Consider the following 56,673-nt stretch of genomic DNA (forward strand, 5'->3'; position numbering starts at 1 on the left):
CCAGCGACCGCAACCGAGTCGGTCGCCGCCCAGGCGGCGCGCACCCGGCTCGAGGAGCGCGTGGCGGGCATCGAGTCGATCCTGATCTCGGTCCCGATGCTGCTGCTCGAGATCGCCCTCATCCTCTCGCTGTTCGTCCCCTACGCGAGCCAGACGAAGACGGATGAGGACCCTGAGTCCTTCAACCTGTTCTTCTTCCTTGCGGGATTCGCCGATCGCGACGACGACGGCGACCCGGAGGCCGCCTCGATCCTGTTCGCGAGTGCGTTCCTGATACTCATTGTCGTGATCGTCGGCACGATCTGCACCGCGCCGACCCTCGCGGGCAAGCGGGTCTCGTCGCGAGCGGGAGCGACCGCGGTGACCTTCATCATCGTGCTCATCCTCGGCAACATCGGCGCCTGGATGGTCATGCTGATGGGGGTCTACGCCGACTCGCCCTGGACCATCGGTCCAGCTCTGCCACTGCTCAACCTCGGCACCCTGCTCGCGGCGATGATCGCCTTCATGCCCGGCTACCGTCGCATCTGGGAGCGATAGCAGTTCGAGGTCAGTGTGCGATGGGGAGCACTGCCCATCCGACGGTGGTCGCGCACTCTCGCCGCGTTGCCATACTGAGTCCGTGAGTGGAACCGACGTTGCGCCGACGGGCGTGCTACAGGACTATCAGTGGGCCGTGGACGCCGAGCTGCAGAACACCCCATTCACCGTCACCAGCCTCCCCGACGGGTTCCAGGTCGGATACGACCTGGCGGACGCCCGCTGGTGGAACGTCCTCCAGCTGAACGAGGTGTCCGACAGCATCACCTACACCGTGCGGGTCGATGAGCGACGGCGGCGGTTCAGCATCACCGACACGGTCAAGCGGATGAGCTGGTCGGCTGGGGTCTCCGGCTTCGAGCCGCGCCTCTCCTGGTCGTTCTCCTGGCAGTCCGGCCGTGTCCGGTACGGCAGGGTCATCATGCTCGGGACCTCTCCCGGCGGGTTCGAGATCGCGTTCAGCCCCGAGAACGAACGCGCGCGTATCAAGGAGATCGGCGAAGAACTCGGTCTGCGTCCTCGCATGAGCCCCCATGTCAGCATCGGGCTCTGGGCGGCGGCCGGTGGCGTCGCGATCGGCCTGATCGCGCCCGCCATCATCATGCTGAGTCTTTCCCTCACCGGGAACCGCTGATGCAGGAGCTTCGAATCGGGACGGTGGCGCACTGGTGATGGCGAGCAAGCGCGCGGCGGGCGACACACGGGGCTTCCTGCACAGCAGGGTGTTCCAGACGGCGGCGATCGTCCTGATGCTGTTGGCCGGTCCGGTGGCCGTGGTCGTCGGCTCCTTCATGATGGCTGCCGACAGCGACCTGTTGCAGAACGGGGAGCGGACGAGTGGGACGGTCACCGAGGTCGACGACGGCCGGAAGGCATCTCACCACCGGTTCAGGACCGACTATCTGGCACCCGACGGTTCGCCACAGCGAGTCTGGGCGGACTGGCCCCTCGACGGCAAACCCGCCGTCGGCGACGTCGTCACGGTGATCTATCGAGCGGACGACCCCGGCACGGCGGTGCTCGAGGGCTACGACGGTCCGGGGACCTCGGTCGTCGGTGTCGGTGTGGTGCTGACCGGCGCGAGTCTCCTGATCGGCACCGCGATGCTCGTCGGCGTCCTGCTCCGTGCGGGCCGGGGGCCCGAGCCCAAGGGCGCCTGACACGGGTGAAGGCGCTGTGCCCGGCAGTGCGAAGGAACACAATCGCCCGGAAACGCAACAGGCCCGGTCTCCCGGGCCTTGCTGTAGCAGGAGAGAGATTCGAACTCTCGACCTCACGATTATGAGTCGTGCGCTCTCACCAACTGAGCTACCCTGCCACGTCTCTCCGTATGCCGGCGAGAGCAGTGACGGAGAGAACGAGCCCCGAGCGGGACTTGAACCCGCGACCTCTTCCTTACCAAGGAAGTGCTCTACCACTGAGCTATCGGAGCGCGAACCAAACCGCTCACGCGGAAATGGCACCAGTAGAGACTAGCATCCCGCGAGGGGTGCTTCGTACACCGGATCGGGATCAGTTCGCGGCGAAGGTGTCCGCGGCGTGGACGACCTTCTGCAGGTACGACGCGGCCCCGTTGTACGAGCCGATCGCCGCGACCCAATCGGCTTCGATGCGGAGGTCCCGGCCGCCGTGACACAGGTAGTGCGCTGCGGCGAGCGCCGCGTCGTCGATCTGCTGTGGGTCCGCGACGCCGTCGCCGTTCCCGTCCGCTCCCCACCGCTGCCAGGTGGACGGGATGAACTGCATCGGGCCCACCGCGCGATCCCATCTGGCGTCGCCGTCGAAGGCGCCGCGGTCCGTGTCGGTGACGGCGTCGAACTCGGTGCCGGTGAGCGCCGGGCCGACGATGGGCGGAACGGCCCGACCGGCATCGTCGAGCGCACCGCCGAAGATCGTGCCGTGGCCGGACTCGACACTGCCGAGCGCGGCCAGCGTGTTCCAGGCGATCCCGCAGCCCGGCTGCGTCTCCGCGACGGCGAGCGCCGCACCGGCGTAGGCGACCATCGCCCGCTCGGGGATGCCGAGGCGGAGCGCCGTGGCCGCCGACCAAGCACGGTCCACCCGGTCGGTGACGGCCGCCGGAGCCGTTCCGGCCGAGCCCGCTGCCGGGATGCCGGGGCCCTCGACGGCCGCGTGGGGCGCGGTTCCGAGGATCGAGTCCCGCGCTTCAGCTCGATTGACGAGTTCCGGCCCCCAGACGACGGCGGCGATCACGACGGCGAGGCCGACGATCGCTCCCGCCCCGCCGGCGACGAGCCATCCCACGCGGACGCCCGATCGACGGTTCCGGCGTGCGGCTGCGGTCGGTCGCCGGGAGCCGCTGCGCGCACCGGCCGGTCGGGGGCGCGGCTTTTGGGTCGAGCGAGCTGCGCCGGCCGTGCGTCGTCCTGGCACGGCCGTCTTCCGTCGTGCGGGCCGGCGGGCACCACTCCCCTTCGCCGATGTTCCCACCGGTCCACCGTAGCCGGGCACTGGTGCCGGCGCGGTTCGCCCACGCGAGCCGGGTCAGCGGCACGCCGCAGGTTCAGTGCTCCCGGGCAGCCTTCGCAGCCTTCTTGGCCTGGCGCTTCGCCCGAAGGTCCTTCGCGACGGCGACGCCCTTCTTGGCAGCGGCGTTCGCCTTCGTGCTGGCCTGCTTCGCTCCCTCGAACTCCGACGCGAGGACGGCGAGCCCGCCGACGGCGATGAGAGCACCCGGTCCGGGGAGCGGGATCAGGGCCACGCCGAGCGCCACGGTGCCACCACCGACGACTCCGACACCCGCCCGGTACACCCGGTTCGCGGTCGGATTCCGACGGATGATGCCACGCGTCGTCCGGGCCGCTGATCCGGCGATGCCTCCCGCCTGCGCGGCGACGCGCTTCGCCGTGCTGCGGGCCGAGCCGTCCGATTCCGTCGTCATGTCCCCACTCTAAGCAGGGCGGGCGGGTCGATGGCCGGGAATCCGGTCCGAATCGACCGTCGCGCACCCGCCGTGGCGACACCGCGCCGGCCAGTCCACGAGCGGCGACAGGCTCCGCAAATGGCCTAGGGTAGCGACATGGACTCCGCCCTCCCGACCACGTCGGCGACCGCAGCTCAGCATGCCTCCCCCGCAGGAGGCTCCACCCCCGGTTCGGAGTGGTGGCGCTCCGCCGTCATCTACCAGATCTACCCGCGATCCTTCGCGGACGCGAACGGCGACGGCCTCGGCGACCTGCCCGGGATCACCTCCCGCCTCGGCGCGCTGCAGGAGCTCGGCGTCGACGCCATCTGGCTGTCCCCCTTCATGACGAGCCCGCAGAAGGACGCCGGCTACGACGTCGCCGACTACTGCGACGTCGACCCCATCTTCGGGACGCTCGCCGACTTCGACGCGATGACCGCCGCTGCGCACGCCGCCGGCATCCGCGTCATCGTCGACCTCGTCCCCAACCACTCCTCGAGCGCCCACCGCTGGTTCCAGGAGGCCCTCGCGGCCGGACCCGGCTCGGCGGAGCGCGCCCGGTACATGTTCCGCGACGGCAAGGGCGAGCACGGCGAGATCGCCCCCAACAACTGGGAGTCCGTCTTCGGCGGCCCGGCCTGGACGCGCGTCACCGAGGCCGACGGCACGCCTGGCCAGTGGTACCTCCACATCTTCGACTCCTCGCAGCCTGACTTCGACTGGACGAACCCGTGGGTCCGCGAGCAGTTCCGCGACATCCTCCGGTTCTGGCTCGACCGCGGCGTCGACGGGTTCCGCGTCGACGTGGCGCACGGCATGATCAAGGCCGACGGCCTGCCCGACTACACCCCGCCCGCTGAGGGCGGCAGCATGGGTGGCGCCTCGGCGGGCGTCGCACTCGAACCCGGCATCAGCACGGGGCCCGCCTCGTGGCCGGAGACCGCGCCGTACTGGGGCCAGGACGGCGTGCACGAGATCTACCGCGACTGGCACGAGCTCCTCGCGACGTACGACGGCGACCGTGTGCTCTGCGCCGAGGCCTGGGTCGACCCGCTCGACAAGATGGCCCTCTGGGTGCGCCCCGACGAGATGCAACAGGCGTTCAACTTCCCGTACCTCGAGACCCCGTGGAACGCCGCGGACCTCAAGGCGGTCATCGGTGAGTCGCTGCGGGCGTTCGCACAGGTCGGCGCTCCGAGCACGTGGGTGCTGTCCAACCACGACGTCGTCCGGCACGCGTCACGTCTCGCGCTCACGGAGGAGAACCCCCAGGGCTACGGCGTCGGTCCGAACACCCCCGGCCAGCCGGATCGGGCACTCGGGCTGCAGCGGGCCAGGGCGGCGACCGCCCTCATGCTGAGCCTGCCCGGCGGAGCGTACCTGTACCAGGGCGAAGAGCTCGGGCTCCCCGAGGTCATCGATCTGCCGGATGACGCCCGTCAGGACCCGACGTGGTTCCGCACGAACCACGAGCGGTACGGTCGCGACGGTTGCCGCGTGCCGATCCCATGGGAAGCCGGGCACCCCGCATACGGCTTCAACACCACCGGAGCGTCCTGGCTGCCGCAGCCCGACGACTGGAACGACTACTCGCGCGACGCACAGGCCGGCATCCCCGGTTCGACGCTGGAGCTGTACCGTACGCTGCTCCGCCTGCGCCGGGAGCACGCGCTGGGACTCGGCTCGATCGCCTGGATCGAAGGGGCACCCGACACCATCCTCGCGCTGACCAACGGCGCGGTGACGGTCGTCGCCAACACGGGCGCCGACGACATCGCCGTGCCCTCGTCGCTCGCGGACTCGGCCGTGCTCGTCGCGAGCGGACCCTTCGACGGTAGCACCATCCACGGCGACACCACGGTCTGGTTCACGACGCCGTCGACCCTGCCCGTCGCCTGAGTCACTCCGCGGGCCGGTGTGCCAGCGCGGTGCGCCGACGTGACCGCGGGCGTTTCGGCGCCGGCGCGGTGCACTGACGCGAGCGCGCCGGAAGCGGCCCCGCCGCGGGGCGTGCGCGTGAGCGCGCCCCTCCGGAGGGGCGCTCACGCCGTAGACCCGCGCTCGCGTCAGCGCACCGCGCTGGCCCAAGGGCAGGGCGGGCAGGTCAGTGGTGGAGGATCGCGACCGCGTGGGCGCCGAGCCGGAGTGATCCGTCCGTCGTGACGACCTCACCGAAGCTGTCGAGGAGTTCGCCGACCCGCAGTGCGAGCTCGACCGGCTCCGTCCCGAAGTTGACCGCCAGGGTCGCCGAGCCTCGACGCAGGACGAACGATCCGGTCGCCTCGTCGACGATCGCCGTCGTGTCGGCGAAGGCCGGATCGGTGAACGCCGGGACCGTCCGTCGCAGCTCGATCACCCGTCGGTACCAGGTCAGCAGCGTCGCGTGCCGTCCGCCGGATCGCTCCGACCAGTCGAGCACCGACCGACGGTAGGTCTCGGGATCCTGGGGATCCGGCACGTCGGCCTCGTTCCAACCCATCCGGGCGAATTCGGCGATCCGGCCCTTCGCGGTCGCCTCACCGAGCTCGGGTTCCGGGTGCGAGGTGAAGAACTGCCAGGGCGTCGAGGCAGCCCACTCCTCCCCCATGAACAGCATCGGGGTGAACGGTCCGAGCAGCGTGACGGCGGCGGCGATGGCGAGCTGGCCGTCGTCGAGGGTCGCGGCCAGCCGGTCGCCGGTCGCCCGGTTCCCGATCTGGTCGTGGTTCTGGTCGGAGACGACGAGCCGCCAGCTCGGCGTCCGTTCGAGGTCGATGCGGCGGCCGTGGTGGCGCTTGCGGAAGCTCGACCAGGTGCCGTTGTGGAAGAACCCCTCCTCCATGACCTTCCCGAGTGCACCGAGCGGCGCGAAGTCGGCGTAGTAGCCGGTCACCTCGCCGGTGAGCGCGACATGGAGCGCGTGGTGGAAGTCGTCGCTCCACTGAGCGTCGAGACCGTACCCGCCGGCGCCGCCGGGGCCCCGGGGCGTGATGAGCTTCGGGTCGTTCAGATCCGACTCGGCGATCAGCGTGAACGGCCGGTCGAGGTCGGCGCTGAGCGCATCCACCGCGGCGTCGAGTTCCTCGAGGAGATGGATGGCCCGGGTGTCGTGCAGGGCGTGCACGGCGTCGAGGCGCAGGCCGTCGACGCCGTACTCCTCGAACCACAGCAGCGCGCTGTCGATGATGTACCGACGCACCTCGTCCGAGTCCGGCCCGTCGAGGTTGAGGCCGTCGCCCCAGGTGTTCCCGGCGCCGTCCGCGAGGTAGGGGCCGAAGCGCGGCAGGACGTTCCCGGAGGGACCGAGGTGGTTGTACACGACGTCCTGGATGACGGCGAGCCCGCGCTCGTGACACGCGGCGACGAAGCGACGGTAGCCGTCCGGTCCGCCGTAGGCCTCGTGGACCGCCGACCAGAAGACGCCGTCGTAACCCCAGTTCCAGACCCCGTTGAACGCGTTGACCGGCAGGACCTCGACGGCGTCGACACCGAGCTCGACGAGGTCGTCGAGGCGTTCGATCGCCCCGTCGAAGGTGGCCGCCTCGGTGAAGGTGCCGATGTGGAGTTCGTAGAGCACGGCACCGATGAGGGAGCGACCCCGCCAGCCGGTCCCGTCGCACGGCACGGGGTCGGATGCGACGACGCGTGACGGGCCGTGGACGCCCTCAGGCTGCCGACGCGAGCGGGGGTCGGCGAACGGACCCTCGCCGTCGACGAGGTAGCGGTAGTCGCTGTCGACGACCGCCGCACGGGGCTCGGCACCGTCGAGCGCGATCCACCACCCCTCGGAGAGGTCGCGGGCCATCGGATGCTGCTCACCGTCCAGGACGAGGTCGACGCGCTGGGCCTCGGGTGCCCAGACGCGGAACCCGTCAGCCGGACTCGTGGTGCTGGTCGTCATCGTGCTCATTCCTCGCTCGCGGCCTCGGCCGCATCGTCGGGCCGCGTGAGGACGGCGACTGGATACTGCTCCAGCAGTGCTGCGAGACGGATTTCGCCGCCCTGCAACTCACGGCCGGTGAGGACGTCGACGAGCCGGCCTTCCGGCAGCGTGACCGTGGTCGACGTCCAGCCACCGTGCTCAGCGAGCCGGAGCGAGAGCCGGGTCGCCACCGTGGTCACGCCACCACGAGAGAACGCGACGACGTGGTCGGCGGCCGGTCCGTCCGCCCCGATGGGGGTGTACTCGGTGAACCGGGACGGGTGTTCCCGTCGCAGGCGCAGGAGCCGGCTGGTCACGAGGAGCTTCGCCGCTCCGTCCGCGTCGACCGGCGGCAACCAACCCTCGTCGAGACGGGCGAGCACCGCGCGACGCTCGGCGTAGTCGACCGGTCGACGGTTGTCGGGGTCCACGAGCGATCGGTCCCAGAGCTCGCTGCCCTGGTACACGTCCGGCACGCCCGGCATCGTCAGCTGGATCGCCTTGGCGACCAGACTGTTCGACCATCCGGCCGCCTCGACGTCCGCGACGGCGTCGAGCAGCGCGGCGTTCGCACGACGGCTGTCGTACAGTCCGTCGACCGCCGCATGCAGGGCGGCCTCGAACGTCTCGTCCGGTGCGGTCCAGGTGGTCGAGTCGCCGGCCTCACGGGCGGCCTTCTCGACGTAGGCGTGCAGTCGCTCGCGCTCGATCGGCCACGCACCGACGGCCGCCTGCCAGACCAACTGCTCGAGCTGCCGGTCAGGGAAGCCGTTCGAGGTGTGGAGGGCGACGGCGTGCTCCGCCCACCGGTCCGCGACCTCACTCAGCGCGTCGATGCGGGCACGGACGTCCTCGCTGCGCTTCGTGTCGTGCGTGCTGAGTGTCGTCATCGAGGACGGCCACTCCGCCTGCCGCCGCGCCTGTCGGTGGTGGAACTCGGCGACGCTGATGTCGGTCTCGGCGGGGTCTCCGCCGACCTCGGTCAGCGAGGTGAGCGCCGTGTAGCGGTAGAACGCGGTGTCCTCGACGCCCTTCGCCATCACCATGCCCGAGGTCTGCTGGAAGCGTGCGGCGAGCGGGTCGCTCGCGTTGCGCAGGCGCGGAGCCAGCGCGGCGAAGGCGTCGGCGAGCTCCGGGCGGCGGGTCTCCGCCTCGTCGAGGGCGGCGTCCAGGTACTCGTCGCCGAGCGGCAGGTAGGAACGGTAGACGGGGAACGCGGTCAGGATCTCGGCGAGCGCGTCGACGGCGTCCGGTACCTCGGGGACGAGCCTCGCGAGGCGTCGGACCTCGGAACCGAGGATTCCGTCGGCGATGCCCCGCTTGGTGGTGTGCACGAGGTCGTCCCAGGCGTCGCGCGTCAGCTCGACCCCCGCGAGCTGACCGAGCGTCGGCAGACCGGTCGGGTCGACGAGCACCCGGTCGATGTCGCCCAGGGCGTCGTAGCCGGTGGTGCCGAGCGTGGCCCACTCGGCCGGGAGGTCCTCTTCGCCCTCGAGGATCTTCTCCACCCAGACGGGTGCGCCGCCGATGCGCTCGGACAGTCGCTCGAGGTAGGCACCGGGGTCGAGGAGCCCGTCCGGGTGGTCCACGCGGATCCCGTCGGAGAGGCCGTCGTCGAACCAGCGGCCGATCTCGACGTGCGAGCCGTCGAAGACCGCCGGGTCCTCGACACGGATGGCGGCGAGCGTGTTGACGGCGAAGAACCGTCGGTAGTTCAGCTCGCTGTCCGCCCGACGCCAGTTCACCAGTTCGTAGTGCTGCCGGTCGTGCACCTCGCGCGGGCTCGCGTCGTCGTCGGCCGTCCCGGGGGCGATGGGCAGTCGGTGGTCGAAGTAGCGCAGTTCGCCGTCCTCGACACGGAGGTCGTCGAGCGCACTGCGGCCGTCCTCATCGTCGCCGAGGATCGGCACCCGGACGCGGCCGTCGCCGGCCTCCCAGTCGACGTCGAACGCGGCCGCGTGCTCTGCCTCGCGACCGTGCAGGAGCAGGTCCCACCACCAGGCGTTCTCCACCGGCGTCGCGACGCCCATGTGGTTGGGGACGGTGTCGATGAGGACGCCGAGGCCCGCCGCATGGGCCGCTTCGGCGAGCGCCGTGAGCCCGTCGGTACCCCCGCGTTCCGGGTCGACCTCGGTGTGGTCGACGACGTCGTAGCCGTGGGTGGATCCGGGTTCCGCTCGGAGGATCGGCGACAGGTAGACCCAGTCGGCGCCGAGGGCCTGGAGGTAGTCGACGAGCGCCGCGGCGTCCTGCAGCCGGAAGTCGGCGGTCAGCTGGAGGCGGTAGGTCGAGACGGGCACGGCGGAACGCTCTGGCCCGCCGCCGGACACGTCGGTCATGATGCGACCCCCGATCGCAGGAGGGTGAAGGAGGTCCCCTGCACGATCACCGTCGTCGACCCCTCGGCGAGCATCTGTTCCGGGTCACTCGACTCGACGAGCGTCCACGGCAGGCCGGGAGCCTTCGGCAGGTTGAACTCCACGCCGTTCTCGGCCGCGTTGAGCAGGAGAGCGAACGAGGCCGATCCGGCGTGACGGAACACGAAGGTGATCGAGCGGGCGTCGGGGTTGTCCCAGTCCTCGTCGGCGAAGGGCTCGTCGTCGGACCGGGTGATGAAGACCCGGTCGTCGGACTTGGAGCCCGGCCCCTGGCGGAACCAGTCGGGTCGCAGGGCCGGCTCGGCGAGGCGCAGGGCGATCAGGCGCTTCGTGAACCCCAGGAGGTCGTGGTCGGCGTGCTCCCAGTCGAACCACGACACCTCGTTGTCCTGGCAGTACGCGTTGTTGTTGCCGCCCTGGGTACGGGCGATCTCGTCGCCGCCGAGGATCATCGGGACACCGGCCGACAGCAGGACCGTCGCGAGGAAGTTGCGCCGCTGGCGGTCGCGGCGCGCGTTCACGGCGGGGTCGTCCGTCGGGCCCTCCGCGCCGTTGTTGCTGGAGCGGTTGTCGCTCTCGCCGTCGTTGTTGTCCTCGCCGTTCGCCGCGTTGTGCTTCCTCGAGTACGCCGTGAGGTCGGCCAGGGTGAAGCCGTCGTGCGCGGTGACGAAGTTGACGCTGGACAGCGGCGAGCGGCGGGACGCCTCGTAGACGTCCGGGCTGCCGAGGACGCGCTGCGACATGGTGCCGAGCACGCTGTCGGCGCCGTTCCAGAAGTCGCGGACGTCGTCGCGGAACTTCCCGTTCCACTCCGACCAGCTCGCGGGGAAGCCACCGACCTGGTAGCCGGCGGTGTCCCACGGCTCCGCGATCATCTTGATGGGTGCGAGCACCGGGTCCTGCTCGATGAGCGAGAGGAACGCGCTGTGGATCTCGGCGGAGCCGTCCTGGCGGGTGAGCGTCGTCGCGAGGTCGAAGCGGAAGCCGTCGACGTGCATCTCGGTCACCCAGTAGCGCAGGGAGTCCATGATGAGCCCGAGCGCCGCGGGGTGGCCGACGTTGACGCTGTTGCCGGTGCCCGTGGTGTCGAAGTAGTGCTCGCGGTCCTCGTCGACGAGGCGGTAGTAGGCCGCGTTGTCGATGCCCTTGAACGACAGGGTCGGGCCCATGTGGTTGCCCTCGGCCGTGTGGTTGTAGACGACGTCGAGGATGACCTCGAGGCCGGCCGCGTGCATCGCCTTGACCATGGCCTTGAACTCGTCGACCTGCCCGCCTGCGTCGCCGGCCGCCGCGTACTCGCCGTGCGGGGCGAAGAAGCCGATGGAGTTGTAGCCCCAGTAGTTGCGCAGGCCCTTCTCCTCGAGGTGGCTGTCCTGCACGAACTGGTGCACGGGGAGGAGTTCGACCGCCGTCACGCCGAGGTCGGTGAGATAGCGGATGGCCGCCGGGTGGGCGAGGCCGGCGTAGGTGCCGCGGATCTCCTCGGGCACCTCGGCGAGCTGCTTGGTGAAGCCCTTCACGTGGACCTCGTACACGATCGTCTCGGAGAGCGGGATGCGCGGAGCGACGTCCTGGCCGTCGGCGTCCCAGTCGAACGAGGACGGGTCGGTGACCACGCCGAGCGCGACATGGCCGGCGGAGTCGCTGTCGTCCATCGTCTCCGGTGCGTCGAGCCGGTGGCTGAACTGCGCCTGGCCGAGGTCGTAGCGCCCGGTGATCGCCGTCGCGTGCGGATCGAGGAGCACCTTGGCCGGGTTGTGACGGAGCCCGTTCGCCGGGTCCCATGGGCCGTCGACACGGATGCCGTACCGGGTCCCGGGGACGAGGCCATCGACCAGTCCGTGGAACACGTGGCCGGTTCGCTGTTCGAGGCGCGTCTGCTGCTCCTCCCCACCCTCGGGGAAGATGCACACGGTGACGGCGTCGGCGGTCTCCGAGTAGATGGCGACGTTCGCACCATCGCCCCGAAGGGTGACGCCGAGCGGATAGGGGGTCGAGAGCGTCATGGCGCCCTTTCACTCGAAGGGATCGATCGTTGTTGAGACGGTACACCGGCCGGGTGACTTCCCCGGATCCGGACGAAACGTGGTAGTGGGCCGATCAGAACGCGAAGATGCCGATGGCCACGCCGATCGCGAGGCCCGCGGCGGCCGTGGCGGCGGCGAGGAGCATGGCGATCCGCGGGTCGACGCCCTGGTCGACGACGAGTCCGAGTCTGGCCCGGACGCGGCGGACCCGCCGGACGCGCGACGCCGACCAGATCTCTCGCAGGCTCGACGCGACCTCGTGGGCGGCGGGTCGGTCCTCGGGCTTCCGGGCGGTCATCGACCGGAGCAGGGGGTGCCAGGCGGCGGGGAGTTCGGGCGGGATCACCGGGTCGCGGTGCAGACGCGCGACCGCGGCCTCCACGACCCCGCCGTCGAACTCCCGGCGGCCGGTGATCGCTTCCAGGAGCACGAGCCCGAGCGAGTAGATGTCCGTCTCGGTGCTGACCGTCTCGCCGAGCGCCTGCTCGGGCGACAGGTAGGACGCGGTACCCGAGATGGCCTCGGTGTTCGTCAGCCGGGACCCGCCGACGAAGTGGGCGATGCCGAAGTCGGAGAGCTTGACGAGGTTCGCGTGCCCGAAGGCGGCGATGTCACTGAAGAGCATGTTGTCGGGCTTGATGTCGCGGTGCACGATCGACCGGTTGTGGATGAAGGACAGCGCGTCGGCGACCTGCGCGCCGAGCGCGGCGACGTCACGAGGGAGCATCGGGCCGGCCTGCAGCTTGTCCGTGAGCGTGGCACCCGGGATGTACTCCATGACGAGGAACCGGTGCTCGACCCCGCGGTGGACGACGGAGCCGGAGTCGTAGAGCTCGACGAGGCCCGGGTGACGGAGTTCGCCGAGGAGGCGGATCTCCCGCTCCTGGCGCAGCCGGTCGTTCGCAGTCGCGGCCTCGTCGCGGAAGAGTTTGACGGCGACGGGACGGGAGAGCAGTTCGTCGCGTGCCCGGTAGACGTTGGCGGACCCGCCGGAGCCGAGCTGCTCACCGATGCTGTACCGCCCGTTCGACAGGCTGACACCGGTGACGACCGTTTCGGTGTGCTCGGTGAACATCACCGATGGATCGGTGATCGACCCGGCGTGTGCCGGGGGTCGGTGCAGGGAGTCGCTCACGGCCGCCCCCTTCACGGTGCAGTCGATGTTGGCCGCGCCACCGCGTTCTCGGCAGGCTGTTCCAGCGACCACGTTACAAGGCGTTCGTCGTTCAGCCGGATTCGTGTCGGAGTGTTGAGAACGGCTAGCGCACCTGGTAGGCGTCTGCAAGACCACGATGCTCCCTTGCGGGCCCCGAACCGCGACGAGGACCATGGAAGGGGCCGGGGAACCCGGGCCGAGTCGTCTGCTGCGAGGAGCACCCATGTCCACTGTCGCTGAAACCGTCGTCGCAACCCTCCAGGCCAGCGGTGTGCAACGCGTCTACGGCCTCCCGGGCGACTCCCTGAACGGCTTCACCGACGCCCTCCGCTCCTCGGGCGGCATCGACTGGGTGCACGTGCGCCACGAGGAGGCCGCCGCCTTCGCCGCAGCTGCGGAGGCGGAGCTGACCGGCGAGCTGGCGGTCGTCGCGGCGAGCTGCGGCCCCGGGAACCTCCACCTCATCAACGGCCTCTTCGACGCGAACCGCTCACGGGTGCCAGTGCTCGCGATCGCCGCGCACATCCCGAGCTCGGAGATCGGCAGCACCTACTTCCAGGAGACCCACCCCCAGGAACTGTTCCGCGAGTGCAGCGTCTACGTCGAGCTCGTGTCCGTCCCGGAGCAGCTGCCGCGGGTGCTCGAGATCGCGATGCGCACCGCCGTGGAGCGCCGCGGCGTGGCCGTCGTGGTCGTGCCGGGCGATGTCATGCTCCAACGGGCCGTGAGCGAGCACGTCTCCGCCATCCTTGCCACGCAGCCTCGGATCCTGCCGTCGGAGCACGAGCTCGACGAGGCCGCACGCCTCCTCAACGCCGGCAAGCGCGTCACGATCCTCGCCGGTGCGGGTGTCGCGGGGGCTCACGCTCAGCTCATCGACACGGCCGACGCCCTCGCCGCGCCGATCGTGCACGCCCTCCGCGGCAAGGAGCACGTCGAATACGACAACCCCTTCGACGTCGGCATGACCGGCCTCCTCGGATTCGCGAGCGGCTACCACGCGATGCTGTCGTGCGACGTCCTCCTCATGCTCGGCACCGACTTCCCCTACCCGCAGTTCTTCCCCGAGGACGCGACCGTCATCCAGGTCGACATCCGGGGTGAACAGATCGGCCGGCGGCACCCGGTGGACCTCCCACTCGTCGGCACTGTCCGCGACACCCTCGACGCGCTGCTGCCGAAGCTCGAGCGCAAGACCCATCGCAAGCACCTCGAGGAGTCGCTCAAGCACTACCGCAGTTCGCGGAAGGGGCTCGACGATCTGGCGACGGCCGACCACGACGGTCAGGCGATCCACCCGCAGTACCTCGCGAAGGTCGTCGACGAGCTGGCGACGGACGACGCCGTGTTCATCCCCGACGTCGGCTCCCCCGTCGTCTGGGCCTCGCGCTACCTCACCATGAACGGGCGGCGTCGACTCATCGGATCGTTCAGCCACGGCAGCATGGCGAACGCCGTTTCGCACGGGCTCGGGGCGCAAGCGTCCCACCCGGGTCGTCAGGTCGTCGCACTCGCGGGCGACGGTGGACTCACCATGCTGCTCGGCGAGCTCATCTCACTCACCCAGAACAAGCTGCCCGTGAAGATCATCGTGATCAACAACTCCTCGCTCAACTTCGTCGAGCTGGAGATGAAGGCGGCCGGGTTCGTCAACTACGGCACCGACCTCGAGAACCCCGACTTCGCCCGCGTGGCCGAGGGCATGGGTATCCACGGCGAACGCGTCGAGCGGGCGAGCGAGCTGGAGGGTGCCATCCGTCGGGCCTTCGACCACGACGGTCCGGCGCTCGTCGACGTCGTGACCGCCAGGCAGGAGCTGTCGATCCCGCCGACGATCACCGCCGAGCAGATGAAGGGGTTCACCCTGTACGCGCTCCGGACGGTCATGTCGGGCAGGGGCGACGAACTGCTCGACCTCGCGAACACGAACCTGCTGCGCCGCATCCTGCCCGGTCACTGAACGACAGCCGGATTCCCCCGCGGTATCCGGAGACCGCCGGGTAGACTCGTCTACCGTGTCCAGACTTCTCGTTACCGGCGGCGCCGGATTCATCGGCTCGAACTTCGTCCACTACGTCCTGAACAACACCGATCACTCGGTGACCGTCCTCGACAAGATGACCTATGCGGGCAACCGCGCCTCACTCGACGGCCTCCCGGCCGATCGTTTCGAGCTGGTCGTGGGCGACATCCAGGACGCGACGCTCGTCGACGAGCTCTACGCCCGTCACGACGCCGTCGTGCACTACGCGGCGGAGTCGCACAACGACAACTCCCTGCACGACCCGCGCCCGTTCCTCGACACGAACATCATCGGCACGTACACGCTGCTCGAGGCGGCTCGCAAGCACGGCACGCGGTTCCACCACATCTCGACCGACGAGGTCTACGGCGACCTCGAACTCGACGACCCGGAGCGCTTCACCGAGCAGACGCCGTACAACCCGTCGAGCCCGTACTCCTCGACGAAGGCCGGCAGCGACCTCCTCGTCCGCGCGTGGGTGCGTTCCTTCGGCGTCAAGGCGACCATCTCGAACTGCTCCAACAACTACGGTCCGTACCAGCACGTGGAGAAGTTCATCCCGCGCCAGATCACGAACGTGCTCGGCGGTGAGCGCCCGAAGCTGTACGGCACGGGCGAGAACGTCCGCGACTGGATCCACGCGAACGACCACTCGTCCGCCGTCCTCACGATCCTCGACAAGGGGGTCATCGGCGAGACGTACCTCATCGGTGCCGACGGTGAGAAGAACAACAAGGACGTCGTCGAGCTCATCCTCACCCAGCTCGGTCAGCCGGCGGACGCCTACGACCACGTGAACGACCGTCCCGGCCACGACCTCCGTTACGCGATCGACTCGTCGAAGCTGCGCACGGAGCTCGGCTGGACCCCGGCGTTCAGCGACTTCGAGGCCGGCCTCGCCGACACGATCGCCTGGTACCGCGACAACGAGTCGTGGTGGAAGCCGCAGAAGGCCACCACCGAGGCGAAGTACCAGGAGCAGGGTCAGTAGCCCTCCAGCATCTCAGTGAAGGCCCGTCCGGTGTCAGCCGGGCGGGCCTTTGTCGTTCCGTACCCGGTCCCTGCGCTTGAAGGCCCGGTCCCGGAGACCGGGCAGCGGTACCTGGGCCCCGACCCCGCTCCCTCAGCCCCAACACCGGTCCCTGAGCCTGTCGAAGGGCGACGTACCCCGCGGGCACTTCGACAAGCTCAGTTACCGGAGGAAGTCCCCGGGGCGAAACACGACTGCCCCGCCCGGAGTCGGGCGAGGCAGTCGAAGCGTCAGGTTCCGCGGCGTCAGTTGACGTTCGCGTAGAGCCATTCGAGCGGGTCGACCCAGGTGACGCCGTCGAGTCGGATCTCGAAGTGGAGGTGCGGGCCGGTGGACATACCGGTGCTACCGGTGAGTCCGAGGATCGTGCCGACCTTGATCGCCTGACCTTCGGTCACGCGGACCGAGCCGTGCTGCATGTGCGCGTAGACGCTCGAGACGAGGCGGCCGTTGATGGTGTGGTCGACGATGACGTTGACGCCGAGCGAGCCTTCACCGTCTTCGACATGGCGGACGACGCCGTCGGCGATGACCTGGATGGGCGCGCCGTTACCGGGGTTGAAGTCCTGTCCGTGGTGGTCGCTGGAGCACCCGGCGCAGTCGCGGGCACCGAAGCGGTCACCGATGGTGACGCCGACCGCGAACGGCCACTGGATCGTCCCGTTCGGGTTGTTCGTGAAGGTGTTCGCGGGGCGGATGCCCATCGCGGCGGCGGCTTCCTCGACGGTGCTCGTGGTGTAGTCGTCGCGGGTGAACGTCAGCTCGGCCGAACCCTCACTGTCGAGCGACTGCGACGCCTGGTTGCTCAGCCCGTTGCCGTCGCCGAGCTCTGCCTGCGAGGCCTCGGCCACCGAGGTCGCGACGTCTTCAGCGGTGAGCAGCGCGTTGGCGGGCACGGAGGTGGCCACGGCCATGAGGGCGACGAAGCCCATCGCGGCACCCGCGAAGATCTTGGTGGTGATGCGACGCTTGCGCGCGATGCTCGTCGGGCGGGGCGACGCCGGTGCGGCGGCCGGGCGGGACGATGCGCGGGGCTTCGAGGCCGGCTTCGGTGCAGCTGCGCGGCGCCCGCGGGGGGCGTCGACCGTGGACGCGTCGACAGTCACGGTGATGGACTCGGTGGCCGGAGTGGAGTCGGAAGCCACGGCCGGTTCGGTGATGAGCGGCTCAGCCTCGACCGGAGCGATGTCAGCGACATCGGTGGTGTGCACGGCGTCGATCGCCTCGGCGATCATCTGGTCGACCGGGTCGACGGCCGCGGCCGTCTCCTCCTGGTCGGCGCTGGCCTCGTGCGTCGGGTCCTGCAGCACGGACTCCTGGTGTTCCAGGGCGGCCGCCGCCTGACGCTCACGTTCGCGGAGTTCACGGCGGCTGAGCGGCGGCGTCTGCACGGGTGCAGCGTCGTTCTCGACAGACGTGTTCTGCGGGTCCTGAGGGTCGGGAAGCACAGGGGTGTCCTCAGGGCTGGCATGGCGTGACAAGGGGGCGGGGGCCTTTCAATGGGCTTGCAGGAAGGTCTCGACGTCCATCCGCGCGGGGGAACGCGAAGGTAACGAATGCATAAATGCTAGCAACGGGAGGCTGAAAAAGCCATGGCAGTGCTCGGTTTTACTCGGGAAAACCCTGGTCAGAGGCCATATGAGAGTTCTCTTATGAACGAGTCGCCACCGGAGCGTTACCGCGAGCGGCTCCAGCGCGCATGGAGTTTCACCCGGTCGGCGTCGCGAAGCCCTGCTCGACGAGGAGCCGTTCGAGGACCGCGAGCAGCGGCGCATCGGCGGCCATGATGAGCTGCGTGGTGGCCGGGGCACCGTCGAAGCCGGCGACCGTCGCGCCCGCCTCGGCAGCGATGAGTGCGCCCGCGACCTGGTCCCACGGCTTCAGGCCGCTCTCGTAGTAGGCGTCGAGGCGGCCGGACGCGACGCTGCAGAGGTCGAGTGCGGCGGAGCCGATCCGACGGACGTCGCGGAAGGTCCCGAGGAGGGCGCCGAGCACGGCCGCCTGCTCCATGCGCCGCGAGGCGGTGTAGGAGAAGCCGGTGCCGAGCAGCGCCACGTTCGGTGCCACGCCTCGGTTGACCTCGAGGGTGCGGCCGTTCAGTCGTGCGCCACCGCCGCGGGAGGCGGTGTAGTGCTCACCCAGGACCGGGTTCACCACGGCTCCGGCGAGGGCGGTCCAGGTGGCCGGGTCCGGTTCGCCCTCGACGACACCGATGCTGACGGCGTACGCAGGGATGTCGTAGAGGTAGTTGACGGTGCCGTCGATGGGGTCGACGACCCAGGTCAGGCCGGAGGTTCCCGTCGCTCCGCCCTCCGTGCCGGTCTCCTCGCCGAGGAATCCGTCGTCCGGTCGTGCTGCGAGGAGGCGGTCGCGGATGAACTGCTCGGACTCGCGGTCGGCTCGGGTCACGACGTCCTCGACCGACGACTTGCTCGCGGCGATCTCGACGCCCTCCCGGCGTCGGCGCAGGATCAGCTCGCCGGCCTCTGCGGCGATGTCGGTGGCGATCTGGAGGAGTTCTTCGTGTCCGGTCACCCCACCACCCTATGGCGGCACGACTTGAGTGCCCTTCGACAAGCTCAGGGACCGGAGCGTTTCCGGGCACGCCTCTCCCGGTCACTGAGCTTGTCGAAGTGCCCACGAAGGAGCCTTCGTCGGCGGGGTCAGAACGGCGCGGGATCGGGTTCGGTCCGGTGGTGTTTGCCGTCGGGTGTCGTCCACTCGAGGACTCCGCCGGGTCTGTGGTCGAGGTTCCACCCGGGCAGATGCTTCATTCGGTGATGATGTCGACACAGGCACGCGAGATTCCCGACATCCGTCGCGCCGCCGTCCTCCCACGCGACGGAGTGATCGAGGTCGCACGCTCTGGCTCGTCTGCCGCAGCCCGGTGCTCGACAGGTGCCGTCCCGCAACCGCACTGCCCGTTGCAGGTCGGCCGGAACCCGGTACTGATTCCGGCCGACGGAGAGGACCGCGCCGGTCTCGGGCTGGACGAGGATCCGGGTGAAGCTGGGGGCGTTCACCGCGATGCGCGCGGCGGTCTCCGGGTCGATGGGGCCGTACCCGTCGAGCGTTGCCGGCGCCTCGGAGACACCGGCCATGCTGAGCGCCGGGACGGTGATCTGCACGGTGGGGACGATGTGTTGCTGCACTTCGATCGGGTGTGGCAGGACCGGGCTCGACATGACATCGTCCGGCGTCACACCGGTGAGGGCGAGCGCTACGAGGGCGTCGGCCTGCAGCTGTGCGCAGGTGCGGGTGTCACCGGCATTGCGCGATTCGGCGGCGGCCGTCTCGATCCGTTCGACGATGCCCTGCGCGATCGGTGCCGTGGTGAACAGATGCACCCACGCCATCCCGTCCGCTGCGGGTTCGAACTCGACCCGGCGGTCGGCCTCGGAGCGGACCGCGCGGGCGGTGATGGACTCGGGATGCAGGCGCTCGCGGAGCACTCGGGCGCGGTTTTTGAGTCCTGCTGCGGTCATGCGCTCCGCTTCAGGCAGGACCTGGTCCAGAAACGCCGCCCGCCCAGCGGCCGGGACGTCGCAGAGCTGGTCGGTGATCACCTGCGCATGCCTCGCCGAGATGCGGCCTGCCTCGAGCGACGCCAGCACGGCCGGCGCTTCGTTGACGAGCCGTTCGGCGTCGTTGGTCGCACACTGGACCGTCCGCTCCGGGATCCGGGTCGCCATCGCGAGGGCCGCACACGTCGACCGACGAGACAGAGCCTTGCGTTCGGCCGGCGGGAAGACCGCAGGGACCGTGGCGTCGGCAAACGCGTCAGCATAGGCGGCGGAACGGGCCAGGAGGCGCGCCTTTCGTGCGTCCAAGACGGCCTGCTGACGGTGGAGGTCCGCCCACTCGTCCGAGAACTCCGCGAGACGCGCGGCGTATTCGTCGCTTGCGCGGATCGCGCTGAGCGTGGTCTCGGTCATGGGACGAGTCCACCATGGACCACTGACATTCCAGATACCGAGTCGGGTCGGATGTGGAAGGGTCCTCGTGTGCCCTTCGACAAGCTCAGGGACCGGGAGGAACAGCGCCGGACTCCCGAGGTTCCCCGTGTGCCCTTCGACAGGCTCAGGGACCGGAGGGAGGGTACCGGACTCGTGAGGGTCCTCGTGTGCCCTTCGACAGGCTCAGGGACCGGCGGGGGTTCCCCCGGCTCGCCAGCACCACGAAAAATCGCCCCATCCGGAGGATGAGGCGATTTGTCCGTGGCGAGTGAGGGATTCGAACCCCCGAAGGCTGAGCCGTCTGATTTACAGTCAGATCCCTTTGGCCGCTAGGGTAACTCGCCAAGCGCGCCCGACCGACTTTCGAACAGCCAACCGAAAGCGCTTGACCAATATAGCCGTCAGACCGCCGGACGCGAAATCAGCATCGGCATCCGTCACCGAGCCGCTCAGCCCTCGTCGGACGGCGCGGCTTCGGCGTACTCGTTCGCCGCGGCGGCGACCCGCCGAAGGTACTCGGGAGACGAGTTGTACGCCCGGATCCCACTCAGCCAGCCGTCCTCCGTCCGCATGTCGTAGTCGCTCGCCCGGCAGAGGTAGTTCGCGGCAGCCATCGCCGCGTCGTCGAGGTTCTGCGGGTCGAGCACGCCGTCACCACTCGCGTCGGTCCCCCAGTTCTCCCATGACTGCGGGATGAACTGGAACGGGCCGACGGCACGGTCGTGGACCGGGTCGCCGTCGATGACCCCCTGGTCGGTGTCGGTGATCTCCTCGGTCTCGCCACCCTTCAGCGGCACACCGAAGATCGGCGGTGTCACGACGCCGTCCTCGCCGAGCTTCGAGCCGTCGTGGCGACCGTGGTCGCTCTCGGCGAACCCGACAGCCGCGATCGTCGTCCAGCCGATGCCGCACTCCGGCGTCAGCTCGGCCTTGCGGATGGCCGCACCGGCATAGGACCGCAGGGCGCGCTCGGGGATGCCACTCGCCTCGGCAACGTCGGAGATCCACTGGGGATCGGCGAGGTCGACGTTCGCGACACCGCCGTCGGGGGCGTCGCTCTTCGGCGGGAGCTCGACGGGAACCGCATACGGGACGGGGGCCGGCTCGGGAGCACAACCGCTCAAGACGAGCACACCGATCACCAGGGTCGCTCCGGCGAGCGCCCCTCGTCGTCCGACGATGGTCCGCTGGTCCTGCTTCCCCGGGCTGCGCATCGCACCCACCCAACCACACCTGCCTGAGCGACACCGGCGCTACCATGGTCCACATGGCAGATTCATCGTTTGACGTCGTGAGCAAGGTCGACAAGATGGAGGCGGACAACGCCCTCAACCAGGCGCACAAGGAGGTCGAGCAGCGGTACGACTTTAAGAACGTCGGTGCCTCGATCGCCTGGAGCGGCGAGAAGATCCTCATGAAGGCCAACACCGAGGAGCGCGTGAAGGCGATCCTCGACGTCTTCGAGTCGAAGCTCATCAAGCGCGGCATCTCGCTCAAGAGCCTCGAGGTCGGCGACCCGTTCGCGAGCGGCAAGGAGTACCGGATCGAGGCGACCCTCAAGGAGGGCATCAGCCAGGAGATCGCGAAGAAGGCCAACAAGCTCATCCGCGACGAGGGCCCGAAGTCGGTCAAGTCGCAGATCCAGGGCGACGAGCTCCGTGTCTCGTCGAAGAGCCGTGACGATCTCCAGGCCACCATGGCGCTGCTGAAGGGCGCCGACCTCGACATCGACCTCCAGTTCGTCAACTACCGCTAGCGGGTCGGACGCGGTCGATCACCTCGATCGCGTCATGATCGATCCCCGCACCACTCTCTTCACCGGAGCACCCGATCCGGTGGGCTCCCGTTCGGCACGGTGCCGGACGAACCGCACCCGCGCGAGCGGGCTCGATGGTTGGAGTGCAGCAGTGGATCACCAGAGACCCGCGGACGGGTCGCATCTCGAACTCTTCCGGACCTCGCGCGCCGGCCAAGAGGTCGGTGTCCCGTGCTGGTGCGCGATCAGTGCGAACCACAGCTACGCCGACTGGCTCGCCGCCGGGCGACCGGATCCGCGCCGTCCGATGGGCTCGCGACGACACCTGCCGCCCACTGAACGCTAGCGGTCCGAGGTCGGCGGCTTCGTGAGGTAGCCGCGTCCCCACGCGACGATCTGCTCGAACGCGCGCTGTCGGACGGGCTCCTCGGACAGGAAGACGTCGTGCAAGGCGCCGTCGAGCCGCACGATCGTGACGGTCTCGCCCAGGTCGAGCGCGCGTTCCGCGACCGCGTCGACGTCGAGCGCCGTGTCACTCCGCATCATCGCGTCGTTCCACCGCGGCAGCAGGACACTCCGCGCCGAGAGCAGCGTGAGCGCCGGCACGCGCAGCTGCAGGCCCGCGTCGACGAGCCGATGCCCTCGCAGGATCGCGTTCAACCACCCGGGATGCAGCGGGAACCCGTGGAGCGGCCGCCAGGCGAGGTCGTAGTCCCAGGCCCCGTCCATCGTGCTCGACACGGAGCGGGTGTAGAACCCGAGATCGACGACGGGGAGCTGGGCACGCGGATCGATCCGCGATCCGGCTTGGACGAGCGGGGCGATCGCGAGCCGCCCGAGCTGCCTCGCCTGGAATTCGAGCCACGGACTGTTCAGGACGAGACCGGCGACGCGATCCTGGTTCCTGGCCGTCCAAAGACTCAGGGTGAGCCCGCCGGTCGAGTGGCCGAGGAGGACGAGTCGGCGCCGGGTCCGCCGCCCGGCGGCGTGTTCGTCGGAGCCGTGCCCCATCACCGAGAGCGCGGCCTCGATGTCCTCGTCGTAGGTGCGGAGGTCGTCGACGTATCCCGGCGTCTGGTGCGGGCGGAGGCTCCGGCCGTACTTGCGCAGGTCGAGTGCGTAGAACCGCGCTCCGAGCCTGGCCCAGAATCGCGCGAGGTGGCGTTGGAAGAAGTAGTCGGACCAGCCGTGGACGTACAGGACGTCGATGCCGTCCGCGACGTCGGGCAGCAGGAACTCGCCGAGCTGCTCGAGGGGCGGCATCCGGTAGCGGACGAGGGTCGCGACGACGTCACCTTCATCGTCCGGTTCGAGGGTCAGCGTGCGCTGCTGGAAGCCCTCGCCGAGGATGTCGGCGGTCCACCCGCGAGATCCGGCCATACCGCCACGTTACCGCGCCCCGTGATCGGTGGTCGGATGGTCGGGCTCGCCCGCCGACCATCCGACGTTCCGACTACTGCTGGTACGGATTGTGCTGCTGCGGGGCCTGCGGCTGCTGTCCGTAGGGCTGCTGCGCCTGACCGTGCTGCTGCGAGCCGTGGTCGTGCTGACCCTGCTGGTGCTGGCCCTGCTGCTCGTGCTGACCCTGCAGGAACTGCTGACCGTGCTGCTGACCGCTGTGCTGCTCGTACGGAGCGTCGGCGAGGCCCTCGGGTGCGACGAACCGCGTCGCGAGCACGGCACCGATCGCGAGGAAGCCCGCGAGGGTGACCCCGTAGAGGATCGGCGACAGGAAGCCTTGGTTGACGAAGAACGCCGGGGTGCCGTACTGCTCGACGACACCGCGCACGATGGTGACGATGAGCACCACGAGCAGCAGGACGCCGGTGCCGACAGCTGCAGCGATACCGACCGACTGGATCAGGTCGCGGGCGGTCCGGACCCGCGTGAGCGGACGGACCATGATGAGGATGAGTGCCGCCCCTGCACCCCAGAGGGCGATGTTCACGAGGTTCGCGCCGAAGCCCAGCAGGACGTCACCGACGGGGAAGTACTCCGAGATGCTGAAGAACGACCCGATGATGCCCACCAGTGCGACGGCCGCAGCGATACCCGCTGCGATGCCGACCGACACGAGCGCGAGACGCGTCTCGCGTGCACGAGGGTTCGGCGCCTTCTGCGGAGCCTGCCCGTACTGCTGCGGCTGACCGTACTGACCCTGCTGCGGCTGACCGTACTGCCCCTGGGGGGCTCCGTACTGACCGGTCTGCTGCGGTTGGCCGTACTGCCCCGTGTCCTGACCGTACTGGCCGGTGTGCTGCGGCTGGCCCGGGTGCTGCGGCTGGCCGTACTGGCCCTGCTGCGGCTGACCCCACTGGCCCGCCTGCTCACCGTTCTGCGGCTGGCCCCACTGGCCACCCTGCTGCGGAGCCGCGGTCTGCTGACCCGCCTGGTCCCACTGCTGCTGCACGGGATCCGGGTGCATCTCGCCGTAGCGCGGCTGCTGCTGGTGCTGCTGCCGGCCGTCGGCGACGAATGCCGGCGGCTCGGACGGCGGTACGGACGTCGGCTGCTCCGACGGGACGTTCTGGGGCGCGTTGGGGTCGGTCATCCGTCCAGCATAGTGACCGACGCCCGTCGGAACCGGGTTCCGTCGAGCGGCTTGACGCGGGGCGATCGGCGGGATCGCGGGCGCGGCTCAGGCGGACGGTGTCCCGGTGCCCGAGGGCTGCGCGCGCGAGATCGCCACCATCTCCTCGCGCGGCACCACCTTGATGCGGGCGCGACCCTGTGGTTCACCGAGCGCGATCTCATGCTGGTCGAGGAGGTGCCAGCCCTCGAGGTCCGTGTAGGCCACGCCGCGCGACTCGAGCAGCGCGACGACGGCCTCCTCCTCGGGTTCGGCCGGCGCCCACCAGTCCGCCTGATCGTTGATGACGTGGCTGATGGTCTCCATCGCGTCCGACTTCGTGTGGCCGATGAGGCCAACCGGACCACGCTTGATCCACCCGGTCGCGTAGACGCCCGGGACGCGCTCGTTGCTCTCGGGGTGGAGGACCTTGCCCTCGTGGTTGGGGATGACGCCGTGCCGCGAGTCGAAGGGCACGCCGGGCAGCGGACTTCCGAAGTACCCCACCGCGCGGTAGAGCGCCTGGATCGGCACCTCGCGGATCTCACCCGTGCCCTCGACCCCGCCCTGACCGTCTGGTCTCGTCCGCTCGTACCGGAAGGCGGCGACCTTGCCGGAACCGTCGTCGACGACTTCGACCGGCTTCGCGTAGAAGTGCAGATGCAGTCGGCGCGAGGCCTGACCGGTCTCGCGCTTGCGCCACTGCTGCAGGACGCGGTCGATGACCATGACCTGCTTGTTGCTCGCCACCGCCGCCTTCGACGCGTCGTCGTAGTCGAAGTCCTCGTCGGCGAGGATCATGTCGACGTCGTTGAGCTCCCCGAGTTCGCGGAGCTCCAGCGGCGTGAACTTCACCTGTGCGGGCCCGCGACGCCCGAAGACGTGCACGTCGGTCACCGGCGACTGCTGCAGCCCCTCGTGGACGTTGGCCGGGATCTCGGTCGGGAGCAGATCCTCCGGGTGCTTCGCGAGCATGCGAGCGACGTCGAGCGCGACGTTCCCGTTGCCGATCACGGCGATCGACTCCGCTTCGAGCGGCCAGGTGCGTGGGACGTCGGGGTGTCCGTCGAACCAGCTCACGAACTCCGCGGCACCGTACGACCCGTCGAGGTCGATCCCCGGGATGTCGAGCGAGGCGTCCTCGACGGCACCCGTGGAGAAGATCACGGCGTTGTAGTGGTGCTTGAGGTCGTCGAGCGTGATGTCGACGCCGAAGCGGACGTTGCCGAAGATCCGGATGTCGCCTCGGTCGAGAACGTCGCGGAGCGCGTTGATGATCCCCTTGATACGCGGGTGGTCGGGCGCGACGCCGTAGCGGACCAGGCCGTACGGGGCCGGAAGCTGCTCGAAGAGGTCGATGGAGACGTCGAACTTCCGTTCCGCCTTGAGGAGGATGTCCGCCGCGTAGATGCCTGCGGGTCCTGCGCCGACGATGGCCAGCCTGAGCTTGGTCACGGTGGTTCCTTTCGTGTCCCCGTGCGGGGTTCCGGGTGCAGCCGGTGGAGCGCTCCGGCCGTCATGCATGCGCATCTGGGATGCCGTGCCGCCCCGGTGGAGCGGCGCCGCCATCAACTCCTTCGGTCGACGATCGCCTTCGCGAAGTGCACGAGCGCCTTCTTGACCGAGCCGTCGGGCAGTGGAGCGAGTGCAGCGATCGCCTCGTCGGCCCACTGCCGGGCCTCGGCGAAGGTCCGCGCGGTCACGGCGTGGTCGCGCAGGGTGGCCACGAGCGCGGCGAACCGGACGGGGTCGTGGTCCGTCTCCGTGACCTCGGCGTCGAGACGGGCGACGAGCGCTGCCGCCTCGGGGTCGGCGACGGCCTCGCGGCGCAGGTAGAGCATGGGGAGGGTGACGACGCCGGCCCGGAGGTCGGTGCCGGGGACCTTGCCGGTCTCCTCCGGTTGCGGCGAGAGGTCGATGACGTCGTCGATGAGCTGGAAGGCGATGCCGACCTTCTCGCCGAACTCGACGACCGCGGTCTCGTACGCCTCGGGGGCGTTGGAGAAGATGACGCCGCTCCGGGCCGCGGCGGCGATGAGCGACCCGGTCTTGTCGGCGAGGACCTGGATGTAGTGCTCGACCTCGTCCTGGCCCTCGCGAGGACCGGTGGTCTCGTGCAGCTGCCCCAGCACGAGCCGCTCGAACGTGGCGGCCTGGATCCGGATCGCCCGCTCGCCGAGGTCGGCCATGATCTGGCTGGCGCGCGCGAACAAGAGGTCGCCGGTGAGGATGGCGGTGTTGTTGCCGAACACCTGGTGGGCGCTGGGCACGCCTCGACGCTTGTCGGCGTCGTCCATGACGTCGTCGTGGTAGAGCGAACCGAGGTGGGTGATCTCGATCGCCTCGGCCGCCCGCAGGACGTTGTCGGTGATGCCGTCGCCGAGCTGGGCGATGAGCATGGTGAGCAGGGGGCGAACCCGCTTGCCGCCGGCCTCGAGCAGATAGCGCGCGGTGACGTCCACGAGGTCGTCGGTGAACCCGAGCTGCTCCTCCAGACCGATCTCGAGTCGGGCCACGCCGTCGTCGATGGTCTTGGCGAGCTTGCGGTCTGCACCGGTCGCGAACATGCGTTCGGCAAGCCCGGCCTGGCTGGCCAGGTTGCTGACACGGCGGGTCGCGCTGGGATTCACAGCTCTAGCCTAGCCGGGGCAGCCCGTCACCGGTGCCGGAGGACCGGAATCGACGGGCGCGGTCAGGCGATTGGCAGCTGTGGTCGGACCACATGACTCGAATCAGCGGAGTCGCACGCCCTCGGCGTCGTAGAACGCCAGGTGCGGGAACTCGTGCGCGAGGTCGAGCAGCATCGAGTACCCGTCGGTGTTGAGGGGCGGCCACGTCCAGGCGTCGACGCCCTGAGCGGTCGGCAGCGCGGCGCGGAAGAGGCCGGCCTCGACGCCGGTCCCGAGGTGTTTCGGTGGCACGACGACGAGGGCGATCCTGGCCGACGGCCCGGACGCCACGAACTGGAGCCGCGCACCGGTCGCGTCGTCTCGCACGATGAACTCTCGGGTGCCCGGGGTGTCCGGCGGGATCTCCGTGGTGTCGTAGCGCTCGTACGGCTTCGCGAACGCGGACTTCGCCCGCCTGGCGTTCATGAGGATGACGACGAGCACGAGACCGACGATCGCGATGCCCCAGATCCACGGGCCGCCTGGCAGGGTGTCCAACATCCCTCCAGTATGCCCGGCCCGCCTGGACGACCCCGGGAGATGCCCTTCGACAAGCTCAGGGACCGGAGGAAAGCTCAGGGACCGGAGGAAAGCTCAGGGACCGGAGGAAAGCTCAGGGACCGGAGGAAGGCTCAGGGACCGGAGGTCAGGTGAGACCACCGTCGACGGAGCGGCCGTACTCGATCGGCTCGTCCGGCACGAGGACCTCGGTGTCGCGATTGAGGCTCTCCCCGCGGAAGAAAGGCCGCGAGGCCTTGCGGCCGTACCAGAGCAGCATGAGCACGAACCCGAAGGCCAGCGAACCGACTCCGATGACGAACGTGCCGCCGACACCGAACAGGACCGTGTAGCCGTAGTCCACGTCGAACATGTCGATGCAGCTCTGCACGAAGGCGTAGGTGAGCATCAGCGCACCCAGCAGCGGGAACAGCCCCTTGAAGAAGAAGTCCTGTGCGGAGCGGAAGAGCACCTTGCGGAAGTACCAGACGCACGCGTACCCGGTGATGCCGTAGTAGAAGGCGATCGCGAGTCCGAGCGACAGGATCGAGTCGGCGAGGATGTTCTCGCTCACGAGCGTCATGCCGACGTAGTAGACGATCGCCACGATGCCCATGACGAGTGTGGAGAACGACGGGGTCTTGAACGTCGGGTGGACGGTCGCGAACCGTTTCGGCAGCGCCTTGTAGGCGGCCATCGAGAGCGTTCCACGAGCTGTCGGCAGGATCGTCGTCTGCGTCGAGGACACGGCCGAGATCAGGACGGCCACGACGAGGATCCAGGCCCAGGGACCGAGCACGAGGTCCTTGAGCGCGAGGAAGATGTCGTTCGCGTTGTCCTCGTTGCCGAGCCCGGTGCCCGTGTCGCCGAGCCCGGCGTAGGCCATGGCGGCGACCGTCACCGTGACGTAGGTGACGAGGAGGACGACGGTCGAGATGAGCGCTGCGCGACCCGGGATCTTCTGCGGGTCCTTCGTCTCCTCGTTCAGGGCCAGGCAGGTGTCCCACCCCCAGTAGATGAACAACGCGAGCAGCACGGCCTCGATGAACCCGTGATAGTCGCCGAAGGCGAACGGATTGAACCAGTCGAGCGAGACCGGCGTGGCGTTCGGAGCCGTGCCGTTCGCGACGCCGATGAAGGCGAACACGGCGAACAGCACGAGCGCGAGGTACTGGATCGCCAGGAGGATGTTCTGGATCCGCTCCCCCAGCTCGATGCCGCGGTACGAGACCCACGTCATGAGGGCGATGAACACGACACCGGTGGCGGTGACGAGTGGGACGTTCGAGGCGAGGGAACCGTCGCCGATGAGCAGCCACAGGTACTGCCCTGCGATCTGTGCGAGGTTCGCGAGCACCACGATGCCGGCGAGCGCGACGCCCCACCCGCCGATCCAGCCGGTGACCGGGCCGAAGGCCTTCGTCGCCCAGGTGAAGGTGGTGCCGCAGTCCGGCACGTCACGGTTCAGCTCGCGGTAGGCGAACGCGATGAACAGCATCGGGATGAAGGCGACGATGAAGGCGATCGGCGCCTGGGCGCCCACGGCGAGCACGACGAACCCGAGCGTCGCGACGAGCGAGTAGACCGGCGCGGTCGACGCCAGGCCGATGATCACGGAGCCGAAGAGGCCGAGGGTGCCGGTGGCGAGACCCTTGCCGCCGGTGGGTGATGCCGGCTGCGACCCGCGGGCCGTGTCCTGTGCTGTCATGACGGAACGGTAGGGCCGGGTGCACCCGTGTGTCAATGCTCCCGTTCGGGACCGGGCTACGGAATCAGTCGCGCGGCCTCATGGGAAGTGACGGGATCAACCGGTTCCACCCCTCGAGAATGCCGAGACGAACCCCGATGGTGACGCGACTCAGGCCGGCTTGAGTCCCCGGTGCAGGGCGACGATCCCGCCGGTGAGGTTGCGGTACGCGACGTGCTCGTAGCCCGCTTCGCGCAGCCAGGCGGCCAGCTCCGGCTGGCTCGGCCAGGCGCGGATCGAGTCGTTCAGGTAGGTGTACGCCTCGGCGTTCGACGACGCGACGCCCGCGACGAGCGGCATGACCCGCTCGAGGTAGAGGTTGTACGCGGCGCGCATGGGCCCGAACGTCGGCGTGGAGAACTCGCAGATGACGATCCGGCCGCCGGGCTTCGTGACCCGGAGCATCTCGGCGAGGGCGTCCTTCGGACGGACGACGTTGCGGAGACCGAAGGAGATCGTCGTGGCGTCGAACTCCTCGTCGGCGAAGGGGAGGTCGGTCGCGTCGGCCTCGACGAACTGGATGTCGGAGCGGTCGGCGTACTTGTCGCGACCCACGGCGATCATGCCGGGCGAGAAGTCGGCGGCCACGACCTGCGCCCCGTTGCGGGCCAGCGCCGCGGAGGACGTTCCCGTGCCGGCGGCGAGGTCGAGGATGCGCTCACCGGCGGCCAGACCGACCGCACGAGTGGTCGCGATGCGCCACAGGGCGTCGTTCCCGACGGAGAGGACCGCGTTCATGCGGTCGTACTTCGTCGAGACGTCGTCGAACATGGCCGAGACCTGCTCGGGCTGCTTGGAGAGGTCGGCGCGGTTCACCCCTCCATCCTACGTCCGCGCCGCTGGGAGCCGGCCGTCCGAGCACGGCTCCCAGGCTCACGCTCAGTAGTCGATGCGTCCGTGCCGGTTGTGGAACTCGCCGGTGGGACCGTCCGGACCGAGCAGGGCGAGCGCGACGGTCGCGTCCGTCCCCTCGGTCACCGTCTGGTGGCCGCCGTGCCCGTTGAAGTCGGTCGCCGTGTAGCCCGGGTCGCTCACGTTCACCCGGAACCCGGGCAGGTTCTTCGCGTACTGCACGGTGAGCGCGATGACGGCCGCCTTCGACGCGGCGTACGGGATCGTCGGCACCGCGAACTCGTCGGCCCCCTCGGTGGTGAGGAAGCGCGGCCACCCGACCCCGGAGGCGACGTTCACGATGACGGGTCGGGACGAACGACGCAGGAGGGGCAACGCCGCCTGGGTGACGCGGACGAGACCCACGACGTTCGTGTCGAGGACGTCCTGCATCGACTCCGGCGCGAGGTCGTCGACGCCGAAGGACGTGCCGAGCACGCCGGCGTTGTTGACGAGCACGTCGAGCTCCGGGAGCGCCGCGAGGGCCGCATCGACGCTCGCCTGGTCGGTGACGTCGAGCTGGACGGGGTGGGCGCCGAGTGCGGCGACGGCATCGCCACGGCCCAGGTCGCGCATGCCGGCGTAGACGGTGTGGCCGGCGTCGATCAGTCGGCGTGCGGTTTCGAGTCCGAGGCTCTTGTTGGCCCCGGTGATGAGTGTGGTGGTCATGGGTCCATGCTCCGCCCGGCAGGGTCGGCCCGCCAGGCCCCGGTCGACAGGAGGACCGGCAGTACCAGGGTGCGGACCGCCGCCGGGGGCACAATGGCCGGATGGACGAATTCGCCGGTGTGCTCCGGGCCTGGCGCGAACGGGTCTCCCCTGCCGAAGTCGGTCTCCCCGCCGGCCCAGGACGACGGACTGCCGGCCTGCGCCGCGAGGAGCTCTCCGCCCTCGCCGGCATCAGCGTGGACTACATCGTCAGGCTCGAGCAGGGTCGCGCCAAGAACCCTTCGCCGCAACTCCTCCGGGCGCTTGCGGTCGCCCTCCGACTGACGGATCAGGAGCGCGACCACCTCTACCGGGTCGCCGGAGCCGCTCCACCACCGCCCGGGGTCGTCCCCCGGCACATCGGTCCTGGCGTCCAGCGCATCGTCGACCGGCTCGGCGACGTGCCGCTGGCGGTCTTCTCCGCCGCCCACGACATCCTGCTCTGGAACCCGCTGTGGGCCGCGGTGAACGGCGATCCGTCCGCCCTCGTCGGCGACGATCGCAACCTGGTGTGGCGGCACTTCACCGCGGGGCACGAGGGCACCGACTTCGACGAGCAGCACGATGAGGAGTTCGCGAGCGACCTCGCCGCAGACCTCCGGGCCGCGGTCGGGCGCTACCCGCGGGACGACGAGCTCGCACGGCTCGTGGCCCGGCTGCGATCGGTGTCGCCCGAGTTCGAGCGGCGCTGGGCGGAAGCCAGGGTCGCGGAGCACCGGGCGAGCCGGAAGACGGTCACGCGGACGCCGGTCGGACCGATCACCGTCGACTGCGACGTCCTGTCCACGCCGGGCGGCGACCTGCGCATCGTCGTCTACACGGCGGCACCGGGCACCGAGGACGCGGCGAAACTCGCACTGCTCGGGGTCACCGGGTTGCAGACGATCGGCACGCCCGGCCGGTGAACGCCCCGCCGACCAGGCCGTGAGCACCCCGCCACCGGTCAGGCTGCGGCGGGGAGGGACCCCTCCTGCGCGGGCGTAGGGTTGAACGGTGACCATTCCCCTGACCTCGTCACTGGTCGCCCAGACCGTCGCCACCGACGACCCGCGCCAGCTCCTCCCGTTCGCCGACCAGACCTCGCCGCTCCTCTGGGTGCGGAAGGGTCACGGGCTGGTCGGACTGGGTGAGGCGCTCCGCCTGGAGTTCTCTGGCCCCGACCGGTTCACGCGTGCCGCGGCGGCCTGGCGGGACGTCTGCGCCGCAGCCGTGGTGACGGACGAGGTGCGACGCCCCGGGACCGGCCTGGTCGCGTTCGGCACGTTCGCCTTCGACGACGAGTCCTCCGCGACGAGCGTCCTCATCGTGCCGCGCACGATCATCGGCCGGTACCCCGACGCGAGCTTCATCACGCGGGTCTCCCTCGGCGACGGCGCCGAGGACGTCGATCCCGTGACCACGGCGTACGGGCCGGAGTACCGCATCCAGCTGACCCCCGGCGTGCAGAGCCGCGAGGGCTACCTCGAATCGGCCGAGCGCGCCATCGCCCGCATCAAGGCCGGCGGCCTCAGCAAGGTCGTGCTCGCTCGCGACCTGACCGGGCACCTCCCCGAGGAAGCGGACCGCCGCCGGGTGCTCCACGACCTCGCCCTCGCCTACCCCGACTGCTGGACCTACGCGGTCGACGGCTTCATCGGCTCGAGCCCGGAGACGCTCGTCCGAGTGGATCGGGGGGCCGTCTCGGCGCGCGTCCTCGCCGGCACGATCTCGCGTGGTCCCGACGCCGAGAGCGACCACGACCAGGCCGTCGCACTCATGACGAGCGCGAAGGACCAGGGTGAACACCAGTTCGCCGTGCAGTCCGTGCTGACCGCTCTGCAATCTCACAGTCCGCAGTTGCGCCGCAGCGAGGTCCCGTTCACCCTCAAGCTGCCGAACCTCTGGCACCTCGCGACCGACATCGACGGACGACTCTCGGACGGCTCGTCCTCGCTCGACCTCATGGACGGCCTGCACCCGACGGCCGCCGTCGCCGGAACCCCGACCCGCGACGCCGTCACCCTCATCCGCGAGTTGGAACCGTTCGACCGCGGTCGCTACGCCGGTCCGGTCGGGTGGGTGGACGCCTCGGGCGACGGCGAGTGGGCGGTGGCCCTCCGCTGTGCGCAGATCGCACCCGACGGCGACATCACGGCCTACGCCGGCTGCGGCATCGTGGCCGACTCGGATGCCGCGACGGAGCTCGTCGAGACGAAGATGAAGTTCCGTCCGATCGTGGAGGCCTTCGGCTGAGCCGAGGCCCCACCGGTTCAGCTCGCCGCGAGTCGCGCCTGCTCGACGGCGATGTCGTAGTCAGCCGGCGGCCACTGCGGATCGATGTCCTCGAGGGCGTCGAGCAGCAGACGTTGGACCGCGATGCGCGCGTACCACTTGCGGTCCGCCGGCACGACGAACCACGGGGCTGCCTCGGTGCTCGTGCGCTCGAACGCCACCTGGTACGCGTCCTGATACGCCGGCCACAGCTCCCGTTCGTCCACATCGCCGGGGTTGTACTTCCAATACTTGTCCGGACGCGCGAGCCGATCGGCGAGCCGTTCCTTCTGCTCGTCGGCGCTGATCTGCAGCATCACCTTGACGATGCGGGTCCCGCTCGCGACGATCCCCGCCTCGAAGTCGTTGATCGCTCCGTACCGACGCTCGATCTCGTCCGGCTCCGCGAGCCGACGCACCCGGCCGATGAGGACGTCCTCGTAGTGCGAACGGTCGAAGACGCCGATCTGACCGGGCTTCGGCAGGTGCGGCTCCACCCGCCAGAGGAAGTCGTGGGAGCGCTCCTCCTCCGTGGGCTTCTTGAAGGCGTAGTGGTGCACGCCCTGCGGGTCGACGGAGCCGACGACGTGCTTGACGATGCCACCCTTGCCCGCCGTGTCCATCGCCTGCAGGACGAGGAGCACCGCTTCCGGGGCTCCCTGCGTGCTCGCCGCGAAGAGTCGCTCCTGCAGTTCGGACAGGGCGGGCACCCCCGCGTCCAGCTCGAGCCTGCCCTGCTGCTTGTCGCCGTCGAAGCCCGGCGTCGACCGGGGATCGACGTCGGCGAGGCTGAACCCCTCGCCCACGCGCAGCGTGTCTCGAGGAGGTGCGGTCCAGGTCGATGCGTGCTTCGATGCCGTCATCCGCCCATTGTGGCCGCAGGTCGCGTCGGAAGTCGACCCCGGGAGGACCAACGGATCAGGCGCGCGGCAGCGGGACCTCGATGAGGACGGGACCGGTCACCGGCGCGGTGAACGCCTGGTCGAGTTCCGTGCGGGTGCGGGCCGAGCGGTACTCCCAGCCGTAGGCCGTCGCGAGCGCCTCGAGCCGGACGTGCTGCGGCGTGTACTGGACGCGGTCGAAGAGCGCTCCGGGTGCACTCTGGGCGACCTCGAGCGCATCGAAGATGGTGCCACCGCCGTCGTTGCCGATGATCACCTGGAGACGCGGCGCGACGCCGTCGTCCAGGAGAAGCGCGCCGACGTCGTGGAGGAAGGCGAGATCGCCGAGGAGCACCCGCGTCACACCGGGACCACCGTCGGCCTGGCTCGCCAGCGCGATCCCCGTGGCGGTGGCGATGGTGCCGTCGATGCCCGCGAGTCCACGGTTGGCGTGCACGCTGATCTTGCGGCCGGGGACGAGGCCGTCGGCCACGCGGATGAGCCTCGACGCACCGACGACGAGACGGTCGTGCGGCCAGGTGGCGCGCCAGACCGCGTCGACGAGGACCTCGCGGGTGACCGGGAGCCGGACGGCCTCGAGCTCGGCCCGGACGGAGGCCAGTCGCTCGGCGGGTGTCGTCGAGTGCAGCCCGTCGAGATCGGGGGCTGCGGGCGAGGGGTCGATCACCCGTTCGCGGGATCCGACGACCCAGGCGCCGAGCCAAGCGCGATCCGCGGGACCCGCCTCGACGGCGACCGAGGACACGATGCGGTCGGCCCGTCGTCCGGGGTTGTAGACCTCGGCTCCGGCCGGGGCGACGACGATCGTCTCGACCTGCGGCTGCTGGAGCAGGAGCGGGACCTCGCGGCTGAGTGTCGGGTGGCCGAACACGACGACGCGCTCGACGGCCTCGCGGTAGTCGTCCTCGCGCAGCAGCTCCCGGTAGGCGGCGATGACGTTCCGCCCGAACCGCGATCCGCTCGACACCTCCGCGATGAGCGGCCACCCGCCGTCCGCCGCGAGCTGCTCGGCGGCCGGGCCGGAGTCGTGCCCGGCGACGACGAGGGTCCTGGGTCCACGCTCGAGCACGAGATGCGGTCGACCCGGGTAGAGCGGTGCCTCCGTGACGGCGTCCGTCGCGACCGGGACATCGGGGGCCGTCTCGGTCGCCTCCGGTTCGAAGCTGCCCGAGAGCGGCTCCCGGAACGCGAGGTTCAGGTGCACCGGGCCCGGGTCGAGGACGTCCGTCGCGGCACGGTACGCCCGCCGGGCGAGATCGCGGGCGGCGTCCTGCTCACCCGATTCACCGGTCGGGGCCTCGACGACCACGGCGAGGCGCGCGGCGAACCCGTAGAGGTCGTCCTGCTTCGTCGTCTGGTTCGCCCGGATGCCGTGCGCCTCGGCGGGCCGGTCGGCTGTGAGGACGATGACCGGCACGCGAGAGTGATGCGCCTCGAGGACCGCCGGATGCAGGTTCGCGGTCGCCGTCCCCGAGGTCGTGATCACGACGGCCGGACGGTCGGTCTCGACGCCGAGGCCCAAGGCGAGGAAGCCGGCGACCCGCTCGTCGATGCGCACGTGCAGGGTGATCCGTCCGGAGGCCGCGAGCTCGGCGGCGGCGAGCGCGAGCGCCTGGGACCGGGAGCCGGGACAGACGACGACGTCGGAGACACCCGCGGCGACGAGCTCGTCGAGGAGCGTCCATGCCGACGCGCTGGCCGGGCTCGATGAGGGAGCCGAGCCGACGGGCTCGGGAGCGGCGGACGGGTTCACGAGGCGCTCGGGGCGCCAGGCGGTCTGCGGCCGGAGCCGTCGTCGGGCGTGTCTGATCCTGGCGCGGGGTCGTCGTGCGTCGTCGCATCCGGGCTCTCACCCGACTCGTCGTCGAAGCGGTTGAGCTCGTCCTCGAGGTCGCGGATGCGCTTCGTCTGCGCGCGGTCGGCGTCGAGCTTCTTGAGGAAGTCCGGGTCGTCGTCCGGGGCTGAGCCGCGGGGCACGGCCTTCGGAGCGCGGACCCGGCCGATGATCCACCAGAGGACTCCGCCGATGACCGGCAGGAGGAGGATGGCGATGATCCAGGAGGTCTTGCTGATCCCTCGGACACGGTCGCGCGGCATCGTGGCACAGTCGACCACCGAGTACACGATGAAGACGACTGCCGCGACGGCGAGGCCGATCCAGAGACGAACCATGTCTCCATCGTAAACGCCAGGTGACGTGATTACCTGGGGTTGCCTTCAGGCGGGACGCCTAGACTTATGTGGTGAAACGCGTTCCCGCCGCCGTCCGGTACACCATCCTCCGCCTCCTGGCGTTCGTGGTGCCGCTCCTGCTCCTCGTCTTCCTCACGGGTCTGCAGCCCTGGGTCGCCGCGATCATCGCCGCGATCATCGGGCTCTGCGTGTCCTACATCTTCCTGCGCACTCCGCGGGAGACCGTCGCGCAGGAGCTGTACGCCCGTCGACACGGCGACAAGCCGACGCCGCACGACGACGAGGACTCCGAGGACGCTGCGCTCGATGCGAGCGCGGCGACGCCGGAAGCGTCGTCAGCCGGCGATGCCGGGCGTGTAGAAGAACGCCAGACCGAGGATCACCCCGAACGCTAGCTGCACGAGCCCCGTCAGCTTGAGCGCCAGGATCTGCTCTTTGGCCGTCGTGGAGAACAGCACGATCACGCACGCCGGGATGGCGGCGAGCAGCGCGAACATCGTGAACCAGGCGATCGGGTAGAACAGCGCGAGGAACGCGGCGATGCCGAACGGCACGAGCAGCAGGACGCAGTAGAGCACCTTCGACGCGATCCGGCCGATGAAGGTCGACAGGGTGCGCTTCCCGACCGCCTTGTCCTGTTCGAGGTCGCGGAGGTTGTTGACGACGAGCGCGGCACAGGCGATGAGGCCCGCGCCGATCGCGCCGAACCATGCCTCCTGGTTCACGGTCCCGACCTGGACGAAGGTCGTGCCGAGTGTGGCGACGAGGCCGAAGAACACGAAGACGAAGACCTCGCCGAGCGCGAAGTACCCATAGGGACGCTTCCCGCCCGTGTAGAACCAGGCGGCGACGATCGCGACCGCCCCGACGAGGAGCAGCCACCAGAACTGGGTGAGGATCGTGAGGACGATGCCGGCCACGGCCGCGATCCCGAAGAACACCAGCGCGACGGTGAGGACCGTCTTGGGCTTCGCCGCGCCGGAACCGGTCAATCGGCTCGGGCCGACCCGCAAGTCGTCCGTTCCGCGGATGCCGTCGGAGTAGTCGTTGGCGTAGTTGACGCCGATCTGCAGCGCGAGCGCGACGACGAGGCAGAGCAGTGCACGGACCGGGTGGTAGACCCCGGGGCCCGCGATGATCGTCGCGGCGCCGGTGCCGATGAGCACGGGGGCGGCGGCCATCGGCAGCGTGCGGATCCGCGCAGCACCGGCCCAGTCGCCGAACGTCGCCGGCTTCGCGAGGGGGACCTTGCGACCGCCACCGCGTGCGGGGTTGCCCGATCGTCCACCGTTCGCGCCACGACCCGCCGTGGGGCGCTGTGCGGACGTCTTCTGCTGTTTCGGCGCTGCTGGCCGTGCTCCATGTGCCACGACGGCGAGTCTACCCGCGGCGCCTCGGGGCGGACGGCGTCACAGGGCCCCGGCGGCCTGGAGCGTCTGGAGGACCGCCGGGGCGATGTGCTCGGCGAACGCCGGGGTGAGGTGCACGCTGTCGTACTTCGTCGGCGTGGTCCCGGCGAAGGCCGGGCAGACGCCGTCGACACAGCTGAACGGGAGCGACGAGACGAACCGCTCCCCGGCGGCCGTCGCGGCCGACTCGGTCGCCGCCGCGAACTCGTTCCAGGCCGCGTCGACGCCGACGGCGCAGTCCTGCGGACTGGACACCCTCGAGTAGCAGGACCCGAGATCCGCGCCGAGGGGCGGTGGCGCGAGGAACACGACGCGGCCGGGGACCTGATAGCCCGCAGTCTCGGCGAGCGCCGACTCGACCATCGACGTCGTGTCGAGCGATCGGCCGTCGGTGGTGCGACCTGCGGCGAACGCGTTCGAGACGATCACGAGGTCGGGCTGGTCCGCGGCGATGCGTTCGGCGATGTCGTGCTTCCGGGTCGGGCAGTCGTCCATCACCCCCGCGCCGCTGTTCTGGATGAGATCCTGCGTGAAGCGGCACCCGTACAGACCGATGGTGGTGATCCGTACGGCCCCGCTGCTCTGATCGGCGATGGCCCGGAACGCCGGCGCGTAGGCGAGCGCGGTCGAGTCGCCGACGAGGTAGACGTGCTTCGGCGCGGACGCATCGCCCCAGGTGCACGAGCCGTCGTCGGGCGTCGAACCCAGGTCGAAACAGGCCCGGGCGGGGTTGGTGCTCGAGGTCGCGCGGATCGCGTCGTCGAGGCTCGGCGAGAGGTTGTCGGGCCATGCGGAAGCCTGGCTCGCGAGTTGCAGCTCGGCGGCGATGCCCTGGAGCGGGTCTCCCGCCGGTGCCGCGACTGCCGCCGGTCCCCCGGTGGCCACCGGCATGCGGAGCGCGGGGCCGATGGCGATCACCGCGAGCCCGGCGACGATCACGAGCCCGACCGCCGAGTAGAGGAACTGGGAGGCGAACCGCTCGCGCCAGGCGGTCCAGGCGGCGTCCCTGGCGTCGCGGTCGCCGTGGAAGGAACCCACGAGCGGCGTGCGGTGCAACGGCTGTTCGATGAGCAGGAAGGAGAGCACCGAGACCCCGAGGATGAGCCCGAGCATACCCGGGACCGTGCTGAGGGCGGTGTCGGGGACGAGCATCGGTACGAACACGAGGATCGGGAGGTGCCAGAGGTAGAGCGAGTAGGAGATCGCTCCGACGCCACGGCTCAGCGGGTTCGTGAGCGGGAACATCCAGCGCGGGTACGCGGGACCGGCTCCGGTCCCGGCGGCGATGACCAGCATCGCGGCGGCGACGGGGGCGACCGCCCAGGGACCGGGGAACCCGATCGACCCGGTGATGAGCAGCGCGGATGCGACGATGCCGACGAGCCCCGCCCATCCGGCGACCACCCGGAGCGCCGGCGGCACCCGGGCGAGGAGCGGAGCGAACACGGCCAGGAGTGCGCCGGCCCCCAGCTCCCAGACCCGCGCGCCGGTCGCGAAGTATGCGGCCTGCGGAGCCGCCCCGGACTGCCACACGGCGACGGCGAAGGAGGCCGCGATCAGGACGACGAGGACGCCACCGACGACGAGGCGCGAGCGCAGCACGGGTCGGGCTCCGCGGGCCGCGACGGCGAGGAGGACGAGGAGCAGCACCGGCCACACGAGGTAGAACTGCTCCTCGATCGAGAGGGACCAGAAGTGCTGCAGCGGTGATGCGGCGTCCGTCGCGTGGAAGTAGTCGGTGCCCGACGCCTCGAAGCGCCAGTTCGAGACGAGCAGCGCGGCCGACACCGCGTCCCACCAGGTCGCGAGCGCCCGCGGCGCGTTGAAGAGCCACGACGCCAGCGCGACGGTCGCGGCGAGGACGACGAGCGACGCGGGCAGGATCCGCTTGATCCGCCGACCGAAGAAGGCCGGCAGGGAGATGCGTCCGGAACGCTCGTGCTCGCGCAGGAGCAACCCGGTGATGAGGAAGCCGGAGATCACGAAGAACACGTCCACACCCACGAAGCCGCCGGCCGGTCGGCCGGTCGCGTGGGCGAGGATCACGGCGGTGACCGCGACCGCCCGCATCCCCTGGATGTCGGCGCGGAACGCCGTCGTCGGCCTCGTGGGCGCAGCGCCCGTGTCGGTCCCCGTTGTCACCTGTCGTCGTCCCCCGGCTACGGTCGCTCGTCGACACGCATGAGAGAGCATGCCCTATGCGACAACCGCCTGCAAACCGGCCCTCGCGGTCACGCGGAGGACGGGCTCAACCCAGTCGCGAGCGGAGTGCGACGAGGTCGGGTTTGCCGCTCGCGAGCAGCGGCAGCTCTGCCAGACGGACCAGTCGGGCGGGGCGGGCCGGGCGGCCGAGCGCCTCCGCGACCGTGTCCCGCGCGGCCTGGAGCAGTGCGTCGTCCGCCAGATGATCGGCGGGGGTCGCGGCGTCCGTCACGATCACGGACGCCTGACCGAACCGCTCCTCGGCGACGGCGACGACGACGGCCTCGGCCAGCCCCGGCACCGACCGGACGACCGCCTGCACACGGTCGAGGGAGATGTTCACCCCGCCGCTGATGATCACGTTGTCGGCCCGCCCGGTCACCCGGACGACGCCGTCGACGAACTCGGCGGTGTCGCCGGTGCGGTACCACCGTCGGCCGCCGTCGTCCGGGAAGGCGGTCGCCGTGCGGTCCGGTTCGCCGAGGTAGCCCTCGGCGAGCACCGGCCCGGCGAGGAGGAGCTCCCCGTCCGCCAGCCGGGGTTCGACACCGGGGAACGGCACGCCGTCGTAGAGACAGCCGCCGGACGTCTCGCTGGAACCGTAGCTCCGCACGACGCGGATGCCGAGCGCTGCGGACCGCTCGAGCAGCGGAGCGGGGGTGGCCTGTCCCCCGACGAGCAGCCCGGCGAGTCCGGCGAGCGCGTCGCGCACGGAGGTGCTCGTCTCGGCGGCGTCGACGAGCAGGCGCAGCTGCGCCGGCACGAGGGCGGCGAAGCCGGCATCGGCGTCGAGCCGCTCGACGAGTCCGCAGAACGCCCGGGCGTCGAACGATCCAGCCGGGGCCTCGATCGGCCTGGTCCCGGCGACGATCGACCGGAGCAGCACATTGACGCCGGCGATGTAGTGCGTCGGGAGCGCCAGGATCCACTGGGACGAACGGCGGTGGGCCTCAGGGCCACCCAGAGCCATCGCGGAACCCGCCGCGCTGGCCAGGAGGGCGTCGGCCGTGAGGGCGACCCGCTTCGGAACGCCCGTCGAGCCGGAGGTCTCGATCACGAGGGCCACCCGGTCGTCGACCACGGCCGGTGCCGCGGACGATCCGTGTTGCATCGGGAGGACCGCGGGTCCGGAACCGTCGAGCGCCGTCTCCAGGGCCGCGAGCATCGCCGAGGCGGACGCGTCGACGGGGAGCAGCTGACGGGTCATGGATTCAGCGTACGCCGGGTCCATCGGTGCTCCGCCGCCCCCTCGGCGTCTCGGAGCTCAGAACTGCCAGGGGAACGGAGCCCAGTCCGGCTTGCGCTTCTCCAGGAAGGCGTCGCGTCCCTCCACCGCCTCGTCGGTGCCGTACGCGAGGCGGGTGGCCTCGCCTGCGAAGACCTGCTGGCCGACGAGACCATCGTCGACGGCGTTGAAGGCGAACTTGAGCATGCGGATGGCGGTCGGCGACTTGCCGAGGATGGTGCGGGCCCAGGCGACCCCGGTCTGCTCCAGCTCGGCGTGCGGGACGACCGCGTTGATCGCGCCCGCCTGCAGCGCGCGCTCCGCGTCGTACTCCTGGGCGAGGAAGAACACCTCACGGGCGAACTTCTGGCCCACCTGCTTGGCGAAATACGCGCTCCCGTACCCGGCGTCGAAGGAACCGACGTCGGCGTCGGTCTGCTTGAACCGCGCGTGTTCCCGACTCGCGATCGACAGGTCGCACACGACGCCGAGGGAGTGCCCGCCACCCGCGGACCATCCGGGCACGAGGTTGATGACGACCTTCGGCATGAAGCGGATGAGCCGCTGGACCTCGAGGATGTGCAGGCGACCGTTGCGCGCGGCGTCGATGCCGCTCGCCGTCTCGTCGTCTGCGGCGTCGTCGCTCGCGTACCGGTAGCCGTCGCGACCACGGATGCGCTGGTCGCCGCCCGAGCAGAACGCCCAGCCGCCGTCCTTCGCGCTCGGACCGTTCCCGGTGAGGAGCACCACCCCGACCGTCGGGCTCTGGCGCGCGTGGTCGAGCGCGCGGTACAGCTCGTCGACGGTGTGCGGACGGAAGGCGTTGCGCACCTCGGGGCGGTCGAACGCGATGCGCACGAAGCCGCCCTCGCGCGCGACGTGGTACGTCAGATCGGTGAGGTCCTCGAACCCCGGTACGACGTCCCAGATCTCCGGGTCGAACAGTTCGGACACTCGATCGCTCATGCGTCCAGCCTAGGCACTACTTCGGCTTGTCGAGGTCCGCGTAGGGTTTGAGCGCCTCGAGGTAGTCGGCGCGGTCCGCCTCCTTGAGGAGCGCGTAGGAGTCGAGGTGCAGCTCGACACCCTCCGCCGCCATGTCGGAGTAGTCGACGTCGAACTCGCGGTCCTTCGCGACCGTGCCGGCCGAGTCGAGCGTGAGATCGACGATGCTCGTCCGGAAGTCCCCGGCCCCCGTGATGGCGTTGTAGGTGTGCAGGTCCCACAGCGCCTGGGTGTCGAGGGTCTCGCCGCCGTACCGCTCGGTGAGCTCGCCCGGCTCGCGCCAGGAGGACGGTGCGTTCTGCATGTCGAGGTTCGCGATGCCGTAGCGGAGCAGCACCTGCCGGATGAGCTCGACCACCCGCGACTTCTCCTCGAAGGTGCGCACGGTCGTCGTCGTCTGCCACACCGGTGCCGTGTACTCGAAGAGCATGGAGTCCCCGCCGTACCCGTTCTGATCGGCCTCCGTCTCGGCGGGCTGTCGCTCCACCCAGTCGAACCCGAACTCGGCGGTCAACGCCGTCCGGATCTCCGCGAGCATCTCGTCGGACGTCCCGACGAAGTCCTCGTAGCTCGGCCCGTCGAGGGTCTCCTTCGCGGCGACGTAGGCGGACCCCGGGTAGGTGTCCCAGATCGGGTCGTGCTCCTCGTCGCCGCCGCCACCGGCGGAGGCACCATTCCCGGCCCGATCCGTGGAGAGACCGCCGACCGCCATCGCCGTGACGGGGTTGACGACGAGGATGAGCACCAGCGCCAGCACGCCCCAGCGGCGCCGCACCTTCCGGCGGATGACGACGACACTCCCGATGAGCAGCACGATCTGCACCACGACGACGAGGGCGAACGCCACGAGGATGGCCCATGCCCCCTCGCCGGGCCGGTAGCTCACGGCCAGCAGGACGGTGAAGAGGGTGACGGCCACGACCGCGCCGAGCAGGGCGAGCGGGGAGAAGGAGGCGACGACACCCCGACTCCGCGCGCCGAGTTCGTCCCGACCCGTCGGGGATGCGCCGGCGGCAGGCGGGTGGGCCGCCGGACTCCGCTCGCCGTCGTCGGCCGGGATCGCCGCAGATTTGGGTTGCGAGGCAGCCGCGCGCTCCGCCGCCTTCCGTTGACGACGCGACGACGGCTTCCGTGATGCTGGCTGCCGCGGCGTCCGTCGTCCTCGGGACCCCGGACGACGGAACCGGGCGGTCTCCGCCTCCAGCTCCTCGGGCGTGCGCTCCGGGGCGGCAGGCGCTTGCGCGGTCGAGGACGCGGCTGCCTGCGGCGCTCCGGGGATCGGCGGGGCGTTCGGATCGCGCGGCTCGTCGGAGGATCCGCCGGGCGACTCCTCGATCACCGGGAACACCTCGGCCTCGGGGCTCGGCTCGAAGATCGGCTCGGGCACCGAGAAGGCGGTGGGTTCGTCCGCGGGCACGCTTCGCCGATCGCCGGGCGTCGGCTTGCGTCGGGAGAACAGCGGCACGGGATCGATTGTGTCACGGGCGTCCCGCGACGGCTTCCGACGTCCGGGTGCAGGATGGGGACATGCAAGCCAACCTCGACGACGTCCTCGCCACCGCCCGCGTGGTCTCCATCCCCCTCCGCGTCCGGTTCCGGGGCATCGACACCCGCGAGGCCGTGCTCTTCCGTGGGCCCGCCGGGTGGACGGAGTTCTCCCCCTTCGTCGAGTACGACGACCAGGAGTCGGCCGCGTGGCTCCGGGCCGCCATCGACTTCGGCTGGTCGGACCTCCCGCCCCTCCACCGGGATCGCATCCTCGTGAACGCGACGGTCCCGGCCGTGGACGCGGCGGACGTGCCGTCGATCCTCTCCCGCTTCCCGGGCTGCCGGACCGCGAAGGTGAAGGTGGCCGAGCGCGGGCAGGTGCTCGCCGACGACGTCGCGCGCGTCGCCGCCGTCCGGCGGGCCATCGGGCCCGAGGGTCGACTCCGAGTGGACGCCAACACCAACTGGAACGTCGACGAGGCCGAACACGCCATCCGCGCCCTCGAACCCTTCGACCTCGAGTACGTCGAGCAACCCTGCGCGACCGTCGCGGAACTCGCCGAGATCCGTGAACGGGTCTCCTCCCTGGACGTCGCCATCGCGGCGGACGAGAGCGTCCGCAAGGCTGAGGACCCCCTCGCCGTGGCTCGCGCCGGTGCCGCCGACCTGCTCGTCGTGAAGGCGCAGCCGCTCGGCGGCGTGCACGCCGCGCTCCGCATCGCGGGCGAGGCCGGCCTGCCGATCGTCGTCTCGAGCGCCCTCGACACCTCCGTCGGCATCTCCATGGGTGCCCACCTCGCGGCGGCCCTGCCGGAACTCGACTACGACTGCGGGCTCGCCACCACCGCGCTGCTCGGCGGCGACGTGACGACCGCACCGCTCGATCCCGTGGACGGCGGCATCGGCGTCCGGCGCGTCGAGGTGGACGTCGATCTCCTCGAGCGTTTCACGGCGTCGCCGGATCGCACGGCGTGGTGGCTCGACCGGCTCCGCCGCACGCACGCGTTGCTCGGCTGAGGGCCGGTGCAGGGACCTACAGGCCGCTGTAGGCGTGCAGACCCTTGAAGAACACGTTCACCACGACGAAGTTGAACATCACGGCGCTGAAGCCGATGATCGCGAGCGTGGCCGCCCGTGATCCGCGCCAGCCGCGCGTCGCCCTGGCGTGGATGTACCCGGCGAAGATCACCCAGATGATGAAGGTCCACACCTCTTTGGTGTCCCAGCCCCAGTACCGACCCCAGGCGCGCTCCGCCCAGATGGCACCGGCCATGAGCGTGAACGTCCAGAAGATGAAGCCGATGATGTTGACGCGGTAGGCGAGGTTCTCGAGACGCTCCGCGCTCGGGAGGGTGAGCAGGAAGCGGAGACGCCCGGAGCCCTGGGTGGGCTGCACGAGCCCGAGCCGACGCTCACGACGCCCCTGCAGGAGCTGCACGACGCTCAACGCGAAGCCGATGGCGAAGAACGCCGTACCGAGGCTCGCGACGAACACGTGGATGACGAGCCACGCCGACTGCAGCGCCGGCGGCAGCGGCACGACCTCGACGTAGAAGTTCGCGGTCGCAAGGCCGAGGAGCACGGTCACGAGGCCGATCACGAAGCTGCCGAGGAACCGGAGGTCCACGCGCGCAATGACCACGAGGAACACCGCGACGATGAGCAGCGTGCCCGTCATCGCGAACTCGTACATGTTCGCCCACGGGACACGACCGGCGGCGATACCGCGCGTTACGTCCGCGACGAGGTGGAGCAGGAAGGCGATGACCGTGAGCGAGACCCCGACCCGCAGGCTCGGCGACTTGCGCGACGCCTGCTGCTCGGGCTCGTCCGCGGGACGGCGGGTCTTGCGCGGGACACCGTCGCTCGTGACGATCGGTGCGGCGGTCCGCGCCGCGGCGGAGGCGAGTGCGCCGACGCGTTCCTCGGCGGCCGCCGACCGTTCCAGCTCGGCCCGCTCGGCCGTGTCGATCGCCGCGGTGACCTCGGCGCTGCGGCGCGCGAGGTCGAACGTGAAGGCGATGAACGCCAGCGCGTAGACGGCGACGGCCGACCAGAGGCAGAGGTTCGAGATTTCGACGAGGGTCACGGGGTGATTCTACCTTCGGGTTCGGACGGGACAGGCGTTGGACTGTGCGCTTCGGCGATCGCCGCGACGGCCGCTTCGAGGCCGGGGTCCTCGCCGCGGGCGAGCCCGGCGTATTCGAGGGAGACGGTGCCGTCGCTCCCGGTCACGGCCTTCACCCAGACGCGGCGTCTGGCGACGAAGAGCGAGGTGATGAGGCCGGACAGGGCGAGGATGGCGAACGCGAGCACCCAGAGCTGGGTCGGGTCGTGGTGCACGTCGAACGAGGCGAACCGCTTGACGGAGCCGGCGTAGTTCTCGGTCGACGGGTTGGCGGCGACGTTGTCGAAGGACACCGTGCCGAGGCCGTTGGGGAGGTCCGTGATCTGGCCAGGCGTGAGTTCGATCGACTCGACGCCGGTGTCGCCGCCCGTGAGCTGCTTCATGTCGTCGACGTCGAGCGCGTAGACCGACTTCGGAGCACCGGCGTTGATACCGAGGTCGCCGGAGTAGACGTTGAGCGTCAGCACCGGGTAGGCGAGGTCGGGGTAGGACGAGAAGAACGGCGGCTTGGACGCGGCCTGCGTCGGATAGAAGAACCCGATCATGCCGAGCTGCTCCGCCAGACCGTCCGGGACCTTGACGATGCCGAGCGAGGTGAGCTGGGCGTCCTGCGGCAGGAACGGGATGGAGTCGCTGAACACGACCTTGCCCTCGGGATCACGGACGGTGATCGTCGGCGCGTAGCCGTTGCCGAGCAGGTAGACGTCGGTGCCCTCGAACCGCAGCGGATCGTTGACCTTGATCGTCGCGTCCTGCGGCTTCCCGCCGGGCGAGGTCGTCGTGACCTTCGCGCGGTAGTCGATCGCCTGACCGTACGCGTCGAGGTTCTCGGTCTCGTAGGTGACGCCGAACTCGTCGAGCGTCAACTTGTAGGGGGCCAGCTCCGACTCGTTGAAGAAGCGGCCGGGGTTGAAGGAGTCGTAGTCGAGCAGGGTGTTGACGAAGGTCTGTCCCTCGACGAGCACGCGCTGACCGGAGAAGCCGAAGCCGCCGCCGAAACCGACCGTCACGAGGATGCCGACGAGGGCCGAGTGGAACACGAGGTTGCCGGTCTCGCGGAGGAAGCCGCGCTCGGCGGACACCGATGCGGACCCCTCGGCGTCGTAACGCTCGACACGGTAGCCCTGGCGCTTCAACTGCTTCGTCGCGTCGTCGATGAGCTCGGCGGCGGTCGCGCCGCTGTCGTCGCTGCGACGCTCGAACGCGGAGAGCCGAGACAGGCGCGCGGGCGTCCGCGGCGGGCGGGAGCGCAGGGCGAGCCAGTGGTGCTTCGTCCGCGGGATCACACAGCCGATGAGCGAGATGAACAGCAGCAGGTAGATCGCGGAGAACCAGGCCGAACTGTAGACGTCGAACGCCTGCACCTTGTCGAGGATGGGCGCGAGGTCCGGGTTGTCGGTGAAGTACTGGGTGACGCCGTTCGGGTCGCTCGACCGTTGCGGGACGAGCGATCCGGGCACCGCGGCGATGGCGAGCAGCAGCAGCAGGAAGAGCGCCGTGCGCATGCTCGTGAGCTGACGCCAGAAGAAGCGGAGCCAACCGACGAACCCGAGCTTCGGCTGGTTGATGCCGTCGGCCGGAGCCGGTGCGGCAGAGTCGATGTGATCAGAGGGGCGTGACAAGGCCGCTCATCACCCCCTGCAACGAGTACATCCAAGCGGACCAGAGACCAGACACCATCAACACACCGATCACGATGAGGAGCACGCCGCCGATGATGTTGATCGTGCGGATGTGCCGTTTGAGGAACGCCAACGACCCCGTGACCCAACCGAGTCCGAGTGCGACGAGCAGGAATGGGATGCCGAGACCGAGGCAGTAGAACAGCCCGAGGAGCGCTCCGCGCCACGCGGAGCCGCCCGAGAGGGAGAGCGCGCTGATCGCGGTGAGCGTCGGGCCGAGGCAGGGCGTCCAGCCGATGGCGAAGACGAAGCCGAGCAGCGGCGCGCCGGCGAGGCCGGTGGCGGGTGCCCAGCTGGTGCGCACCGTGCGCTGCAGCCGGGAGAACTGGCCGATGAAGATGAGCCCCATGAGGATGACGACCGCACCGAGGACGCGGGTGATGACGCCCTCCCACTCGACGAACCAGGCGCCGATCGTCCCGACGAACGCAGCGATCGCCACGAACACGACGGTGAAGCCGAGGATGAAGAGACTGACGCCGAGCAACACGCGCCGGCGACCCGCACCGGAGCGCCCTTCCTCCACCGTCGTCATGCCGCCGACGTATCCGAGATAGCCGGGGACGAGCGGCAGGACGCACGGCGAGAGGAAGGACAGCAGACCGGCCGCGATGGCGATCGGGATCGCCACGAGGAGCTGGCCGCCGTAGACGAGCTCGCCGGGGGTCACTCTGGGGCGCTCTCGGCGATCGTGTCGCGGATGAGGGTGTCGAGGATGGTGCGGTCCTGCAGCTGCCCGAGGATGCGTGCGGCGACCCGACCTTGGGCGTCGAGGACGATGGTGGTCGGCACCGCGTTCGGTGGGACGCTGCCCGTGAAGGCGAGCTTCGCCTCCCCGCTGTCGACGTCGAGGATGGAGGGGTAGGTGATGCCGAAGGTGCCGTTGAACGCCTTCGCGGTGTCGGCGGTGTCGCGGACGTTGACCCCGATGAAGGTGGCGCCCTGGTCGGTGTACGCCTCGTTGAGCGCCTGCAGATCCTTCGCCTCCGCGCGGCAGGGTGCGCAGGCGGCGTACCAGAAGTTCACGACCATGACCTGGCCCGCGTGGTCCGCGGAGGAGATCTGCTCGCCGTCCTCGCCGACGCCCGAGAAGCTGATCGACTCGCCACGGTCGTCGAGCGCGACCTCGGTCACGCTGCCGTCGCCCGCGACGTACCCCTTGCTGCTGCCCTCGCGATACTGCTCGGCGAGCGGGTCGCTCCCGCACGCCGTGAGCAGGAGCGCCCCGACGGCCAGCACGGCGGCGACGGCCAACGTCCTCGATCTGCGGGCCATCAGACGGCCCCGACATCGGTCGCACCGGACGAGAGACGGGCGGCCGGATCGACGTAGCCGACCTCGACGAAGCCCTGCTCGGTCCGCTCGAAGCTGGTGATGCTCGACAGGGCGCACCGTCGCTTCCGCGGGTCGTGACGATAGGGCGCCCCGACCACAGAGCTGTGCAGCATCCAGATGGGCAGCTGGTGGCTGACGATGACCACGTCTCCCGACGGCGTCGCGCGCCAGGCGTCCTCGACGGCCGCGGTCATGCGGTTGACGATCGACGCGTACGGCTCACCCCAGCTCGGGCGGGACGGGTTGCGGAGCTTGGGCCAGTTGAGCGGGTTCTTCAGGGCGCGGCTCATGCGCTTGCCCTCGAACTCGTTGAACGGTTCGATCACGCGCGGCTCGGCGACGACGGCGAGCCCGAACGCGGCGGCGACCGGCGCGGCGGACTCCTGGGTGCGCTGCAGCGGGGACGCGTAGAGCGCGCCCACCGTGCGATCACGGCTCACGAGGTCGTCTGCGGCGGCCTGTGCCATGCGCTCACCGAGCTCGGACAGTCGGAATGCGGGGAGTCGACCGTAGAGCACACGAGAAGGATTGTGCACCTCGCCGTGACGCACGAGATGGATCTGGTCGGCTACCACCCTCCAAGTGTACGTTTCCCCAAGCTGCGGATTCACCGTGACCTCCGTCCAGGTCCGAGCCACGAGCGACGGCTAAGCTGTCGGGGTGAGTGAACGCGTCGTTGTGAAGAACCTGGCCGCCCTGTCCGACGGTCCCGTCACCGTCTCCGGATGGGTCGAGACCGTCCGCGACCAGAAGAAGGTGCAGTTCGTCGTCCTCCGCGACGAGAGCGGCGCCGTCCAGCTGGTGAACCCGGCCGTCCGCGAGGTCGACCCGGAGGTCGAGGGCTCCGCCGACCGCCTCGCCACCACCGAGGCGATCTCCGCCCTCGCGCACGGCTCCTTCATCACCGTCACCGGCGAGCTCAAGCACGACGAGCGCGTCAAGCTCGGCGGCATCGAGGTCAAGGTCGCCACGCTCGAGGTCGTCACCGCCGCCAACCCCGAGACGCCGATCGCTGCGGACTCCTCGCTCGACAAGCGGCTCGACTGGCGCTTCCTCGACCTGCGCCAGCCGAAGCAGGCACTGATCTTCCGCATCCAGACGACGTTCGAGCACGCACTGCGTCAGTACTGGATCGACAACGACTTCATCGAGATCCACACCCCGAAGCTCATGGCGAGCGCGAGCGAGTCGCGCGCCGAGCTCTTCGAGGTCGACTACTTCGAGGGCAAGGCGTACCTCGCGCAGTCCCCGCAGTTCTTCAAGCAGATGGCGCAGTCCGCCGGCTTCGGCAAGGTGTTCGAGGTCGGACCCGCATTCCGCGCCGACCCGTCGTTCACCAGCCGACACGCGACCGAGTTCACGAGCGTCGACGCCGAGATCAGCTGGATCGAGTCCCACGAGGACGTCATGCAGCTGCACGAGGAGCTCCTCGTCGCCGGCTTCACGGCGGTCAAGGACAAGCACGGCGAGCAGATCTCGGAGCTCTTCGGCATCGAGCTCGAGGTCCCGTCGCGTCCGTTCCCGCGCATCCCGCTGGCCGAGGCCAAGCGCATCGTCGCCGAGCGCGGCTACGAGATCCCCCGCGCCGACGACGACATGGACCCCGAGGGCGAGCGTCAGATCGCGGCCTACGTCAAGGAGACGTTCGGTCACGACTTCGTCTTCCTGACCGACTACGCGTCGAGCATCCGGCCGTTCTACCACATGCGCAACGCCGAGGACGGCTCGCTCACGAACAGCTACGACCTCATCTACAACGGCGTCGAGATCTCCACGGGCGCGCAGCGCGAGCACCGCGTCGACGTCCTCGTCGAGCAGGCCAAGGAGAAGGGTCTGGAGCCCGAGGAGCTCGAGTTCTACCTCGACTTCTTCCGCTACGGCGTCCCGGCGCACGGCGGCTTCGGCATGGGCCTCGCCCGCGTGCTCATGCTCATGCTGCACGAGACCTCCATCCGTGAGGTCACCTACCTGTTCCGCGGCCCGACCCGCCTCGCCCCGTAACCCCGCAAGAAGGACGCCATGCAGATCGTCATCCTGTACGGGACCGAATCCGGCAACGCCGAACGCCTCGCCGGCGACCTCGGTAAGGCCATCGGCTCACAGCACCAGTGGCGCGTCGTCGACCTCGGCGACGTCGACCCCGCGGAGCTGTCGGCCGACGAGATCCACATCTTCATCACGTCGACGTACGGCGACGGCCTCCTCGGTGAGACCGGCCAGATCTTCTACGAGGCGCTCGAGGAGTCCGACGTGGAACTCGACGGGCTCCGGTACGCCATCTTCGGGCTGGGCGACAGCAGCTACGAGGACACGTACAACCAGGGCAGCTCGCTGCTCGACGCCCTGCTCACCGAGCACGGCGCGACCCGGTTCGGTGAGTTCGGTCTGCACGACGACGGCGGGTTCGAGCGCAAGAAGGACGTCGCGCTCGCCTGGCTGCCCGGCGTGCTCGCCGCAGCAGAACAGCTCTGACCACCGCTCTGGTGCGAGCCCGGACGCGACGGTAGCGTGACTCGCACCGACCGTGCGGCGTCCGTCGCAGGTGGGCGAGGGGTGTAGGCCAGATGAACGCGACCGCCGAATCCGTGGTCCTGCGCCTTCGTGCGGCGGGGTGCGTCTTCGCCGAGGACGAGGCGGCTCTCCTCCTCGCCGAATCGGATGATCCGGATCGACTCGAACGGATGGTCGCGGCACGGGTCGCCGGCCGGCCGCTCGAGCATGTCCTCGGCTGGGTCGCGTTCCGGGGCCGCCGGGTTGTCGTCGAGGACGGGGTCTTCGTGCCGAGGCGACGCACCGAGCTCCTGGTCGACGTCGCCCTCCCGCGCCTCCGGAAGGATTCGGTGGTCGTCGAGCTCTGCTGCGGTGCCGCGGCCGTCGGGAGTGCGCTCCTCACCGAGGCGCCCGGCCCCATCGATGTCTGGGCGTCGGACATCGACCTCGCCGCGGTGGACTGCGCACGGCGCAACGTCGAGCCGCTCGGTGGGCACGCCCTGCTCGGAGACCTGTTCGACGGGCTACCCCGAGCGCTCGCGGGGCGCGTCGATGTCCTGCTCGCGAACGCCCCCTACGTCCCGACGGCGTCGATGGCGACGATGCCGCCCGAGGCTCGGGAGCACGAGGCCGTGATCGCGCTCGACGGCGGTGCCGACGGGCTCGACGTCCAGCGTCGGATCATCGCGCAGGCCCCGGACTGGCTCGCTCCGACCGGCGCCATCCTGATCGAGACGAGCGAACGTCAGGCTCCCGAGACCGCAACGCTCATGCGGGCGGCGGGCCTCACGGCGTCGATCGTCCGCGACGACGAGCTCGACGGCACCGTGGCCGTCGGCGTCATGGCCTGAGTCCTGCGGGCGCCGGGCTCAGTCGAGCTGGAAGTCGACCGCGGAGCGCTCGACCACGAGCTGGCGGACGATCTGCACCACGCGGACATGCTCCGGGTGGACCTGGTAGCGCTCCAAGGCTTCGAGGCTCGGGTAGTCGCCGACCAGCACGACGTCCCAGTTGCTCTCCGGGTAGGCGATGTTGCGTCCGACCTGGAGGCGCTCGATGTCGTCCGGCATGAACCCGGCGAGTGCCTCGAGTTCGGACTGCATCGTGGCGAACGCCGCGTCGCGCTCGGCCTCGTCCGTTGCTGCCAGCTTCCAGCTGACGATGTGGCGGATGGTCACTGGGCCCCCAAGGGTCGATGTGGATGGATGGTCGTGCGGATCAGTCGGCGAGCAGCGCGGACCGCAGGCGGTCGGGGTCGATGCGCCAGTAGTTGTGGACCCTGCCGTCGATGAGGACGACGGGGATCTCCTCCCAGTGGCGGTCGTGGAGCGCCGGATCGTCGAGGATCGAGAGCTCCTCGCGTTCGATCGTGGGGCCGTCGGACGGGAGGCCTGCGACCACCTCGTCGATCACGGCTCGCGCGTCGTCGCAGAGGTGACAGCCGGGCTTGCCGATGAGCGTGACGTGCAGAGTGGACACCTCCTCAACTGTACGGGGTGCTCGAGGCCGCAGCACGTCCAGAGATCCGACACGTGTGGTGTTTCTTCACGACATCTGGCACGATGCCGGAGTGATGATGCCGTTGAACCCAGGAACGAGAACCATAGGTGGCGTATCCACCCGACACAGACGCTCTGGCATGCGCCGGTCGAGGTCCGTTGTCATTGAGTGATGCCTACACATTCGGAAGCCGCGACCATCCTCGGCGAGCGGTTGCGGGCCGCCCGCAACGAGCGACAGCTGACCCTCGAGGACCTGGGCGTGTTGGCGGGGATGCACTGGACGAACATCGGCAAGATCGAGCGAGGGCAGGTGCACCCGAGCGTGGAGACGCTCGTCCGACTGAGTACCGCGCTCGACCTCGACCCGGCCCCGTTCATCACGGGCCTCAACGCGGACATGTACCCGGGCCGGGCGCACAAGCTGACGGCCCGCGACCTGCTGGCCGCTCGCCGCGACCAGGAACGCTGATCCGCGCATCGGAGACCACTCCCCTCCACCGGATGGCGTCCGTCAGAAGGTGACCCGCCAGAGGTACTGGTGACCGCCGGGACGGAACCAGGACACCTGCACACTGGTCGCGCGGGCCAACTCGGTGCCCAACACCTCGAACTCCAGAGCGCTGCCAGGCGTCAGGCGACACGGTTCCAGTGGGGCGAGGAGTCCGGGCCCGTTCAGGCGCAGCACGACCCAGTGCACGGCTTCGTCACCGACGTTCCGGAGTCGATAGCGAGGCGCGTCGTCTCGTTCGACGACGAACGGCACCCGGTAGGCGAGCTCGCGTCGGTTGCGGCGGGCGGTTGGAGGAAGATCGCGGGTCATGCGAACACCGTACGAAGGACCGCCGACGATCTCGGGCCGACGGATCGCGTGCCGCGACGCGCTGTGGATCAGTCCCCTCCGGCCTCGCCTGTGGAGGAACCTCGACGCCGCTCGACCCGCGGGGATCCCACGCCACGACCGGCGACGAGACGATCACCTCGACAACGCCAGAAAGCGCCGTACCCCATTGGGCAGGCGCTTCCGGTGGACGAAGAGTCGTCAGGCGCTCCGAACGGAGCAGCCGGCTACTTCTTGTTGCGGCGCTGGTGACGGGTCTTGCGAAGCAGCTTGCGGTGCTTCTTCTTCGCCATACGCTTGCGGCGCTTCTTGATAACAGAACCCACGGATTTACCTCACAGAATTGGGGGGCTTGGCCGCAGGGATCGCGACCGAAGAGAACAAGTCTTGTTGCCAGTCTAGCCGATTGCAGCGCGCGTCGTTCACACGCCGTACGCCTGCAGGCTGCTAGGAGCGGGGAACGCCTCAGCCGGCGTCGGCGACCGGGCGCTGCCGGACGGCGTCGACGGCGGTCTCCGGCACTCGGAACGACTTCCCGAACCGGATGGCCGGGAGCTCCCCCGAATGCACCAGGCGATACACGGTCATCTTGGACACCCGCATCATCTCGGCGACTTCGGCCACGGTGAGGAAGCGGACGTCGGCAGTGTCCTGCGTCATCGAACCCCTCCTACGCCTCTGGAAACCTGCTTGAACGGCGCCCCGAGGACCGGAACGCCGCATGGCAACTCTAGAGGTCCGACGCCCGCCCTGTACATCCCCTGTGTGAACGGTATGCGAGGCCGGCCTAGGGGCGGAGCTTCTTCGTGACCGACTGCACCGCGTGGGTCACGTCCGCCGCGACCTTGCCGACCGATCCGGCGACCGCCTTGGCCTGGTCCGGCAGCGACAACGCCGCGAAATCGACACCGTCGTCCTGGTAGTCGACGCTGAGGAACGGGATGAGCCAGTCCTCCACGTCCTCGAGCGGCGCCGAGTCCAGGCTGTAGTAGCGGTGCTGGCCCTCCTCGCGCACCTCCACGAGCTCTGCTTCGCGCAGGACCTTGAGGTGCTTCGACACCGTCGGTTGGCTGAGGCCGAGCTGCGCGACGATCTCGGAGACGCTCGTCCCGGTGCCACCGTGCCGTTCGAGCAGCAGCGCGAGGATGTCCCGCCTGGTGGTGTCAGCGATCACGTCGAAAATGTCGGCCATGGTCCAACGATAGTGATGGAGCGCACGGAGTACCATTGCCTCCGGCGCAGTCCTGAGGTGTTGAGGGGTCAGATGAGCGGCAATGCCATGGGTCGTCGTCCCGAGATCATCGTGCGCCACGGCCTCGCGAGGGTCCGGGAGGCCGTCAGCGACTTCGCGGCGAAGTCGACCTCCCGGTTCGCCATCCTCGTGTTCAGCTTCCTGATCTTCGTCTTCACGATGCTGTTCTCACTCCCCATCGCGAGCGCCGACCGCCAGGTGACCCCGATCGCCGACGCGCTCTTCACCGCCGTCTCCGTCATCTGCGTCACCGGGCTCTCGACCGTCGACATGGCCACGCACTGGTCCCTCTTCGGTCACGTGCTCGTGTTCATCGGCGTCCAGATCGGCGCGCTCGGCGTCCTGACCCTGGCCTCGATCCTCGGGTTCGTGATCGCCCGACGACTCGGGCTCCGCCAGAAGCTCATGGCGGCGAGCGACACGAACCCCCTGCGGTCGCACCACGGCCCCGTCGCCGAGGGTCAGGCCGTCCGCCTCGGGGAGATCGGCAACCTGCTCGTCACCGTCGCCGTCAGCGCGCTCGTGATCGAGGCGGCACTGGCGGTCCTGCTCTTCCCGCGCATGCTGCTCGACGGCATCAACCCGTGGGACGCCGCCTGGAACAGCGTCTACTACGCGGCCATGGCCTTCACGAACACCGGTTTCACGCCGAACGCCGAGGGCCTCGCGGCGTTCGAGAACGACTACTGGTTCCTCAGCATCCTCATGCTCGGGGTCTTCCTCGGCAGCATCGGCTTCCCGGTCATCTACGCGCTGAGCCGCAACTTCCGTCGGCCGAGCCGCTGGTCGCTGCACGTCAAGCTCACGCTCGTCACGACCATCATCCTGTTCTTCGCCGGAGCGCTCGCCTTCATCCTGCTCGAGTTCAACAACCCCGAGACCTGGAACAAGTGGAACCTCTGGGACACGATCTTCCAGGGGTTCTTCCTGTCGGCCATGACCCGGTCGGGCGGCTTCTCCACCGTGGACATCGGCGACCTCAACGGCTCGACCCTGCTCGTCGCCGACATGCTCATGTTCATCGGCGGCGGCTCTGCCTCGACCGCCGGCGGGATCAAGGTCACGACGCTCGCCGTCCTGTTCCTGGCGGCGTTCGCCGAGGCCCGCGGCCGCGAGGGTGTGGAGGTCTTCCGCCGGCGCATCCCGCAGGACGTGCTTCGCGTCGCCGTGAGCGTCGTCCTCTGGGGCGCGACGATCGTGGCCCTGTCCACGATCGTCATCCTGCAGATCACCAAGGCTCCGCTCGACCACGTGCTGTTCGACGTCATCTCCGCCTTCGCGACCGTCGGGCTGAGCACCGGCCTCGTCGCGGACCTGCCCGACGCCGGGGTGTACGTCCTCGCCGTCACCATGTTCCTGGGCCGCGTTGGTACAGTGACACTCGCTGCAGCCGTGGCCGCGAGTCAGAGCGGCCAGCTGTTCAAACGTCCCGAAGAGAGGCCCATCGTTGGTTGACCGCATCAAGCACGACGCCCCGGTCCTCGTCATCGGACTCGGTCGGTTCGGTGCGGCCTGCGCCGGCGAACTCGACCGGCTCGACCGCGAGGTGCTCGCGATCGACGACAACTCCGACCTCGTGCAGAAGTGGTCCGACCGGGTCACGCACACCGTGCAGGCCGACGCGAAGAACATCGAGGCGCTCCGGCAGATCGGCGCGCAGGACTTCTCGGTCGCGGTCGTCGCGGTCGGCTCCTCGATCGAGGCGAGCGTGCTCATCACCGCCAACCTCGTCGACCTCAAGATCCCGCAGATCTGGGCCAAGGCCGTCTCGCAGTCGCACGGCAAGATCCTCGCCCGGGTGGGGGCGAGCCACGTCATCTACCCCGAGCGCGAGGCCGGCGAACGCGTCGCCCACCTCGTGTCGGGCCGCATGCTCGACTTCATCCAGTTCGACGACGACTTCGCGCTCGTCAAGATGTACCCGCCGAAGCCCATCCGCGGGCTGAACCTGACGGAGTCGGGTGTCCGGACGAAGTACCGGATCACCGTCGTCGGGG

54 protein-coding genes and 3 tRNA genes (2 of these 57 cut by a window edge) are annotated in these 56,673 nt (G+C 69.7%); 17 read left to right on the forward strand and 40 right to left on the reverse strand.

Annotation, left to right across the window (positions count from 1 at the left end; all coding sequences use genetic code 11):
• The 3 genes from A4X17_RS05015 to A4X17_RS05025 form a co-directional block, all read left to right on the forward strand.
• A protein-coding gene (locus A4X17_RS05015; RefSeq protein ID WP_064294571.1) for a hypothetical protein crosses the window boundary here: on the forward strand, positions 1 to 540 show its 3' portion. Its footprint begins 24 nt before the window's first position; 540 of the gene's 564 nt are visible here — the last part of the coding sequence; its start codon lies beyond the left edge, outside the window; it ends in the stop codon at positions 538 to 540.
• An 82-nt stretch (positions 541 to 622) separates the two neighbouring features.
• Complete coding sequence (locus tag A4X17_RS05020; RefSeq protein WP_157583340.1) at positions 623 to 1,174, forward strand: hypothetical protein; 552 nt, start codon at positions 623 to 625, stop codon at positions 1,172 to 1,174.
• Between the two features lie 37 nt (positions 1,175 to 1,211).
• A complete protein-coding gene (locus tag A4X17_RS05025; RefSeq protein WP_064294573.1) occupies positions 1,212 to 1,700 on the forward strand; it encodes a DUF3592 domain-containing protein in 489 nt (162 codons plus the stop codon).
• An 84-nt stretch (positions 1,701 to 1,784) separates the two neighbouring features.
• On the opposite strand, the gene A4X17_RS05030 is transcribed toward A4X17_RS05025, so the two are convergent.
• The 4 genes from A4X17_RS05030 to A4X17_RS05045 form a co-directional block, all read right to left on the reverse strand.
• Positions 1,785 to 1,858, reverse strand: a tRNA-Met gene (locus A4X17_RS05030).
• Positions 1,859 to 1,900: 42 nt separating this feature from the next.
• A tRNA-Thr gene (locus tag A4X17_RS05035) sits at positions 1,901 to 1,972 on the reverse strand.
• An 80-nt stretch (positions 1,973 to 2,052) separates the two neighbouring features.
• Positions 2,053 to 2,805 (reverse strand): lytic transglycosylase domain-containing protein, encoded by a 753-nt coding sequence (locus tag A4X17_RS05040; RefSeq protein ID WP_064294574.1) that lies wholly within the window; start codon positions 2,803 to 2,805, stop codon positions 2,053 to 2,055.
• Positions 2,806 to 3,064: 259 nt separating this feature from the next.
• Entirely contained in the window at positions 3,065 to 3,442 is a 378-nt protein-coding gene (locus tag A4X17_RS05045) for a PGPGW domain-containing protein (protein ID WP_079003267.1), read from the reverse strand.
• Between the two features lie 138 nt (positions 3,443 to 3,580).
• Between A4X17_RS05045 and A4X17_RS05050 the strand changes: the two genes are divergently transcribed.
• Positions 3,581 to 5,365: a glycoside hydrolase family 13 protein gene (locus A4X17_RS05050; RefSeq protein WP_064294575.1), complete on the forward strand. Its 1,785-nt coding sequence runs from the start codon at positions 3,581 to 3,583 to the stop codon at positions 5,363 to 5,365.
• Positions 5,366 to 5,570: 205 nt separating this feature from the next.
• Here A4X17_RS05050 and treZ read toward each other — a convergent pair whose 3' ends face one another.
• The 4 genes from treZ to A4X17_RS05070 form a co-directional block, all read right to left on the reverse strand.
• Positions 5,571 to 7,346: a malto-oligosyltrehalose trehalohydrolase gene (treZ, locus tag A4X17_RS05055; protein WP_064294639.1), complete on the reverse strand. Its 1,776-nt coding sequence runs from the start codon at positions 7,344 to 7,346 to the stop codon at positions 5,571 to 5,573.
• 5 nt (positions 7,347 to 7,351) lie between these two features.
• A complete protein-coding gene (treY, locus tag A4X17_RS05060; RefSeq protein ID WP_064294576.1) occupies positions 7,352 to 9,706 on the reverse strand; it encodes a malto-oligosyltrehalose synthase in 2,355 nt (784 codons plus the stop codon).
• Positions 9,703 to 11,751: a glycogen debranching protein GlgX gene (gene glgX / locus A4X17_RS05065; RefSeq protein WP_064294577.1), complete on the reverse strand. Its 2,049-nt coding sequence runs from the start codon at positions 11,749 to 11,751 to the stop codon at positions 9,703 to 9,705. Before glgX ends, treY begins: the two co-directional genes overlap by 4 nt.
• Before the next feature lie 94 nt (positions 11,752 to 11,845).
• Entirely contained in the window at positions 11,846 to 12,907 is a 1,062-nt protein-coding gene (locus A4X17_RS05070) for a serine/threonine-protein kinase (protein ID WP_158596504.1), read from the reverse strand.
• A 244-nt stretch (positions 12,908 to 13,151) separates the two neighbouring features.
• Between A4X17_RS05070 and poxB the strand changes: the two genes are divergently transcribed.
• Complete coding sequence (poxB, locus tag A4X17_RS05075) at positions 13,152 to 14,888, forward strand: ubiquinone-dependent pyruvate dehydrogenase (protein WP_064294579.1); 1,737 nt, start codon at positions 13,152 to 13,154, stop codon at positions 14,886 to 14,888.
• Between the two features lie 55 nt (positions 14,889 to 14,943).
• Positions 14,944 to 15,942: a dTDP-glucose 4,6-dehydratase gene (gene rfbB, locus A4X17_RS05080; protein ID WP_064294580.1), complete on the forward strand. Its 999-nt coding sequence runs from the start codon at positions 14,944 to 14,946 to the stop codon at positions 15,940 to 15,942.
• Positions 15,943 to 16,226: 284 nt separating this feature from the next.
• Here the strand turns inward: rfbB and A4X17_RS05085 are convergent, their stop codons facing one another.
• The 5 genes from A4X17_RS05085 to A4X17_RS05105 all read right to left on the reverse strand — a co-directional run bounded on the left by A4X17_RS05085 (position 16,227) and on the right by A4X17_RS05105 (position 21,151).
• The gene (locus A4X17_RS05085; protein ID WP_082915930.1) at positions 16,227 to 17,429 is read right to left on the reverse strand and encodes a M23 family metallopeptidase; all 1,203 of its coding nucleotides are present in this window, start codon (positions 17,427 to 17,429) and stop codon (positions 16,227 to 16,229) included.
• Between the two features lie 259 nt (positions 17,430 to 17,688).
• Positions 17,689 to 18,516 carry an inositol monophosphatase family protein gene (locus tag A4X17_RS05090; protein ID WP_064294581.1) on the reverse strand — a complete coding sequence of 276 codons (828 nt, stop codon included), beginning with the start codon at positions 18,514 to 18,516 and terminating at the stop codon, positions 17,689 to 17,691.
• 128 nt (positions 18,517 to 18,644) lie between these two features.
• A complete protein-coding gene (locus tag A4X17_RS05095; protein ID WP_064294582.1) occupies positions 18,645 to 19,916 on the reverse strand; it encodes an HNH endonuclease signature motif containing protein in 1,272 nt (423 codons plus the stop codon).
• A gap of 283 nt (positions 19,917 to 20,199) precedes the next feature.
• Positions 20,200 to 20,281, reverse strand: a tRNA-Tyr gene (locus A4X17_RS05100).
• A gap of 105 nt (positions 20,282 to 20,386) precedes the next feature.
• Positions 20,387 to 21,151 carry a lytic murein transglycosylase gene (locus A4X17_RS05105; RefSeq protein WP_064294641.1) on the reverse strand — a complete coding sequence of 255 codons (765 nt, stop codon included), beginning with the start codon at positions 21,149 to 21,151 and terminating at the stop codon, positions 20,387 to 20,389.
• A gap of 53 nt (positions 21,152 to 21,204) precedes the next feature.
• Here A4X17_RS05105 and A4X17_RS05110 point away from each other — a divergent pair, with 53 nt between their 5' ends.
• Positions 21,205 to 21,693, forward strand: a complete 489-nt coding sequence (locus tag A4X17_RS05110) for a YajQ family cyclic di-GMP-binding protein (protein WP_056014685.1) — start codon at positions 21,205 to 21,207, stop codon at positions 21,691 to 21,693.
• Positions 21,694 to 22,035: 342 nt separating this feature from the next.
• Here the strand turns inward: A4X17_RS05110 and A4X17_RS05120 are convergent, their stop codons facing one another.
• The 8 genes from A4X17_RS05120 to A4X17_RS05155 all read right to left on the reverse strand — a co-directional run bounded on the left by A4X17_RS05120 (position 22,036) and on the right by A4X17_RS05155 (position 30,736).
• Entirely contained in the window at positions 22,036 to 23,073 is a 1,038-nt protein-coding gene (locus A4X17_RS05120; protein WP_064294584.1) for an alpha/beta hydrolase, read from the reverse strand.
• Between the two features lie 73 nt (positions 23,074 to 23,146).
• Positions 23,147 to 24,244, reverse strand: coding sequence for a hypothetical protein (locus A4X17_RS19415; RefSeq protein WP_064294585.1), 1,098 nt, complete (start codon positions 24,242 to 24,244; stop codon positions 23,147 to 23,149).
• 87 nt (positions 24,245 to 24,331) lie between these two features.
• Positions 24,332 to 25,717 (reverse strand): FAD-dependent oxidoreductase, encoded by a 1,386-nt coding sequence (locus tag A4X17_RS05130; RefSeq protein ID WP_064294586.1) that lies wholly within the window; start codon positions 25,715 to 25,717, stop codon positions 24,332 to 24,334.
• A 113-nt stretch (positions 25,718 to 25,830) separates the two neighbouring features.
• The gene (locus A4X17_RS05135; protein ID WP_064294587.1) at positions 25,831 to 26,892 is read right to left on the reverse strand and encodes a polyprenyl synthetase family protein; all 1,062 of its coding nucleotides are present in this window, start codon (positions 26,890 to 26,892) and stop codon (positions 25,831 to 25,833) included.
• A gap of 102 nt (positions 26,893 to 26,994) precedes the next feature.
• Positions 26,995 to 27,432 (reverse strand): hypothetical protein, encoded by a 438-nt coding sequence (locus A4X17_RS05140; protein WP_064294588.1) that lies wholly within the window; start codon positions 27,430 to 27,432, stop codon positions 26,995 to 26,997.
• Positions 27,433 to 27,577: 145 nt separating this feature from the next.
• A complete protein-coding gene (locus A4X17_RS05145) occupies positions 27,578 to 29,137 on the reverse strand; it encodes an APC family permease (protein WP_064294589.1) in 1,560 nt (519 codons plus the stop codon).
• 150 nt (positions 29,138 to 29,287) lie between these two features.
• A complete protein-coding gene (locus A4X17_RS05150; RefSeq protein WP_064294590.1) occupies positions 29,288 to 29,992 on the reverse strand; it encodes a demethylmenaquinone methyltransferase in 705 nt (234 codons plus the stop codon).
• Between the two features lie 63 nt (positions 29,993 to 30,055).
• Positions 30,056 to 30,736, reverse strand: coding sequence for an SDR family NAD(P)-dependent oxidoreductase (locus A4X17_RS05155; RefSeq protein WP_064294591.1), 681 nt, complete (start codon positions 30,734 to 30,736; stop codon positions 30,056 to 30,058).
• A gap of 101 nt (positions 30,737 to 30,837) precedes the next feature.
• Here A4X17_RS05155 and A4X17_RS05160 point away from each other — a divergent pair, with 101 nt between their 5' ends.
• The gene (locus A4X17_RS05160) at positions 30,838 to 31,680 is read left to right on the forward strand and encodes a helix-turn-helix transcriptional regulator (RefSeq protein WP_064294592.1); all 843 of its coding nucleotides are present in this window, start codon (positions 30,838 to 30,840) and stop codon (positions 31,678 to 31,680) included.
• 88 nt (positions 31,681 to 31,768) lie between these two features.
• On the forward strand, positions 31,769 to 33,007 hold the full coding sequence (locus tag A4X17_RS05165; protein ID WP_369808445.1) for an isochorismate synthase MenF: 1,239 nt from the start codon (positions 31,769 to 31,771) through the stop codon (positions 33,005 to 33,007).
• 17 nt (positions 33,008 to 33,024) lie between these two features.
• Here the strand turns inward: A4X17_RS05165 and A4X17_RS05170 are convergent, their stop codons facing one another.
• From A4X17_RS05170 to A4X17_RS05180, 3 genes are read right to left on the reverse strand one after another with little or no spacing between them, the layout of a single operon-like run.
• Entirely contained in the window at positions 33,025 to 33,888 is an 864-nt protein-coding gene (locus A4X17_RS05170) for a PPK2 family polyphosphate kinase (protein ID WP_064294593.1), read from the reverse strand.
• Between the two features lie 55 nt (positions 33,889 to 33,943).
• The gene (gene menD, locus A4X17_RS05175; protein WP_064294594.1) at positions 33,944 to 35,680 is read right to left on the reverse strand and encodes a 2-succinyl-5-enolpyruvyl-6-hydroxy-3-cyclohexene-1-carboxylic-acid synthase; all 1,737 of its coding nucleotides are present in this window, start codon (positions 35,678 to 35,680) and stop codon (positions 33,944 to 33,946) included.
• Positions 35,677 to 36,099, reverse strand: a complete 423-nt coding sequence (locus tag A4X17_RS05180; RefSeq protein WP_064294595.1) for a PLD nuclease N-terminal domain-containing protein — start codon at positions 36,097 to 36,099, stop codon at positions 35,677 to 35,679. Before A4X17_RS05180 ends, menD begins: the two co-directional genes overlap by 4 nt.
• Positions 36,100 to 36,170: 71 nt before the next feature.
• Between A4X17_RS05180 and A4X17_RS05185 the strand changes: the two genes are divergently transcribed.
• A complete protein-coding gene (locus A4X17_RS05185) occupies positions 36,171 to 36,515 on the forward strand; it encodes a DUF4229 domain-containing protein (protein WP_064294643.1) in 345 nt (114 codons plus the stop codon).
• Here A4X17_RS05185 and A4X17_RS05190 read toward each other — a convergent pair.
• From A4X17_RS05190 to A4X17_RS05210, 5 genes are all read right to left on the reverse strand, one after another.
• The gene (locus A4X17_RS05190) at positions 36,456 to 37,490 is read right to left on the reverse strand and encodes a 1,4-dihydroxy-2-naphthoate polyprenyltransferase (protein WP_064294596.1); all 1,035 of its coding nucleotides are present in this window, start codon (positions 37,488 to 37,490) and stop codon (positions 36,456 to 36,458) included. The genes A4X17_RS05185 and A4X17_RS05190 overlap by 60 nt on opposite strands.
• A gap of 39 nt (positions 37,491 to 37,529) precedes the next feature.
• Complete coding sequence (locus A4X17_RS05195; protein WP_231884291.1) at positions 37,530 to 39,671, reverse strand: acyltransferase family protein; 2,142 nt, start codon at positions 39,669 to 39,671, stop codon at positions 37,530 to 37,532.
• Between the two features lie 106 nt (positions 39,672 to 39,777).
• The gene (locus A4X17_RS05200; RefSeq protein ID WP_064294645.1) at positions 39,778 to 40,938 is read right to left on the reverse strand and encodes an AMP-binding protein; all 1,161 of its coding nucleotides are present in this window, start codon (positions 40,936 to 40,938) and stop codon (positions 39,778 to 39,780) included.
• A gap of 57 nt (positions 40,939 to 40,995) precedes the next feature.
• Complete coding sequence (locus tag A4X17_RS05205) at positions 40,996 to 41,922, reverse strand: 1,4-dihydroxy-2-naphthoyl-CoA synthase (protein ID WP_064294597.1); 927 nt, start codon at positions 41,920 to 41,922, stop codon at positions 40,996 to 40,998.
• A 16-nt stretch (positions 41,923 to 41,938) separates the two neighbouring features.
• Entirely contained in the window at positions 41,939 to 43,426 is a 1,488-nt protein-coding gene (locus A4X17_RS05210) for a hypothetical protein (RefSeq protein WP_064294598.1), read from the reverse strand.
• A 62-nt stretch (positions 43,427 to 43,488) separates the two neighbouring features.
• On the opposite strand from A4X17_RS05210, the gene A4X17_RS05215 reads away from it, so the two are divergent.
• Positions 43,489 to 44,466 (forward strand): o-succinylbenzoate synthase, encoded by a 978-nt coding sequence (locus A4X17_RS05215; RefSeq protein ID WP_064294599.1) that lies wholly within the window; start codon positions 43,489 to 43,491, stop codon positions 44,464 to 44,466.
• Between the two features lie 16 nt (positions 44,467 to 44,482).
• Here the strand turns inward: A4X17_RS05215 and ccsB are convergent, their stop codons facing one another.
• Genes ccsB through A4X17_RS05240 form a run of 5 tightly spaced genes read right to left on the reverse strand, consistent with a single transcriptional unit; the run spans position 44,483 to position 49,169 of the window.
• A complete protein-coding gene (ccsB, locus tag A4X17_RS05220; RefSeq protein WP_064294600.1) occupies positions 44,483 to 45,538 on the reverse strand; it encodes a c-type cytochrome biogenesis protein CcsB in 1,056 nt (351 codons plus the stop codon).
• Positions 45,535 to 47,199, reverse strand: coding sequence for a cytochrome c biogenesis protein ResB (locus tag A4X17_RS05225; protein ID WP_064294601.1), 1,665 nt, complete (start codon positions 47,197 to 47,199; stop codon positions 45,535 to 45,537). The genes ccsB and A4X17_RS05225 overlap by 4 nt, the downstream gene beginning before the upstream one ends.
• Positions 47,183 to 47,929, reverse strand: coding sequence for a cytochrome c biogenesis CcdA family protein (locus A4X17_RS05230; RefSeq protein ID WP_064294602.1), 747 nt, complete (start codon positions 47,927 to 47,929; stop codon positions 47,183 to 47,185). Before A4X17_RS05230 ends, A4X17_RS05225 begins: the two co-directional genes overlap by 17 nt.
• Positions 47,926 to 48,534, reverse strand: a complete 609-nt coding sequence (locus A4X17_RS05235; RefSeq protein WP_064294603.1) for a TlpA disulfide reductase family protein — start codon at positions 48,532 to 48,534, stop codon at positions 47,926 to 47,928. Before A4X17_RS05235 ends, A4X17_RS05230 begins: the two co-directional genes overlap by 4 nt.
• Complete coding sequence (locus A4X17_RS05240) at positions 48,534 to 49,169, reverse strand: histidine phosphatase family protein (RefSeq protein WP_064294604.1); 636 nt, start codon at positions 49,167 to 49,169, stop codon at positions 48,534 to 48,536. The genes A4X17_RS05235 and A4X17_RS05240 overlap by 1 nt, the downstream gene beginning before the upstream one ends.
• A gap of 85 nt (positions 49,170 to 49,254) precedes the next feature.
• Between A4X17_RS05240 and aspS the strand changes: the two genes are divergently transcribed.
• From aspS to A4X17_RS05255, 3 genes are all read left to right on the forward strand, one after another.
• On the forward strand, positions 49,255 to 50,595 hold the full coding sequence (gene aspS, locus A4X17_RS05245; RefSeq protein WP_064294605.1) for an aspartate--tRNA(Asn) ligase: 1,341 nt from the start codon (positions 49,255 to 49,257) through the stop codon (positions 50,593 to 50,595).
• 18 nt (positions 50,596 to 50,613) lie between these two features.
• Positions 50,614 to 51,066 carry a flavodoxin domain-containing protein gene (locus A4X17_RS05250; RefSeq protein WP_064294606.1) on the forward strand — a complete coding sequence of 151 codons (453 nt, stop codon included), beginning with the start codon at positions 50,614 to 50,616 and terminating at the stop codon, positions 51,064 to 51,066.
• Between the two features lie 92 nt (positions 51,067 to 51,158).
• Entirely contained in the window at positions 51,159 to 51,935 is a 777-nt protein-coding gene (locus A4X17_RS05255) for a putative protein N(5)-glutamine methyltransferase (protein WP_064294607.1), read from the forward strand.
• An 18-nt stretch (positions 51,936 to 51,953) separates the two neighbouring features.
• Here the strand turns inward: A4X17_RS05255 and A4X17_RS05260 are convergent, their stop codons facing one another.
• Positions 51,954 to 52,262 (reverse strand): Dabb family protein, encoded by a 309-nt coding sequence (locus A4X17_RS05260; protein WP_064294608.1) that lies wholly within the window; start codon positions 52,260 to 52,262, stop codon positions 51,954 to 51,956.
• Between the two features lie 40 nt (positions 52,263 to 52,302).
• Positions 52,303 to 52,563, reverse strand: coding sequence for a glutaredoxin family protein (locus A4X17_RS05265; RefSeq protein ID WP_064294609.1), 261 nt, complete (start codon positions 52,561 to 52,563; stop codon positions 52,303 to 52,305).
• Positions 52,564 to 52,755: 192 nt separating this feature from the next.
• Between A4X17_RS05265 and A4X17_RS05270 the strand changes: the two genes are divergently transcribed.
• On the forward strand, positions 52,756 to 53,055 hold the full coding sequence (locus A4X17_RS05270) for a helix-turn-helix domain-containing protein (protein WP_064294610.1): 300 nt from the start codon (positions 52,756 to 52,758) through the stop codon (positions 53,053 to 53,055).
• A 42-nt stretch (positions 53,056 to 53,097) separates the two neighbouring features.
• On the opposite strand, the gene A4X17_RS05275 is transcribed toward A4X17_RS05270, so the two are convergent.
• The 4 genes from A4X17_RS05275 to A4X17_RS05285 form a co-directional block, all read right to left on the reverse strand.
• Positions 53,098 to 53,406 carry a hypothetical protein gene (locus tag A4X17_RS05275; protein WP_064294611.1) on the reverse strand — a complete coding sequence of 103 codons (309 nt, stop codon included), beginning with the start codon at positions 53,404 to 53,406 and terminating at the stop codon, positions 53,098 to 53,100.
• A gap of 245 nt (positions 53,407 to 53,651) precedes the next feature.
• Positions 53,652 to 53,750 (reverse strand): 30S ribosomal protein bS22, encoded by a 99-nt coding sequence (locus A4X17_RS18850; protein ID WP_003792170.1) that lies wholly within the window; start codon positions 53,748 to 53,750, stop codon positions 53,652 to 53,654.
• A gap of 139 nt (positions 53,751 to 53,889) precedes the next feature.
• Entirely contained in the window at positions 53,890 to 54,084 is a 195-nt protein-coding gene (locus tag A4X17_RS05280; protein ID WP_064294612.1) for a helix-turn-helix domain-containing protein, read from the reverse strand.
• A 127-nt stretch (positions 54,085 to 54,211) separates the two neighbouring features.
• Positions 54,212 to 54,616 carry a helix-turn-helix transcriptional regulator gene (locus A4X17_RS05285; protein ID WP_064294613.1) on the reverse strand — a complete coding sequence of 135 codons (405 nt, stop codon included), beginning with the start codon at positions 54,614 to 54,616 and terminating at the stop codon, positions 54,212 to 54,214.
• Between the two features lie 72 nt (positions 54,617 to 54,688).
• Between A4X17_RS05285 and A4X17_RS05290 the strand changes: the two genes are divergently transcribed.
• Entirely contained in the window at positions 54,689 to 56,131 is a 1,443-nt protein-coding gene (locus A4X17_RS05290; RefSeq protein ID WP_064294614.1) for a TrkH family potassium uptake protein, read from the forward strand.
• Positions 56,124 to 56,673, forward strand: the 5' portion of a protein-coding gene (locus A4X17_RS05295) for a TrkA family potassium uptake protein (protein ID WP_056013885.1). 122 nt of this gene lie beyond the right edge of the window; only the first 550 of its 672 coding nucleotides appear in the window; it begins with the start codon at positions 56,124 to 56,126; its stop codon lies off the right edge, out of view. The genes A4X17_RS05290 and A4X17_RS05295 overlap by 8 nt, the downstream gene beginning before the upstream one ends.

Origin of the sequence: Plantibacter sp. H53 (assembly GCF_001650455.1) — a bacterium.
Lineage (GTDB): Bacteria > Actinomycetota > Actinomycetes > Actinomycetales > Microbacteriaceae > Plantibacter > Plantibacter flavus_A.

Bases quoted from the DNA above. Each gene is read 5' to 3' on its own strand.
- A4X17_RS05145 (WP_064294589.1), bottom strand. From the start codon at position 29,137: ATGACAGCACAGGACACGGCCCGCGGGTCGCAGCCGGCATCACCCACC.
- A4X17_RS05050 (WP_064294575.1), top strand. From the start codon at position 3,581: ATGGACTCCGCCCTCCCGACCACGTCGGCGACCGCAGCTCAGCATGCC.
- A4X17_RS05270 (WP_064294610.1), top strand. From the start codon at position 52,756: ATGCCTACACATTCGGAAGCCGCGACCATCCTCGGCGAGCGGTTGCGG.
- A4X17_RS05155 (WP_064294591.1), bottom strand. From the start codon at position 30,736: ATGACCACCACACTCATCACCGGGGCCAACAAGAGCCTCGGACTCGAA.
- A4X17_RS05285 (WP_064294613.1), bottom strand. From the start codon at position 54,616: ATGGCCGACATTTTCGACGTGATCGCTGACACCACCAGGCGGGACATC.
- poxB (WP_064294579.1), top strand. From the start codon at position 13,152: ATGTCCACTGTCGCTGAAACCGTCGTCGCAACCCTCCAGGCCAGCGGT.
- A4X17_RS05045 (WP_079003267.1), bottom strand. From the start codon at position 3,442: ATGACGACGGAATCGGACGGCTCGGCCCGCAGCACGGCGAAGCGCGTC.
- treY (WP_064294576.1), bottom strand. From the start codon at position 9,706: ATGACCGACGTGTCCGGCGGCGGGCCAGAGCGTTCCGCCGTGCCCGTC.
- A4X17_RS05170 (WP_064294593.1), bottom strand. From the start codon at position 33,888: ATGACGGCATCGAAGCACGCATCGACCTGGACCGCACCTCCTCGAGAC.
- glgX (WP_064294577.1), bottom strand. From the start codon at position 11,751: ATGACGCTCTCGACCCCCTATCCGCTCGGCGTCACCCTTCGGGGCGAT.
- A4X17_RS05275 (WP_064294611.1), bottom strand. From the start codon at position 53,406: ATGACCCGCGATCTTCCTCCAACCGCCCGCCGCAACCGACGCGAGCTC.
- A4X17_RS05110 (WP_056014685.1), top strand. From the start codon at position 21,205: ATGGCAGATTCATCGTTTGACGTCGTGAGCAAGGTCGACAAGATGGAG.
- A4X17_RS05180 (WP_064294595.1), bottom strand. From the start codon at position 36,099: ATGGTTCGTCTCTGGATCGGCCTCGCCGTCGCGGCAGTCGTCTTCATC.
- A4X17_RS19415 (WP_064294585.1), bottom strand. From the start codon at position 24,244: ATGACCGACCCCAACGCGCCCCAGAACGTCCCGTCGGAGCAGCCGACG.
- A4X17_RS05235 (WP_064294603.1), bottom strand. From the start codon at position 48,534: ATGGCCCGCAGATCGAGGACGTTGGCCGTCGCCGCCGTGCTGGCCGTC.
- A4X17_RS05025 (WP_064294573.1), top strand. From the start codon at position 1,212: ATGGCGAGCAAGCGCGCGGCGGGCGACACACGGGGCTTCCTGCACAGC.
- A4X17_RS05205 (WP_064294597.1), bottom strand. From the start codon at position 41,922: ATGAGCGATCGAGTGTCCGAACTGTTCGACCCGGAGATCTGGGACGTC.
- A4X17_RS05280 (WP_064294612.1), bottom strand. From the start codon at position 54,084: ATGACGCAGGACACTGCCGACGTCCGCTTCCTCACCGTGGCCGAAGTC.
- A4X17_RS05105 (WP_064294641.1), bottom strand. From the start codon at position 21,151: ATGCGCAGCCCGGGGAAGCAGGACCAGCGGACCATCGTCGGACGACGA.
- A4X17_RS05095 (WP_064294582.1), bottom strand. From the start codon at position 19,916: ATGACCGAGACCACGCTCAGCGCGATCCGCGCAAGCGACGAATACGCC.
- A4X17_RS05160 (WP_064294592.1), top strand. From the start codon at position 30,838: ATGGACGAATTCGCCGGTGTGCTCCGGGCCTGGCGCGAACGGGTCTCC.
- treZ (WP_064294639.1), bottom strand. From the start codon at position 7,346: ATGACGACCAGCACCACGAGTCCGGCTGACGGGTTCCGCGTCTGGGCA.
- A4X17_RS05120 (WP_064294584.1), bottom strand. From the start codon at position 23,073: ATGGCCGGATCTCGCGGGTGGACCGCCGACATCCTCGGCGAGGGCTTC.
- A4X17_RS05250 (WP_064294606.1), top strand. From the start codon at position 50,614: ATGCAGATCGTCATCCTGTACGGGACCGAATCCGGCAACGCCGAACGC.
- A4X17_RS05290 (WP_064294614.1), top strand. From the start codon at position 54,689: ATGAGCGGCAATGCCATGGGTCGTCGTCCCGAGATCATCGTGCGCCAC.
- A4X17_RS05255 (WP_064294607.1), top strand. From the start codon at position 51,159: ATGAACGCGACCGCCGAATCCGTGGTCCTGCGCCTTCGTGCGGCGGGG.
- A4X17_RS05215 (WP_064294599.1), top strand. From the start codon at position 43,489: ATGCAAGCCAACCTCGACGACGTCCTCGCCACCGCCCGCGTGGTCTCC.
- A4X17_RS05140 (WP_064294588.1), bottom strand. From the start codon at position 27,432: ATGTTGGACACCCTGCCAGGCGGCCCGTGGATCTGGGGCATCGCGATC.
- A4X17_RS05200 (WP_064294645.1), bottom strand. From the start codon at position 40,938: ATGACCCGTCAGCTGCTCCCCGTCGACGCGTCCGCCTCGGCGATGCTC.